This is a genomic window from Caballeronia sp. BCC1704 (assembly GCF_902833455.1).
GTDB lineage: Bacteria > Pseudomonadota > Gammaproteobacteria > Burkholderiales > Burkholderiaceae > Caballeronia.
The window spans coordinates 1,478,863-1,534,708 of sequence record NZ_CADFFT010000001.1 but is presented as its reverse complement, the minus strand read 5'-3'; the positions used below and the strand labels follow the sequence as shown (position 1 = coordinate 1,534,708).

Here is a 55,846-nt window from a genome sequence, read left to right as displayed (position 1 = left end):
TGCCGGCGAAGTCCTTCTCCCACTCGGCGTCCACGAAGCTGAAGTTGACCGTCTCCGAATAGTCGCGCGCGGCAACCGCGTGGCGCAGCACGTGAATGGAGCGGACCGTCTCGTTCGTGCGGCGCATTTCGCTCGCGGCCACGGGCGGGCGCGCCGGAATCTTCTCGAAGCCGTAGATGCGCGCGACTTCCTCGATCAGGTCTTCCTCGATCTCGATATCGAAGCGATACGGCGGCGGCGTCACCTTGAAGGTATCGCCGTCACGTTCGAACGCGAGGTTCAAGCGTGTGAAAATCTGCGCGATCTCTTCCGCGCCGATCTCGACGCCGATGATGCGATGCGCGCGCTCGACGCGCATCGTCACCGGACGACGCTCGGGCACGTTCAGAGTCTGGTCGTCGACCGGACCGGCTTCGCCGCCGCAGATATCGAGGATCAGTTGCGAGATGCGTTCGATATGCTCGACCGTCGTCGAATAATCGACGCCGCGTTCGAAGCGATGCGCCGCATCCGTCGAGAAGTTGTACTTGCGCGCGCGGCCGCGGATAGCGTCGGGCCACCAGAACGCGGCTTCCAGATAGATGTTCGTGGTATCGAGCGAGACAGCCGTGCTGTCGCCGCCCATGATGCCCGCGAGACTTTCCACCTGACGATCGTCCGCGATCACGCCGACGGTTTCATCCAGCTCGACGGTGTTGCCGTTCAAGAGCTTCAGCGATTCGCCCTTCTTGCCCCAGCGCACTTCGATACCGCCGTGAATCTTGTCGAGATCGAACACGTGCGTCGGACGGCCGAGTTCGAGCATCACGTAGTTCGAGATATCGACGAGCGCGGAGATGCTGCGCTGGCCCGCGCGTTCGAGACGCTCGACCATCCATTGCGGCGTCTTCGCGCGTGCATTCACGCCGCGAATCACGCGGCCGGAGAAGCGGCCGCACAAGTCCGGCGCCAGCACCTTGACCGGCAGCGTTTCGTCGAGCGTCGTCTTGACGGGCGGCATGTCGAGCGTCGTCAGCGGCGCGCCGGTGATCGCAGCCGTTTCGCGCGCGACGCCGAACACCGAGAGGCAATCCGCCTTGTTCGGCGTGAGCTTGATTTCGAAGACGGTGTCGTCGAGGTTCAGCGCTTGGCGGATGTCCTCGCCGACCTTCGCGTCCGCCGGAAGAATCAGCAAACCGCTGTGGTCTTCGGAAAGCTTCAGTTCGCGCGCCGAGCACAGCATGCCCTGACTGTCGATGCCGCGCAGCTTCGTCGGCTTGATGGCGAACGGCTCGCCGCCCGCTTCAACTGGCGGCAAAACAGCGCCGATCAGCGCGACCGGCACCTTGATGCCCGGCGACACGTTCGGCGCGCCGCAGACGATGTTCAACTGCTCGCCCGTGCCGGCATCGACCTGGCAGACGTTGAGCTTGTCGGCGTTCGGATGCTTCGCCACTTCCAGCACTTGCCCGACGACGATCTTCGCGGTCGGCGGCGCGACCGGGCGCAGGTCTTCGACTTCGAGACCGGCCATCGTCAGCGCGTGAGCGAGTTCGTCAGTCGAGAGCTTGGGATCGACGAAGCTACGGAGCCATGATTCGGGGAATTGCATGTGTGTCTACGTTCGAATGAGGTGGTGTCTCTCGCCCGATGCTTCTGCGCAAACCGGGCGTCGCGGGCTGTGCGGCTTCAGGCGAACTGGCGCAGGAAACGCAGATCGTTCTCGAAGAAGAGGCGCAAGTCCTGCACGCCGTAACGCAGCATGGTCAGACGCTCGAGGCCGCTGCCGAACGCGAAGCCGATATACCGCTCCGGGTCCAGACCCATGTTGCGGATGACGGTCGGATGCACCTGGCCCGAGCCGGAGATCTCCAGCCATTTGCCCGCGTTCTTGCCGTGCTCGAACATCATGTCGATCTCGGCCGACGGCTCCGTGAACGGAAAATACGACGGGCGGAAGCGCACGAGAATGTCGTCGCGCTCGAAGAACTTCTTGAGGAAATCGGTGTAGACGCCCTTCAGGTCCGCGAAGCTGATGTTCTCCTCGATCCACAGGCCTTCGACCTGATTGAACATCGGCGAATGCGTGGCGTCGCTGTCCACGCGATAGGTGCGGCCCGGCACGATCACCTTGATCGGCGGCTTGTTCATGCGCGCGTAGCGCACCTGCATCGGGCTCGTGTGGGTGCGAAGCAGGAGCGGGCGTCCTTCGGCGTCCTTGCCATCGACGTAGAACGTGTCCTGCATCGAGCGCGCCGGATGGTTCTCCGGGCTGTTCAGCGCCGTGAAGTTATACCAGTCGGTTTCGATTTCGGGACCATCGGCCACGTCGAAACCGATCGAGCCGAAAATCTGCTCGACGCGTTCCCACGTGCGCATCACCGGATGCAGCGTGCCCGCGCCCGCGCCGCGCCCGGGGAGCGTGACGTCGATCGCTTCGGCGGCGAGACGCTGATTCAGCAGCGCATCGGCCAGCGCCTGGCGGCGCGCGTTGAGCGCGGCCTCGACCTGCTGCTTGGCGAGATTGATGCGCGCGCCTTCCGTTTTCTTCGCTTCGGGATCGAGCTTGCCCAAGCCCTTCAGCAGTTCGGTCAGCGCGCCGGACTTGCCGAGAAAGCGGGCCTTCTCGTTTTCGAGCGTCGTGGCATCGGTGGCGTGTTCAAAGGCGCTTTTCGCGTCGGCGACAATCTGGTCCAGATCCATTGATCCCATCTTTTCAACGTCGAAAGTTCAATCTGATTTACGGTTTTGCGCGTGACCTGGCTGCAACAAAGCCAACGAAGCCCACAGGCCAAGTCATGCGCAAAACCGTCCGGCCAACAAAAACGGGGCTCGGTGAGAGCCCCGTTTTCTGCCTTCGCGCAACCGTCTACGACACGGCGACGCTCAGGCAAACCACGCAGTACTAATTTCGCAATTAGGCTGCGACGGCGGCTTTCACCTGCTTGACGATCGCAGCAAAAGCAGCCTTGTCGAACACAGCCATGTCAGCCAGCACCTTGCGGTCGAGTTCGATCGAAGCCTTCTTCAGGCCGTTGATGAACACGCTGTAGGTCATGTCGTGCTGACGCACCGCCGCGTTGATACGCGTGATCCACAGTGCGCGGAACACACGCTTCTTGTTGCGGCGATCGCGGTAGGCGTACTGCCCAGCGCGCATGACCGCTTGCTTGGCGATGCGATAGACGTTATTGCGACGGCCGCGGTAACCCTTGGCCAGACGAATGATCTTCTTGTGACGGGCCCGTGCGGTAACCCCACGTTTTACTCGAGGCATGTTGCTCTCCTTAAGTTAGATGAGGTTAGGCGAACGGCAGCATTGCGCGGACGGAGTTCAGATCGGAATCATGAACGGCCGTGGCGCCACGCAGATGGCGTTTGTTCTTGGTGGTTTTCTTGGTAAGAATGTGGCGCTTGAAGGCCTGACCGCGCTTGACGGTACCGCCCGGACGCACCACGAAGCGCTTTGCAGCACTCTTCTTGGTCTTCATCTTCGGCATGAAACTACTCCAGTTTATTAGATGGTCATGGGTGTGCGGCTGATCTTCACGTACCGGCCAAGATCCCTTCCCGCCCTTCGAAACCCACGCGCCACTTGTATGCGGACGATCTCGTTGGAAGACCGCCGCTTTTCATGAACCGCGCCACTGATCCGGCACGCTTCTGAAACCGCTAGCGATGCCGCGCTGGCCGCCGTGTCCACAGACCGGGCGGCGCGCGATCCATCGCTGACTACTGTGCTTACTTCGCCTTCTTCTTCGGCGCCAGCACCATGATCATCTGGCGACCTTCCATCTTCGGCATCTGCTCGACCTGACCGACTTCGTCCAGATCCGCCTTCAGGCGTTCGAGCATGCGCATGCCGATTTCCTGGTGCGCCATTTCGCGCCCACGGAAACGCAACGTGATTTTCGTCTTGTCGCCGTCTTCGAGGAAGCGCGTGAGGTTGCGCAGCTTGACGTTGTAATCACCGTCATCCGTGCCGGGGCGGAATTTGACTTCCTTCACCTGCACGATCTTCTGCTTCAGCTTTGCCTCGTGCTGCTTCTTCGCTTCCGAGTACTTGAACTTGCCGTAATCCATCAAACGGCAGACAGGCGGCGAGGCCTGCGGCGCGATTTCGACGAGATCCACGTCGAGCTGTTCCGATTGACGGAACGCCTCGGCCAGTTTCACGATTCCGAGCGGCTCGTTGTCCACTCCGACCAAGCGCACTTCCGGTGCAGTGATTTCACCGTTGATGCGATGTGACGACTTATCAGTAGCGATGTTACGTTTCCTCTAAAGATGAAAAAACTAGCCGCGCTGCGAGTGACTTACTTGAACGCCCGCACTTCCTGCTGCAGACGTTCGAGGAATGCGTCGACCGGCATGACGCCGAGATCGACACCGCCACGAGCACGCACGGCCACGGTTTGCGCTTCACGCTCCTTGTCCCCGACAACCAGCAAATACGGGACCTTTTGCAGCGTGTGCTCGCGTATTTTATAGCTAATCTTCTCGTTGCGCAAATCGGCCTCAACTCTAAGCCCTTGTTTTTGCAACGATTGGACGAGAGATGCCGCGTATTCGGCCTGACTTTCGGCAATATTCAGCACGACTGCCTGCACAGGCGCGAGCCACGGCGGCATTGCACCGGCATGGTGCTCGATCAGGATGCCGAGGAAACGCTCCATCGAACCGACGATCGCGCGGTGAAGCATGACCGGGCGGCGTCGGCTGTTGTCCTCCGCGACGTACTCGGCGCCCAGACGCTCCGGCAGCACCATGTCGAGCTGCAGCGTGCCGCACTGCCAGGACCGGCCGAGCGCGTCCTTGATGTGATACTCGATCTTCGGGCCGTAGAACGCGCCCTCGCCCGCCAGTTCTTCCCACTTGAGACCACACGCGGTCAGCGCTTCGCGCAGGCCCTGCTCCGCGCGGTCCCAGATCTCGTCGGTGCCGGCGCGCTGTTCCGGGCGCAGCGACAGCTTGATGTCGATGTGCTCGAAGCCGAAGTCCTTATACACGCTCATGGCGAGCGTGTTGAAGGCGATCGACTCGGCGATGAACTGGTCTTCGGTGCAGAAAATGTGCGCGTCGTCCTGAACGAAGCCCCGCACGCGCATGAGACCGTGCAGCGCGCCCGACGGCTCGTTGCGATGGCATGAGCCGAACTCCGCGTAACGCAGCGGCAGATCGCGGTACGAGCGCAGGCCGTGGTTGAACACCTGCACGTGGCCCGGGCAGTTCATCGGCTTGATCGCGTAGTCGCGCTTTTCCGATTCGGTCGTGAACATGTTTTCACGATAGTTCTGCCAGTGACCCGACGCTTCCCACAGCGAACGGTCCATGACCATCGGAGTCTTGATCTCCAGATAGCCGGCTTCGTTCACGCGACGGCGCATGTACTGTTCGACTTGTTGCCACAGCGACCAGCCCTTCGGATGCCAGAACACCATGCCGGGCGCTTCGTCTTGCAAGTGGAACAGGTCGAGTTGCTTGCCGAGCTTGCGATGGTCGCGCTTTTCCGCTTCCTCGAGCATGTGGAGATACTGGTCCTGGTCTTCCTTCTTGGTCCAGGCGGTGCCGTAAATGCGCTGCAATTGCTCGTTCTTCGAATCGCCGCGCCAGTACGCGCCCGCGACCTTCATCAGCTTGAAGACCTTCAGCTTGCCGGTGGACGGCACGTGCGGGCCACGGCACAGGTCGATGAAATTGCCGTGCGAGTAGAGCCGAATCTCGTCGGATTCGGGAATCGACGAGATGATTTCGGCCTTGTACTGCTCGCCGATGCTCTTGAAGTACTCGACCGCCTCGTCGCGCGAGACGACGCGGCGCGACACGGGCTCGTCCTTCTTCGCGATCTCCTGCATGCGCTTCTCGATCTTCTCGAGGTCTTCGGGCGTGAAGGGACGGCTGTACGAGAAGTCGTAGTAAAAGCCGTTGTCGATGACCGGCCCGATGGTCACCTGCGCCTCAGGGAACAGGTCCTTGACTGCGTAGGCGAGCAAGTGCGCCGTGGAGTGACGAACGACATCCACGCCTTCCGGGTCTTTGTCGGTGACGATGGCGAGCGAAGAATCGTGGTCGATCACGAAGGACGTATCGACGAGCTCGCCGTTCAGCTTGCCGGCGAGCGCCGCCTTGGCGAGGCCCGCGCCGATCGATGCCGCGACTTCCGCGACGGTCACCGGGTGGTCGTATTGGCGGACCGACCCATCAGGCAAACGTACCGAAACCATTTCGTTCTCCAGGACGCCGGCGCACGCCGAGCGAGTTCGAATAAGCACTGGCCCGCGGTATCGAAAACAGAAACCGAGGGACAAAAAAAAATGCGGCCCCGCTTTCGAGGGGCCGCATTCACTTTTCACACATACCGCGAAACAAAAAGGGCAGAAGGCGAAAGAGGTCCTCGACTAGCGTCGCTCCGAATATTTTTCGGTCAACGTTCGAAGTGCCATTTCTTTGTTCGCCTTTTGCGCCTTCGCGCTTCTTGCGGAGTGAAACTCCGTGAACCGATGATTCGCCGAAGTCTCGTTTTCGTTGGTAGGCTCGATTGGACTCGAACCAACGACCCCCACCATGTCAAGGTGGTGCTCTAACCAGCTGAGCTACGAGCCTGAAAGAAGTGAGATTATATGGAGCGTTTCGAATTTTGGCAAGTGTTTCTGTACATGAATCGCGAAAATATTCGCCGATCCGTTCAACTTTCCGCGCAATGAAACGCCAGGCGAACCGCTAGGCGCGCCGCGACGCGCGAATCACGCCCGGCACTTCGCCGAGCAACGTGCACGCGCGCTGGATCTGCGCCGCGTTCGACACCTCGACCGTAAACTGCATGAACGCGATGTTTCGCCGGCTCTGGCTCTTGACGCCGATCACGTTCATCTTCTCCCGCGCGAACACTTCGGAGATATCGCGCAGCAGCCCCTGCCGGTCCGCCGACTCCACCGCGAGGTCCACCGGATAGACCGACGATCCGCGGCCGTTCATCACCTCCGCGGACCACGTCGTATGCAGCACCCGCTCAGGCGAGCGATGCGCCATGCGCTGGAACGTCGCGCAGTCGGTGCGATGAATCGACATGCCTTTGCCGCGCGTGACGAAACCTGCGATCGGGTCGGGCGGCGCCGGACGGCAGCAGCGCGCGAGCTGCGTGAGCAACGCGTCGACGCCGACGACCAGCACGCCCGTCGACGCGCCGTGCGCCACGCTCTGCCCGCTGCTGCGCTTTTCGAATTGCGCGGGCGCTTCCGGCTCCGGCTCGGGCGGCGGCGCGTCCGAGAGCGCCTGCTCGATGTTGCGAAGGCTGAACTCGTCCTTCGCGACGACCGCGTATAGCTCTTCCGGCGCCTTGAAGCCCAGCTTGGCCGCGAGCTGATCCAGATTGACCGACGTCTTGCCTTCGCGCTGCAAGGTCTTTTCGACGATCGCGCGGCCCTGCGCGACGTTCTCGGCCGCATCGATCGCGTTGAACCACGCGCGCACTTTCTGCCGCGCGCGCGGGCTGTGCAGATAGCCGAGTTGCGGATTGAGCCAGTCGCGCGACGGTCCGCCCTCCTTCACCGCGATGATCTCGACCGTCTGACCGTTCTGTAGCGGCGTATTGAGCGGCACCATCGCGCCATCGACACGCGCGCCCCGGCAGCGATGCCCGAGCTCGCTGTGCAGGTGATACGCGAAATCGACCGCCGTCGAACCGTGCGGCAGCGCGATCACGCGCGCCTGCGGCGTCAGCACGTAGATGTGGTCGTCGTCGAGCGTGGCGTCGCGCAGATGCTGCCAGCCGGGACGATCACCCTCCACGTCGTCTTTCCACGCGAGCAGCTGACGCAGCCAGGCGATCTTTTCGTCGTACTTCTCGCTTGCCATGACCTGGCCCGCGTAGCCGCGCGCCCCGGCCTCCTTGTAACGCCAATGCGCGGCCACGCCGTACTCGGCGAACTGATGCATCTCGTGCGTGCGGATCTGCACTTCGAACGCGCGTCCGTCGTCGCCGACAACCACCGTATGCAGCGATTTGTAGCCGTTGGGCTTCGGCCGCGAGATGTAGTCGTCGAATTCGCGCGGCACCGGCTGCCACAGGTTATGCACGATGCCGAGCACCGTGTAGCAATCCTTGATATCGCCGACGATGACGCGGAACGCTCGCACGTCGTTGAGTTCTGAGAAGTCGAGCTGCTTGCCGCGCATCTTCTTCCAGATGCTGTAGATATGCTTGGGCCGGCCGCTCACTTCGGCCTTGATGTGCGCGGTGTCCAGTTCCTTTTGCAGCCGCGCGATGGCCTCGGTCACATACGATTCGCGCTCGATGCGCTTTTCGTCGAGCAGCTTGGCGATGCGCTTGTAGGTGACCGGGTCTTCGAAGCGAAACGACAGGTCTTCGAGTTCCCACTTCAGTTGCCAGATGCCGAGGCGGTTGGCGAGCGGCGCGTAGATGTCGAGCGTCTCGCGGGGCACCTCGGGCGGCGGCTCGGTCTTGTTCGCGGCGTGGTAGCGCAGCGTCTGCAGGCGCGAAGCGAGCCGGATCAGCACCACGCGAATATCCTGCGCGAACGCGAGCAGCATCTTGCGCAGCGATTCGACCTGCGCGCGGCGCGCCGCCTGCGCGTCGCGCGTGTTGTCGGGCAAAGCGGCGAGCGTCGCACGGGAACTGACCGAGCCGAGGCGCAAGAGCTTGCGCACGTCGCTCACGAGCCGCTGCACTTCCGGCCCGAAGCGTTCGGCGATCAAGGTCTCGGGATGGTCGAGATGCGGCGCGAGCGCGAACAACGCGGCGGCGGCGACCGCATGCGGGTCGACGTTGAGCGTCTGCATGATGCGCGCGGTGCCCGCGGCGTGGTCCGCCAGCGATTCGCCCGTCGAGAGCCGCGCGTCCTTCGCGTGCTCGCGCACGAACGCGAGCGCGTCGTCGAACGACGGCTCGGGCAGCGTGTCAGCGGGGACGGTGCTCTCGGTCATACGGTAAAGCCACGACGGTCGTGCTGCTCGCCGGTTCAGCTACGTTGCGCCGCCACCACGACGACTTCGACGAGGCAAGCCGGATTCGCGAGCTTCGCCTCGACGGTGGCGCGCGGCGGCGTGTGACCCGGCGCGACCCACGCGTCCCACACGGCGTTCATGCCGGCGAAGTGCACCATGTCCGAGATGAAGATCTGCACGGACAACAGGTGCGACTTGTCGCTGTTCGCCTCTTCGAGCAGACGGTCGATGTGGCCCAGCACTTCGCGCGTCTGGCCGGTGATGTCCTGATCCGTGTCCTCCGCGATCTGGCCTGCGAGATACACCGTGCCGTTATGAATAGCGATCTCGGAAAGGCGCGCGCCGACGTGATGACGAGTAACTGCCATGGGTTATCCAGTCCTGTGATGAGTTCAAAAACGAGACAGAGCGTCACCCGCTCAGCCCGATATTATGCCCCGCGGGCCTCGTTTTCGAGAAAGAAGCGCCGCGCGACGGCGATCTGCTCGCTGTCGAGAAACGCGGGCGCATGGCCGGCGTTCGGCACTTCCACGCTCGATACCGCCTGCCCCTTCTCGACCATCTGCGCGACCGTCTCGCGCGACAGCAGGTCCGAGCTTTCGCCGCGCACGACGAGCACCGGCGTCGCGATCGACGCGAACGAATGCCACAAGAACGCTTCGCCTGCGGCATTCTGTTCGTCCGTGGCCTCGGAAAACGGCGCGGCGATGCCCGGGTCGTAGCGGAACGTCCACGCGCCGTCGCGCTCATGCAGAAGCGGCGCGTTGATGCTCGCCCACTCCTCATCGGTAAGCGGCCCGAACGACGCCGCGAGCGCCGCCGCGTGCCGGATGCCTTCATCGAGCGATGCAAAACGCGCGGGCTTGCCGAGGTAGCTGCGGATACGCTCGAGCGCCACCGGCTCGATATGCGGCCCGACATCGTTCAGGAGCAGCTTGCGGATCGGCGTGTTCTTCAATCCGCCGAGCACCATGCCGATCAGCCCGCCCATCGACGTGCCGAACCAGTCGACCGTTTCTACATTGAGCCGCGCGATCAGCGTGACCATGTCGGCGACGTACTGCGCGAGACCGTAGTAACGCGAATCGGCGAGCCAGTCCGAGAGGCCGCGGCCGACCACGTCCGGACACACCACGCGATACTCGCTTGCGAACGCCTGCGCGACCTTGTCGAAGTCGCGGCCCGAACGCGTCAGCCCGTGCACGCACAGCAGCACGCGCGGATTGGCCGGATCACCCCACTCGGTGTAAGCCATGCGATGCAGCCCCGCCGGACTCGCGCACTGCACGAAACGCTGGCGCGGTGCGGTGAGCGTGGAATGCGAAGGTTCGACGACGATGGATGCGCTCATGGAGATTCCTCGTGGAAGATGTCCGATCGATTCTAAAGCGTCCGGCGCACGGCCGAGCGTCGTTAGCCGAACGGACGATGCCTTGCGCGCCCCAAAAGCAAAGCGGGCGAAGCCTTCCGCCCCGCCCGCTTCCGAACCGCGTTCTCTTGCGAACTTACTGCACGCCGCTGACGTCGAGCGGCGCGCCGGTCTTGCGCTGAATCTCTTCGACGGTCACGCCGTCGGCGAGTTCGACCAGCTTCAGCCCGCTATCGGTCACGTCGATCACGCCGAGATCCGTGATGATGCGATCCACGACGCCCACGCCCGTCAGCGGCAGCGTGCATTCTTCGAGAATCTTGTGGTGGTCGCCCTTCGCCACATGTTCCATCAGCACGACGACGCGCTTCACGCCCGCGACGAGGTCCATGGCGCCGCCCATGCCCTTGATCATCTTGCCGGGGATCATCCAGTTGGCGAGGTCGCCCGACTTGCTGATCTGCATCGCGCCGAGAATCGCGAGGTTGATGTGGCCGCCGCGAATCATCGCGAACGAATCCGCCGACGAAAAGATCGACGAACCTGGCAGCGTCGTCACCGTCTGCTTGCCCGCGTTGATGAGATCGGCGTCGACTTCTTCCTCGGTCGGCGACGGCCCGATGCCGAGCAGCCCGTTTTCCGATTGCAGCCACACTTCGACGCCCGGCGGCACGTGGTTGGCGACGAGCGTCGGCAAGCCGATGCCCAGGTTCACATAGAAGCCGTCCTGCAATTCCTTCGCCGCACGCGCGGCCATCTGGTCACGAGTCCAAGCCATGGTCACTCTCCTTTCGCGCGGACGATGCGTTGTTCGATGCGCTTTTCCGGTTGCGCATTAAGGACGAGCCGTTGCACGAAAATGCCCGGCGTGTGGATCGCGTCCGGATCGAGTTCGCCGACTTCCACGATCTCTTCCACTTCCGCGACCGTGATCTTGCCGGCCATCGCGCACATTGGATTGAAATTGCGCGCGGTGCGGCGATAGATCAGGTTGCCCGACTTGTCGGCTTTCCACGCCTTGACGAGCCCGACGTCCGCCGTCAGCGAATGCTCCAGCACGTAGTGGTTCTCGCCGAACTGACGCGTTTCCTTGCCTTCCGCGATGATCGTGCCGTAGCCCGTGTTCGTGAAGAACGCCGGAATGCCCGCGCCGCCCGCGCGCAGCTTTTCGGCGAGCGTGCCCTGCGGCGTGAATTCCAGTTCGAGTTCGCCGGCCAGATATTGCCGCTCGAATTCCTTGTTCTCGCCCACGTACGATGAAATCATCTTCTTGATCTGGCGCGTCTCCAGCAACAGGCCGAGACCGAAGCCGTCGACGCCCGCGTTGTTGCTGATGCACGTGATGCCCTTCACGCCCGAATCGCGCAGCGCGGCGATCAGCGCCTCCGGAATGCCGCACAAGCCGAATCCGCCGACGGCGAACGTCTGCCCGTCCTTGACGATGTCATCGAGCGCCGCTTTCGCGCTGGGATAGACCTTGTTCATCTGTTTGTCCCTTCCATGTTGACCCGACTAAAGAACCGGTTTTAGCGCCGCCAGACAGCGCGCGGCGGCGTTTTCATCTGGCCGAAAGGGTACGCCGCGCGATCCATCCTGCACAATACGCAAAAATACATAAGTCATTGCCCGCGCCCGTCGTTGCTTGCGACGCGGCCGGGCGCCGGAATCGACATGCGTGAACTGGACTATCAAACCGCGTTTCATCTCGCGCCCGTCGGGCTCGTGTTGTCGCGAGAGCGCACCATCGAGGACTGCAACGAGGAGGTCTGCGCCATTTTCGGCGCCACGCGCGAGACGCTCATCGGCTGCTCGTTCGAGGTGCTCTATCCGACGCCGGACGAATTCGCGCGCATCGGGGAGCGCATCGCGGCGCATATCAGCGGCCGCGGCACCTACAGCGACGACCGCATCATGAAACGCGCGAACGGCGAACTCTTCTGGTGCCACGTGACCGGCCGCGCGCTCGACCGCGCCGCGCCGCATGCGGCGGGCGTCTGGACGTTCGAGGACCTGAGCGCGACGCGGCGCGTCGCCATCGAACTGACGCCGCGCGAACGGGAAATCGCCGCGCAGCTCGTCACGGGCAAGACGAGCAAGCAGATCGGCCGCGTGCTCGATATCAGCCCGCGCACGGTGGATATCTACCGTGCGCGGCTCATGCGCAAATACGACACCGGCAACGCAACGGAGCTTCTGCAGCGGCTGCTCGGCAACTGAGCTTAGGCGATCAGGACGCGACGGGCGCGGCCGTTTCGATCATCTGACGCAGCAGATCGGGAATCGGCACCGACTTGCCCGCCGCGTAGTCCACCCACACGACTTTCGCGGCGCCCCGCGCGTACAGCGTGCCGGGGGCATCGGCGCGATACAGCTCGAAGTGCGTGTCGAAACTGCTGCGTCCCGGCTTGCCGACCGACATCCGCGCGATCACGTCGCCGGGATAGTGCAGTTGCCTCAGAAACTCCATCGACGCATTCACAATGACGGGCCCTTGGCCCTCGCCGTTGCCGCCCGCCGCGCCGATCTGCTCGAACCACGAAATGCGGACCTGCTCCATGTAGCGGAAATAGACCGTGTTGTTGACGTGCCCGAAGGCGTCCATGTCGCCCCAGCGGATGGGCATGGACATTTCGAAGACCGTGTGAAATTCGGGGTCTGCGTTCAAAGGCGCGTTCTTGGGCGTATCGGTGTTGCTCATTCAACCTTCCAGTGTCTGAAAACAGCGCACCGCGCGGCCTTTTCCCGCGCGATGCTCATAGTGAAAAACCGTCGTCCGCCGAAATGACCGAACCGTTCATGAACTGCGATTCGTCGGCCGCGAGCAGCAGCAACAGGCCGTCGAGGTCTTCGGGCGCGCCGACGCGCCGGCGCGGCAGCATCGACACGAGCTTCTGGCCCTGCTCGGTCTTCCAGTGGTGGTGATTGATCTCAGTGTCGATATAACCTGGGCAGATGGCGTTCACGTTGATGCCGTGGCGACCCCATTCCATGGCCATCGCCTTGGTCATCTGCACGACGGCGGCCTTGCTCATGGAATACAGGCCGATTTGCGGAAACACGCGCAGCCCCGCCACGGAGGCGATGTTGATGATGCGATAAGCGGGCTTGGCCGCGCCGTTGCCGCGCATGATCATGCGCTTGGCCACTTCCTGCGCGACGAAGAACGCGCCGCGTACGTTCGTGCCGAAGACGAACTCGAAGTCCGCCGGCGTCACGTCGGTCAGCTTCTGCGTGGTGGAGACGCCCGAATTATTGACGAGAATGTCGATGGTACCGGCTTCCGTCTCCGCGTGCGCGACCGCCGCCTTGACGCTCAGATAGTCCGTCACGTCGAGCGACACGACGTGCGCGGCGCCGCCGGACGCCTCGATTTCGGCGCGCAGTTCCTTCAGCCGCTCGACGCGGCGGCTCGCGAGCACCACTTTCGCGCCCGCCTGCGAGAGCACCTGCGCAAAACGCTTCCCGAGCCCACTGGACGCGCCGGTAATCAGCGCGACCTTGCCTTCCAGGTTGATCGAACGGCCCATTGTGCTTCCTTCTTGTACGGTTGATTCAGCCTTGCGGGGGACGCGGGCAGCGCGAGGCGCGCGGTCGCGCCACTTGGCGTAGACACCGATACCACGGTATCACGAAAAATAGTACGATCGTGCAGATCAAGACACCTTCGGTTGCAGCCCGCCTGACGTTCGCTGACAATACGCGATCTTGGAAGGCCATTCTAACGGTAGAGAGGAACATTGATGACCCCGGCGAGCCTCATCGAGCAATACGGTCCCCGCGAATCGATGGAATACGACGTGGTGATCGTCGGCGGCGGCCCAGCGGGTTTGTCGGCTGCGATTCGCCTGAAGCAACTGGCGGCGGAAAAAGGCGTCGAAATCGGCGTCTGCGTGCTGGAAAAAGGCTCGGAGGTCGGCGCGCACATTCTCTCGGGCGCGGTGATGGACCCGCGCGGCCTCACGGAACTCATCCCCGACTGGAAGGAACAGGGCGCGCCGCTCGACGTGGATGTGACCGAAGACCGGTTCCTGTTTCTATCGCCGACCGGCGCGAAGCAGGTTCCGAACTGGCTGCTTCCCGACAACTTCAAGAATCACGGCAACTACGTCGTGAGCCTCGGCAACGTCACGCGCTGGCTCGGGCAGCAGGCCGAAGCGCTCGGCGTCGAAATTTTCCCCGGCTTTCCGGCAGCGGAAGTGCTCTATGCCGACGACGGCTCGGTGCGCGGCGTCGTCACCGGCAACATGGGCGTCGGCAAAGACGGGCAACCGACGGAGAACTTCCAGCTCGGCATGGAACTGCACGCGAAATACACGCTCTTCTGCGAGGGCGCGCGCGGGCATCTCGGGCGCCAGCTTATCGACAAGTTCAAGCTCAATCAGAATGCCGATCCGCAGGTATACGGCATCGGCATCAAGGAATTGTGGGAGATCGATCCGGTCAAGCACAAGCCGGGGCTCGTGATTCACACGGCCGGCTGGCCGCTGGAACCGGACACGTACGGCGGCTCGTTCCTCTACCACATGGACAACAACCAGGTCGTGGTCGGCTTCGTGGTCGGGCTCGGGTATTCGAATCCGTACCTGTCGCCGTTCGAGGAATTCCAGCGTTACAAGACGCATCCGTCGATCCGCGGGTTCCTCGAAGGCGGCAAGCGCCTGTCTTACGGCGCGCGGGCGATCACGGCGGGCGGTCTGATGTCGCTGCCGAAGCTCACCTTCCCGGGCGGCGCGCTCGCTGGCGACGACGCCGGTTTCCTGAACGCGTCGCGCATCAAGGGCAGCCACGCGGCAATCAAGACCGGCAAGTTGGCCGCCGAAGCCGCGTTCGACGCCGTGCAGGCCGGACGTCAGGCCGACGAACTAACTGCGTATCCGGAAGCCTTCGAGAACTCCTGGCTCAAGACCGAGCTCTACCGGGCGCGCAACTTCAAGCAGTGGATGAGCAAGGGCCTGTATCTCGGCTCGTTCATGGTCGGGCTGGAGCAGAAAGTGATGGGCGGCAACGTGCCGTGGACGCTGCATCATCAGCATTGGGATCATGAGATGCTGAAGCCGGCGTCGCAGTGCAAGCCGATCGTGTATCCGAAGCCTGATGGCAAGCTCACGTTCGATCGCCTCTCGTCCGTGTTCATCTCGAACACGAATCACGAAGAGAATCAGCCGGCGCATCTGACGCTGAAAGATCCGAGCGTGCCGGTCAACGTGAATCTGCGGACGTATGCCGGTCCCGAAGGCCGCTACTGCCCCGCCGCGGTCTACGAATTCGTGAAATCGGAAGACGGTAGCGATCGCCTGCAGATCAACGCGCAGAACTGCGTGCACTGCAAGACGTGCGATATCAAGGACCCAACGCAGAATATCGTCTGGGTGACGCCGGAGGGCGGCGGCGGGCCGAACTATCCGAACATGTGACGAAAGCGCCGGTTCCAGGACCGGCGTTTCTTTCTGATGCGGCGTTACTTGCCCGGTACGTGCGCGGGAATCTTCGGCGTGGCGACGGTCACATCGCCGCATTGCGCGCGGTGCCGCAGCGCGTGGTCCATCAGCACCAAAGCGAGCAGCGCCTCCGCGATGGGCGTCGCGCGGATGCCGACGCATGGATCGTGGCGCCCGAACGTCTCGACGGTAGCCGGCGCGCCCGCCTTGTCGACGGACTGACGCGGCGTGCGAATGCTCGACGTCGGCTTGATCGCGATGGACACGGTGATGTCCTGCCCGCTTGAAATGCCGCCGAGAATGCCGCCCGCGTGATTGGTAGCGAAGCCTTCGGGCGTCATCTCGTCGCCGTGCTGCGAGCCGCGCTGCGCGACGCTCGCGAAGCCCGCGCCGATCTCCACGCCCTTGACGGCATTGATGCCCATCATCGCGTGGGCGATGTCGGCATCCAGCCGGTCGTACAGCGGTTCACCAAGACCGACCGGCACGCCGCTCGCCACCACTTCGATGCGCGCGCCGACAGAATCGCCATCGCGGCGCAGAGCGTCCATGTACGCTTCGAGCTGCGGCACGACATCCGCGTTGGGCGCGAAAAACGGATTTTCGCGCACGTGCTTCCAGTCGACGAACGGAATCGGAATCTCGCCGAGCGCGCTCATGTATCCGCGCGTCTCGATGCCGAACTTCTCGCGCAGCCACTTTTTCGCGACCGCGCCCGCCGCGACTGTCGGCGCAGTCAGGCGCGCGGACGAGCGCCCGCCGCCGCGATAGTCGCGCACGCCGTACTTTTGCCAGTAAGTGTAGTCGGCATGACCCGGACGGAACGTTTCCGCAATGTTGCCGTAGTCCTTGCTGCGCTGATCCGTGTTGCGGATCAAGAGCGCGATGGGCGTGCCGGTGGTGACGCCTTCGAAGACGCCCGACAGAATTTCGACCTGATCGGCTTCCTGCCGCTGCGTCACGTGGCGCGACGTGCCCGGACGGCGCCGGTCCAGTTCCACCTGAATGTCGGCTTCCGTGAGCGCCATGCCCGGCGGGCAGCCGTCGATCACGCAGCCGATCGCCGGTCCATGCGATTCGCCAAAATTCGTGACGGTGAAGAGCGTGCCAAGGGTGTTGCCGGACATGAGTCGACCTGAGAGAAGTGTCGGGGGAGACCGCTATTATGCCAGCGCCGTCTGCCGTCTACCGCTATCGTCTACCGCTATCGCCGCGCGCCGCGCAGCGCCGTCACGCGGTCCTGCAAGTGCTGCGGCGTCGCATCTTCCGGGGCGATCGGCTCGCCCACCGCCAAGGTCAGACGCGTCATCACGCCCCGCCGAATCGGACGCGGCCACTGCGCGTTCTGGTCGCGCGAGAAGACGCTGCCCCACAGTCCGCGCAGCGCCATCGGCACGACGGGCGCCGGATGCCGCCGCAGAATCTCCGAGATGCCGTGCCTGAACGGGTTCATCTCCCCGGTACGCGTCAGTTTCCCCTCGGGGAAAATGCAGATCAGATCGCCGTCTTCTAGCGCCCGCTGGCAGGCCTGATACGCGCGTTCGAGCAGTTCCGCGTCTTCGTGCGCGGGCGCAATCGGAATCGCCTTCACATGACGGAACAGCCAGCCGACGAATGGCGTGCGAAAGATGCGGTGATCCATCACGAAGCGGATGGGGCGCGGACTCTCAGCCATGATGACGACCGCATCCACGTAGCTCACGTGATTGCACACGAGCACCGCCGCGCCGTGCGACGGAATGCGCGCGGCGTCGACCAGGCGAATGCGATAGAACGTGTGCACGAGCATCCACGCGATGAATCGCAGCAAGAACTCGGGCACGAGCGAGTAGATATACACGGCGACGAGCACGTTCAGCAGCGCCGTCACGAGAAAGAGACCGGGGATGCCCACGCCCATCGAGGTGAGCGCGAGCGCCATGAGCGCCGAGACGATCATGAAGAACGAATTGAGAATGTTGTTCGCGGCGATGATGCGCGCGCGGTGCGTCGGCTGGCTGCGCGCCTGAATGAGCGCGTAAAGCGGGACGCTGTAGAAGCCGCCGAACATCGCGAGCAGAAACAGGTCCGCGAGAATGCGCCAGTGCCGCGACACGAGCAGAAATTCGCTGACATTGAGCAGATGCGAAGCGGGCGCGATGCGGTGGCTCGCGAAGAACAGGTCGATCGCGAACACGCTGATGCCGATGGACCCGAGCGGCACCAGCCCGATTTCGACGCGGTGCTTCGAGAGCCGCTCGCACAGCAGCGACCCGGTGCCGATGCCGAGCGAAAACGTCGCGAGCAGGATGGTCACCACATCGGGATTCGCGGACAGCACGTCTTTCGCGAAATTGAAGAAGGACGTGAGAAACGTCGCGCCGACGAACCACAGCCACGAGATGCCGAGCAGACTCAGAAACACGGTTCGGTCCGACCGGGCGAGGTTCAGATTGCGCCACGTCTCGGACACCGGATTCCAGTTGATGCGCAGGTCGCGCTGAGACGCCTCCGACTTCGGCACGAAGCCCGACACGACGCGCCCGACAATCGCGAACGCGAGGCACGCCGCCGCGAGCAACAGCGCGCCGTGCTCCGCCGCGCCCGCCGCCGCCCCGCCGATGATCGTGCCGATGAGAATGGCGACGAACGTGCCCATTTCGACGAGGCCGTTGCCGCCGACGAGTTCCGTGCCTTTCAGATGCTGCGGCAGATAAGCGTACTTCACGGGACCGAAGACGGTGGAATGCACGCCCATCAGGAAGGTGCAGACGTACAGCAGCGGCGCGCTGTGCAGCAGGAATCCCGCGCTGCCGATCAGCATCACGACGATCTCGAAGCTCTTCACGAGGCGCGCGAGCACGGCCTTGTCGTACTTGTCGGCGATCTGTCCGGAAGTCGCCGAAAACAGCACGAACGGCACGATAAAGATGGCGGAGATCAAGAACGCCGCGGTCTTCGGATCCACGCCGGAGAAGCGCGCCGCCTGAAACGTCACGAGCGACGTGAAGCCGACCTTGAAGACGTTGTCGTTCATGGCCCCGAGAAACTGCGTCCAGAAGAACGGTGCAAAGCGGCGCTCGCGCAGCAGACGGAACTGGCTCTCGCCGGCGGCGGGCGACTTGCGGGAAGCACGCGGGCCTGCGTCGTTCTTTGCGTTCAACGGGTTGTCACTCATGGTTATCGGTCAGATTGTGTCTTTGTGTGCTCAAACGCCGGACGAAAAAAAACGCGCCCTTCGGCGCGCTGCGATGTTCAGGCTCGACTTCTGTATGGCGATTCGGTCACTTCAGGCTGCCGCGCGGCGACGCGCGCGGCATGCAGCCCTGACTTCAGCGAACGTTCTGCTGCTCCTGCTGGCCTTGCTCTTCCGGCCAGTCGCGGATATACGCCTTCAACATGCGGTTCTCGAAACCCTGCTCCTCGACCACGGCCTTCGCCACGTCGTAGAACGAGATGACGCCCATCAGCGCGCGATTTTCCATGACCGGCAGATAGCGCACGTGATGCTCCAGCATCATGCGGCGGATTTCATTCACGTCGGTTTCGGGCGTGCAGGTGAGCGGATGGTCGTCCATGACCTTGCGGATGGTCGTGGTGCCGACGCCGCCGCCGTTCTCGCGCAGCGTCAGGATGATTTCGCGGAAAGTCAGCATGCCGACCAAATCGCCGTATTCCATGACGACGAGCGAGCCGATGTCGTGAGCCGCCATGACGTTGATCGCGTCGGAGAGCGGCGTATCGGGCGTAACGGTGAATAGCGCGTTGCCCTTCACCTTCAGAATGTCGCTGACTCGCATGACTTTCTCCTTGCGAAATGCCTGTTCAGATGCCTAAGCGTTTGTGAAACCATGGGTCGATGCTATCGGAAAGGCCCGCAAAAGGAAAGCGAACGGCGCCCGCGTTAGCCTTTCGGATAAGGCTTCGCGGCCCGGCGGCAGGCGTTCGCCCTAGGTTTGCGCGCGCCGCCGCGATGATAGGATGGCCGACCGACATTTTCGCCGGACGCACGCCGCGCCGGCCGCCGACGATGCCCGCCAACCGCTTCGATACGCTCGCGCTGCACGCGGGCGCCGCGCCCGATCCCGCCACCGGCGCACGCGCGACGCCCATCTATCAGACCACGTCGTTCTCGTTTCGCGACACCGACCACGCCGCGGCGCTCTTCAACATGGAACGCTCGGGGCACGTCTATTCGCGCATCTCGAATCCGACGGTCGCGGTTTTCGAGGAGCGCGTCGCGGCGCTGGAAAACGGCGTCGGCGCCATCGGCACGGCGAGCGGTCAGGCGGCGTTGCATCTGGCGATCGCCACGCTGATGGGCGCGAGCTCGCATATCGTCGCGTCCGCCGCGCTGTACGGCGGCTCCCATAATCTGCTGCACTACACGCTGCGGCGCTTCGGCATCGAAACCACGTTCGTGCCGCCGCACGATCTCGACGCGTGGCGCGCCGCCGCCCGGCCGAACACGCGCCTGTTCTTCGGCGAGACGCTCGGCAATCCGGGGCTCGACGTGCTCGATATCGCAGGCGTCGCGGAGATCGCGCAAGCGCACGGCGCGCCGCTGCTCGTCGATTCGACCTTCACGACGCCCTACCTGCTGCGCCCGTTCGAGCACGGGGCGGATCTCGTCTATCACTCCGCGACGAAGTTCCTCGGCGGCCACGGCACCACCATCGGCGGCGTGCTGGTGGATGGCGGCACGTTCGACTTCACCGCGAGCGGCCGCTTCCCCGAATTCACCGAGCCTTACGAAGGCTTCCACGGCATGGTCTTCGCCGAGGAAAGCACGGTCGCGCCGTTCCTGCTGCGCGCCCGGCGCGAGGGCCTGCGCGACTTCGGCGCGTGTCTGCATCCGCAGGCCGCGTGGCAATTGCTTCAAGGCATCGAAACCTTGCCGTTGCGCATGGACCGGCATGTCGCGAATACGCGCAAGGTCATCGAATTCCTGCTGGGTTCGCCGGCGGTCGAAGGCGTGGCCTATCCCGAACTGCCGACGCATCGCGACCATGCCCTTGCCAGGCGTCTGCTGCCGCGCGGCGCGGGCGCCGTCTTCAGCTTCGATGTGCGCGGCGGCGTGCCGGCAGCGCGCGCGTTCATCGAATCGCTGACGCTTTTCTCGCATCTGGCGAACGTCGGCGACGCGCGCTCGCTCGTCATTCATCCCGCGTCCACGACGCATTTCCGCATGGACGCCGCCGCGCTCGTCGCCGCGGGCATCGGGCCGGGACGGATTCGCCTTTCGATCGGGCTGGAAGATCCGGACGATCTGATCGACGATCTGAAGCGCGGGCTGAAGGCGGCGCGAAAGGCCGCCGATAGTGGCGATCAGGCGAACGCGACGCCGCTCGGGAGCCGCGCATGATGCTCGATCTCGACGGCCGCCGCGCCTACGCCTACACCGGCGGCAAGCCTTTCGACGCGGCGCGCCCCGCCGTCGTCTTCATTCACGGCGCGCAGCACGACCATAGCGTCTGGGCGCTGCAGACGCGCTACTTCGCGCACCACGGCTTCGGCGTGCTGGCGCTCGACCTGCCAGGCCACGGCCGCAGCGACGGTCCCGCGCGGCACGACATCGCCGGGCTCGCGGACTGGGTCATCGGCGTGCTCGACGCCGCTCGTGTGCGCCGGGCCGTGCTCGTCGGCCACAGCATGGGCTCGCTGATCGCGCTCGACGCCGCCGCGCGCTATCCCGACCGCGCCGCCGGCCTCGCGCTGATTGCAACCGCCGCCCCGATGACCGTCTCCGACGCCTTGCTCGACGCCGCCCGCGAGCGCGAGCCGCAGGCCATCGGCATGGTGAATCAGTGGTCGCATTCGACGATTGCGGCGAAGCCTTCCAGTCCCGCGCCCGGCTTCTGGCTGCAAGGCATGAATCAGCGGTTGATGGAGCGCGTGAGCGCATTGGGCGAGTCGCAGCTTTTCCACACTGACTTCAGCGCCTGCAACGGTTATACGGAGGCGCTCGACCGCGCCGCGTCCGTGCGCTGTCCCGTCACGGTGCTCTACGGCGAGCGCGATGTGATGACACCGCCGCGCGCCGCCCGCCCGCTCGTCGATGCGTTGCGCAAAACAGGCGCGCGCGTGCGCACGGTCGAACTGGACGGCGGCCACGCGCTGATGTCGGAACAGCCGGACGCCGTTCTGGATGCGCTATTCGCGTTCGCGCTGGAGTGTGCCGAAGGCCAGTGAAGCGCGGCTTGCGCGCTTGGGCCGCCGGTCGCAGAATGAATCTTGCTGATGAATCAGATATCCGCCCGTAGCGGCTCGTCGACACGGAGGCCATCATGGCGCACACGGCACACGGGGAGCACTTCGCGAGCTTCGCCGAGTTCTATCCGTATTACCTCGAAGAGCACCGCAACCTGATCTCGCGCAGGCTGCATTTCATCGGCTCGCTGGGCGTGATCGGCTGCCTGGCGATGGCGCTCGCCACCGGCGACTGGCTCTGGCTTCCGGCCGCCGTCGTCTGTGGCTACGGCTTCGCGTGGATCGGACACTTCTTCTTCGAAAAGAACCGTCCGGCCACCTTTCGCCATCCGCTCTACAGCCTGATGGGCGACTGGGTCATGTTCAAGGACATCTGCATCGGCCGCATTTCGCTTTGAGCCGCGTTACGCCGTTTGTTGCGGCATCGGCGAACGCGGCGTCTCGCGCACCGGCGCATTCGGCAGTTCCTTCGCGCGCGCCGCGATCAGCGAGCCCAGCGTCGCTTCGAGTTTCTCGTTCTCCAGCGCGTTGATGAGCGCATCGCGCTCGATCTGCGTGGCATCCAGTCGCAGCTGGTAGTCCAGTTCCTCGCGGTCGACGACGAATTCCTGAAACAGCATGGTGAGCGTGATCTGGTTCGGATTCGCGATCATCACGTAGCGCGGCATGCGCGCGTCCTCCAGCCTGCCGATCCAGCCGAGCGTGTCGAGCCGCGCGATGATGCGCGTGGACGTATCCAGGTCGCTACGCACCATCTTCGACAATTCGAGCGCGGTATAGCCGGGCTTGCCCTCCTCGCGGGCCTCGACGAGCCGGGCGAGAATCTCGAGCGCGTCCAGCAGATCACTGCCCGGAAACGCGCGCCGGTGATACTGCCCGATGCGGATAGCGGGTAGCGCCGAGGTCAGCATCGCGCCGACGAGCGCGATCATCCAGCAGAGATACACCCACAGCAGAAACACGGGCAGCGACGCGAACGCGCCATACACGGCGGTATAAGTCGGGATGCTGCGGACGTACAGCCCGAAGCCGCGCTTGCCGATTTCGAACGCGACCGCGGCGATCAGCCCGCCCACGACCGCATCGCGCCACTCGACCTTGCAATTCGGCATGTAGACGTAGGTGATCGTGAAGCCGAATACCGTGAGCGGCAATGAGACGCCGGTGAGCAGCCATTCGACGACGGGCGGCATCAGATTATGCGAGCCCGCGTACGCGACCGAATGCGCGAAGACGTAGGACGAAATCGACAGGCTGCAGCCGAAGAGAATCGGGCCGAGCGTGATGATCGACCAGTAGACCAGCACGCGCTGCGCGAGCGGACGCGCCTTCTTCACGCGCCAGATGACGTTGAATGCCGATTCGACGGTCATCATGGTCATCACGGACGTGACCAGCAGGATGATCATCCCGACCGTCGTGAGCCCTTTGGCCTTCGACGCGAATTCGTTCAGGTATCCGAGGATCTGGCTGTTGATCTGCGCGGGCATCAGGTGATCCGCGAGGAAATCCTGCAACGAAGCCTGAAACGACCCGAAGATCGGGAAAGCCGTAAACAAAGCGAAAGCCACAGTGGCGAGCGGCACGAGCGACAGCACGCTGGTAAACGTAAGACTGCCCGCCACTTGCGCGACGCGATCCTCGCCGATGCGCCGCGCGACGAAACCGGCGAGGCGCTTCACTGCTGCGAGATCGATTGAAGGACGCTGCAAACGTTTTCTCCTATGCATCGAAACGGGTCGCCCTGCCCCGCGAAGCCAGCCCCTGACCGCCTCGCCCACGCGCGTCGACCCAATCCCTATAATAGCCGTTCACCAAAAAGCTCATATGAACGACATCCTCGTGCTTTACTACAGCCGCCACGGCGCGACGCGCGAGCTTGCGCTCGCGATCGCGCAGGGCGTCGACAGCGTTCCCGGCATGCAAGCCCGCGTGCGTACGGTGCCGCCGGTTTCCACCGTCTGCGAGGCGACGCAACCCGACATTCCGGCAGACGGCCCGCCGTACGCGGAGTTGCGCGACCTCGAAGAATGCGCGGGCCTTGCGCTCGGCTCGCCGACGCGCTTCGGCAACATGGCCGCGCCGCTCAAATACTTCCTCGACGGCACCACGCCGCAATGGCTCTCCGGCGCGCTCGCTGGCAAGCCCGCGAGCGTCTTCACATCGACCGGCAGCCTCCACGGCGGCCAGGAAACCACGCTGCTTTCGATGATGCTGCCGCTTTTGCACCACGGCATGATGATCGTCGGCATTCCGTACACCGAGTCCCGGCTGACGACGACGCAAACCGGCGGCACGCCGTACGGCGCATCGCATCACGCGCGCACCGGCGACGAGGCCGGCCGGCAAGGCATCTCCGCCGACGAAAAGGCGCTCGCCGTGGCGCTCGGCGCGCGTCTTGCCCGCACGGCGCGCGACCTCGTGCGCGGCGCGCAGGCGAACTGAGCCGGCCATGCGCGCGCCTTCCGTCGACGAAACCCGAAACCACGGCGCGTTCGCGCTCGGCGCCACCGCGAGCCTCGCCGCGCTCATCGCGCTCACGCTGCTCTGGGAGTTGTGGCTCGCCCCGCTGCGCCCCGGCGCGTGGGTGCTCGCATTGAAGGCGCTGCCGCTCGCGTGCGCGCTTCCGGGCGTCGCGAAACGCAACGTCTACACGCTGCAGTGGTCGTGCATGCTCGTGCTGCTGTATCTCGCCGAAGGCATCGTGCGCGGCATGAGCGAAGCAGGCTTGTCGGCGCGGCTCGCGTGGCTCGAAGCGCTGCTTGCGCTCGCATTCTTCGTCTGCGCGATCGCCTATGTCGCGCCCTTCAAGCGCGCCGCGCGTGCGAGGAAACGCCACGGATGACCGCTGTCGTGCCGCTTCGTGCTTGCGCTGAGAAGCTTTGTAGCACGAAATACGGCCGAAAGCGCATCCGTCGCGCGTGCCTATGCCATTCGGCCGATGCTTCGCGGATCGCCCGCCTGCGCGATACTGTCGCTTAATCTCAGCACTTCCCTTCGCCCATGACCGCTTCTGCCGCAACTTTCATCGACGCCTGCGTTCAACTGCTCGGCGCGTCGCACGTCCTCACCGATGACCACGACACCGAGCCGTATCGCGTGGACTGGCGCAAGCGCTATCGCGGCAACGCCTGCGCCGTGCTGCTGCCCGCCGACACCGAACAGGTCGCCGGCATCGTGCGGCTCGCGCGTGAGCATCGCGTGGCGATCGTGCCGCAAGGCGGCAACACCGGACTCGCGGGCGGCGCGACGCCGGATGCAAGCGGCGCGCAAGCCATCATCAGCCTGAAGCGGCTGAATCGCATTCGCGGCGTGGACCCGCATAACAATACGATCACCGTCGAAGCGGGGGTCGTGCTCGCCGAGATTCAGGCGCGCGCCGAAAGCGCGCAGCGTCTCTTCCCATTGAGCCTCGCGGCGGAAGGCAGTTGCACGATCGGCGGCAATCTGTCGACGAACGCGGGCGGCACCGGCGTGCTGCGCTACGGCAACACGCGCGAGTTGTGCCTCGGTCTGGAAGTCGTCACGCCGCAAGGCGAAATCTGGGACGGCCTGCGCGGACTGCGCAAGGACAACACCGGATACGACCTGCGCGACCTCTTCATCGGCGCGGAAGGCACGCTCGGCATCATCACGGCGGCCGTGATGAAGCTGCATCCCGCGCCCGTCGCCAAGGTCACGGCGCTGGCCGGGCTCGCGTCGCCGCATGCCGCGCTCGACTTTCTGGCCATGGCGCAGCAGCATGCCGGCCCGCTTTTGACCGGCTTCGAACTGATGTCCGACTTCTCGATGCGCCTCGTCGGACGCCACTTCCCGCAACTGCGCTACCCGTTCGGCGAGCCGCACGGGCAGACCGTGCTCCTGGAGTTGTCCGATAGCGAAAGCGACGAACACGCCCGCGCGCTCTTCGAACGCCTGATGGAGCAAGCCATCGAAGAAGGCATCGTCGAGGACGCGGTGGTGGCCGAGAACCTCGCGCAGTCGCAGGCGTTCTGGGACTTGCGCGAGCACATTCCGCTCGCGCAGGCGCAGGAAGGACTCAACATCAAGCACGACATCGCCGTGCCCATCTCGAGCATCGGCCGCTTTATCGACGAAACGGATGCGATCATCGCGAAAGCCGTGCCGGGCGCGCGCATGGTCACGTTCGGGCATCTGGGCGACGGCAACCTGCACTACAACGTTCAGGCGCCGGAAGGCGTCGATCAGAAGGCGTTTCTCATCGAGTTTCAGACGCCGATCAACGCGCTCGTGTATGAGCAGGTGCACAAGCATCGTGGAAGCGTCAGCGCGGAGCACGGGCTCGGGCAACTGAAGGTCGACGAAGCCATGCGCCTGAAATCGCCGGTCGAAGTGCGGCTGATGCAAACCATCAAGGCCGCGCTCGACCCCGAGAATCTGATGAACCCCGGCAAGGTCGTGCGCTGGAACGCCGAAGCCGGCAAGGAGAAGACCGCATGAAGATTCGTGTGCTGTCGGACCTGCATCTGGAATGCGACGAGCCGCTCGCCATTCCCTATGCGGACGCCGATCTGGTCGTGCTCGCGGGCGACATTCACAACCACGCGGAAGGCTTGCGCTGGGCAGCGGAGAATTTCGACAGCGGCGTGCCCATCGTCTATGTGCCCGGCAATCACGAGTATTACGACGGCGAGTTCGGCGCGATGGAAGCCGCGATGCATGACGCCGCGCGCAGCGTCGACAACGTGCACTATCTGAACAACGCCGCGCTCGTCGACCGCAAAGGCGCGTGGCGCGTGCTCGGCACGACGCTCTGGACCGACTTCGCCTTGTTCGGATCGGCCGTGGACGAAATCGAGAAAGCCAAGGAAGCGTGCGCGAAGGTGATGCTGGACTATCGCGGATTGATTCAGCTCGCCTGGCCCGAACCGGACGGCGAGCCGGGCGCCTTCACGCCGGACGATTCGCTCGCGCTGCACGTGCAGGCGCGCGCGTGGCTCGAAAGCGAGCTGGCGAAGCCGTTCGCGGGGCAGACCATCGTGGTCACGCACCACGCGCCGCTGCGCGAAAGCCTCGCGCCGCGCTATGCAGAGGATATCGTGTCGGCGGGCTTCATCAATCACTTGCCGGCGCTCGCCCGCGAGCCGGCCGCGCTCTGGATTCACGGCCACACGCATACGGCGTTCGACTACACCGTGAACGGCACGCGCGTCGTGTGCAATCCGCGCGGCTACTTCGACAGGCGCACGCAGCGCTGGGAGAACCCGGAATTCGCCTGGGACAAGGTCGTCGAAATCTGACGCCGAAGTGGAGGAACGCCATGTGCGGCCGAATCAGCCAGTACCGACTGCCGATGCACTATGCCGAGCGCCTGCATCTGAAGAACCCGTTCGTACTCGTGGACGCCGCCGACCGCCGCCCCGGCTATAACCTGTCGCCCGGCACGCATCCGCTCGCGGTCTATCCGGACGAAACCATCCGCGCTGTGCATTGGGGCTACTGCCCGCCGTGGGCCCGAGAAAAGAAGCTGCCGCAGACGATCAACGCGCGCGTCGAGACGGCATCGACGAGCGCGTATTTCCGCGACTTGTGGCGCAACGCGCGCATCCTCGTGCCGGCGGACGGCTGGTTCGAATGGCGCGTGGAACCCCGCCCGGGCGATCGCGCGGGCAAGCCGTTCAAGCAGCCGTATTACATTCGCCGCGCGGACGGCGAGCCGATGTTTCTCGCGGCGCTCACGAGCATCGTGGGCGATGAAGACGCCGCGACGCCGGGCGCGGGCTTCGTGATCGTGACGTCGAAGGCAGACGAAGGCCTCGTCGATGTGCACGACCGCCGTCCACTCGTCTTCTCGCCCTCGGCAGGCCGGCGCTGGCTGGACGCGACGGCCACGCCCGCCGATCTCCACGCGCTCGTGAAAAGCGATGGCGTGCCGGCCGCGCACTTCGTCTGGCATCGCGTGACGAGCGACGTCAATCGCACGGTCAACGACGAACCGCGCCTCATCGAGCCGCTCGCAGCCGCTTAGCGACGATAGCGGTCACGATCGTCGTCGATCCGCACCGGCACGAGGCGCCGCTTGGCCTCACGCTCGGACTGGGCGCGCATTGCCTGAAAGAGATCGCGCGAGGCAGGCACGGCGACCAACACCAGCAGCGCGGCAAGGGCGAACAACAAAGGCGTACTCATTCGACGTTTTCCCGAAGAAGTTGCGTTGAGGGGAGTCCAGACCAGTCCAGACGAGTTCAGACGTTACCAAGCTGCGGACGAACCGGGAGTAAGCAAGTGTTGCACCGCGCTTTATTCGGTAACCAAAGACTCGGACGCGCGCATCAGGTCGCGACGAACTCTTTGAGCGACTCCTCGTCGGCCGCGAGCGTCGCCGGCAGCGCCTCGCGCAAGAACTCGACCCATGTGCGGATCTTCGCGTCCAGGTACTGGCGCGATGGATACAGCGCGTAGACCCGCAACTCCTGCATCGTGTATTGCGGCAGCACGCGCACGAGCGTCCCTGCGCGCAGCGCGGGCAGTGCGGAGGACGTCGGCAGCACGCCGATTCCCATGTTCTCGCGAATCGCAACGACCATCGCTTCGGCGACGTTCACCGTGAACGTGGACGGCCCGAGCGTCACGGTCTCCTGCCCGTTCGGTCCGTCGAAGACCCATCGGCCGGGCGGAAACACCGGCGTGATCAGATGCAGACAGGTGTGGTGCGCCAGATCGGCCAAGGTGTGCGGCGCGCCGTGCTTTTCGATATACGCCGGCGACGCGCACGCGATGCTGAACACCGTGCCGAGCCGCGCCGAAACGAGGCCGGAGTCCGGCAGCTCGGAGGCGAGCACGAGCGAGACGTCGTAGCCTTCGTCGAGCAGGTCCGGCATGCGCTGCGCGAGCGTCAGATCGACCTGCACCGACGGATGCCGCTCCTGGTAGCGCGAGATCATCGGCACGACATAATGCTGGCCGAAGCTCGTCATCGAATGCACTTTCAGACGGCCGGCCGGACGCGCGTGGGCGTCGCTCGCCTCGGCTTCGGCCTGATCGACATAAGCCAGAATCTGCTCGCAGCGTTGCAGGTAACGCTCGCCCGCTTCGGTCAACGCGATGCGGCGCGTCGTGCGATTCAGAAGGCGCGTGCGCAGATGCGCTTCCAGATCCGACACGGCCCGCGACGCGTACGCGGTCGTCGTATTCAGATGTTGCGCGGCGGCGGTGAAGCTGCCCGCCTCGACCACGCGCACGAATACGCGCATGTTTTGGAGCGTGTCCATATCGTTCTTCGACCCTGAACTGTCCTGTCGTCTCGTCAGACTCGAGCGACTGCCCTCATTGTTGCATGGGCTAGAAGTCCGCATTCTCTCACGATCTGCAAGAATTCTTTGCGTGAGCGCCGGTTATTCGCGGATCGTTGCAAAAATATAATCACCGCTTGGTCGATTCTTTTACGATTGAGGAGCGGAACGTGCAAGGCCGGGGCTTCAGACGCGCAAGCTGCGCGGCGCTGCTTACAACAATACTCACGATGGCCGGCTGCGCAAGCACGGGCCACATCGCGCCGCAGGACTCGCTGGAAGACGCTTCGACGCTCGATGCCGGCCACGCAATCGAAGCGGCCACGCGCGCCGCCGATGCCGACGCCGCCTGGCCCGACGCCCAATGGTGGCGCGCCTACCGCGACCCGCAACTCGACGCATGGATCGCCCGCGCGACGGCCGGCAATCCGACACTGGCGATGGCTGCGGCGCGCGTGCGCGAGGCGCGCGAACAGGCGGGCGTCGCGCGCTCGGCGTTGTATCCGCATGTGGACGGCAACATGAGCGTCACGCGCAAAAAATGGCCGGACAACGCGTTCTACGGGCCCGGGCCCTTCGCGGACGCGACGACCTGGGACAACACGGCCGGTCTGACTCTCTCCTACGATCTCGACCTGTGGGGCCGCGACGAGCACGCCGCCGAGCGCGCGCTCGATGTCGCGCACGTGCGGGCCGCCGATGCGCGGGCCGCGCAACTCGAACTCGAAACGAACGTCGTGCGCGCTTACGTCGGCTTCTCGCAGTCATTCGCACTGCTCGACATCGCGCAGCAAACGTACGACCAGCAGGCGCGCATTGCCGAACTGGCGCGGCGGCGGCTGAAAGGCGGGATCGGCACGCAGCTCGAAGTGAGTCAGGCCGAAGCGCCGCTGCCCGAGTACGAACGGCAGATCGATCTGTACAAGGAAGCGATCCAGCTTGCGCGTCATCAACTGGCCGCGCTGGCGGGCGAAGGTCCCGGCGCGGGCGAAGCGCTCACGCGCCCGGCGCTGTCGCTCGCGACGCCGCTGCCGCTGCCCTCCTCGTTGCCCGCGGAACTCGTCGGGCATCGGCCGGATATCGTCGCGGCGCGCTGGATGGTCGCGGCAGAGGCGCGCGGCATCGACGTCGCGAAGGCGCAGTTCTACCCGAACATCAATCTGGCGGCGTCGCTCACGCAGATGTTCGCGGGCGGCGCGCTGCTCAGCTTCCTGACGAGTCAGGCGACCGGCTACGCGTTCGGCCCGGCGCTCTCGCTGCCGATCTTCGAAGGCGGACGGCTGCGTGCGCAACTCGGCGCGGCGTCGGCGCAATACGACCAGGCGGTCGATCACTACAACGCGACGCTCGTCGCGGCGCTCAAGGACATCGCCGATCAGGTCGTGCGCGTGCAGTCGCTCGACACGCAGCTCGAAACGTCGGGCCGCTCGGTCGCCGCCGCGCGCAAGAACTACGACCTCGCCAACGAAGGCTACAGGCGCGGCCTCACCGACTACGTCAACGTGCTGATCGCGCAGTCGCAACTGCTGCGCGCAGAGGACGGCGAAGCGCGCGTGCGGGCGCAACGGCTCGGCGCGTACGCGACGCTCACGGCCGCGCTCGGCGGCGGCATCGACGATCCCGCGAACGGACCGGACGCGGCGAAGCTCGCGCCGTCGAAGCATATCGGGCCGCTCGCTCGCATTGCCGGCGAGAAGTAGAGGGAACGCGCATGTCGTCTCTAACTGCCAAACCCGCGCGCCCTTCCGCGATGGACGCGCTCGCCGACTGGGCGCGCACCGACGGCCTCGCGTGGGTCTACATCTTCAAGGCGGTGCTCGCGGCGCTGCTCGCGCTCTGGATCGCGATGCGCCTCGACATGCAGCAGCCGCGCACCGCGATGACCACGGTCTTCGTCGTGATGCAGCCGCAAAGCGGCATGGTGCTCGCGAAGAGCTTCTATCGCTTCTGCGGCACGATGGTCGGTCTCGTCGTGATGCTCGCGCTGATCGCCGTCTTCGCGCAGCAGCCGGTGCTTTTCCTCTCGGCGACGGCGCTGTGGGTCGGCATCTGCACGGCGGGCGCGGCGCGCAACCGCAATTTCCGCTCATACGGCTTCGTGCTCGCCGGCTACACGGCCGCGCTGATCGGCATTCCGGCCGCGCAGCATCCGGACGGCGCGTACCTGTCGGCGCTCACGCGCGTGGGCGAAGTCACGCTCGGCATCGTCTGCGCGGGCACGGTCAGCGCGCTCGTTTTTCCGCAGCACGCGGGTGAGCAGATTCGCGCTACCGTGCGCCGCCGCTTCGTGCAATTCGTTGATTACGTATGCCGCGCGATGTCGGGCGGCATGGAGCGCGCGCAGATCGAGCGGGCGAATCTTGGCTTCGTCGCCGATGTCGTCGGCTTCGAGGCGGCGCGCAGTGTCGCCGTGTTCGAACACCCGGAATCGCGGCGGCGCGGCGGGCGGCTCGCGCGCCTCAATAGCGAATTCATGATCGCCTCGACGCGCTTTCACGCGCTGCATCAGTTGATGAACCGTCTGCGCGACGGCGCGTCCGCGACGACCATCGCGGCGCTGACGCCGTTTATCCACGAAGTGCCGCCGCTCTTGCTCGACGCCGGCCAGCCCGTGCGCAATGCGGCCGAAGCCGCGCACGCCGCCGCGCGATTGCGCGAGTTCAAGGCCGCGCTGCCGAAGCGCGTGCGCGCGGCGCGCGAGACGATCGCGAGCGACGCGGCGTTCGCGCCGCTCGAGTTCGACACCGCGACCGAACTGCTCTACCGCTTCGTCGACGACATGCTGGCCTACGCCGAAACGTACGCGTCGCTGGCTTCGCCGTCGCATGAACGCGAGCGCTGGGCCGCGCGCTACGTGCCGAAGACCAACCTCCTTGCCGCCGCGATCTCCGGCGTGCGCGGCGCCATCGTGATGTTCGTGCTCAGCGCGTTCTGGATCGCGACCGCGTGGCCGAGTGGCGGCACGATGGTGCTGAACGCGGCGGCGGTTTGCGCGCTCGCGTCGTCCTCGCCGCGCCCGACGCTCATGTCGGCGCAAATGGCCATCGGCACGGCGCTCGCCGCGGTCGTCGGCATGATCGTCGTGTTCGGCGTCTTCCCGCACATGGACGGCTTCGTGCTGATGTGCGTCGCGCTCGTGCCCGCGCTGCTGCTCGGCACGTTCCTGAGCACGCGGCGCGCGGTGGCGGGCGTGGGCATCGGCTATTGCATCTTCTTCTGCTTTCTTGCGGGGCCGGACAACGTCGTTCACTACGATCCGACCGGCTTCATGAACGACGGCATCGCGCTCGTGCTGTCGATGATCGTCTCGGCCGTCGCGTTCGCGATCATCCTGCCCACCGATGCGCCGTGGCTGCGGCGTCTGTTGCTCGCCGACCTGCGTCGCGAAGTCGTGCTCGCGCGACGCGGCCGCCTGACGAACGTGGCGACGCGCTTCGAGAGCCGCACCCGCGACGTGCTCTCTCAAGTCGACGCGCTCGCCGCCGGCCGGCCCGCGCTGCAACGCGAGGCGCTGCAATGGCTCTTCGCGGTGCTGGAGGTCGGCCGCGCGGTCATCGACTTGCGGCGCGAGATCGCCGCGCTGTCCGACGCGCCGGACCATGCGGCCGCTCAACCGTGGCGGCGCGCGATCGACGCCACGCTCGATGCCGTCGCGCGTCTCTTCGATCGCCCGAACACGGCGCGCTTCGATGCCGCGCTGCGCTGCGCGGAAACCGCCATCGCCGATGTGCAGCGTCTCATCGCCGCGTCGGAGCGTCCGCGCGAGGAGCGGCATCGGTTGCAACGCATCGCGAGTCATCTGCATTTCATTCGCACCGCGCTGCTCGATCCCGAGTCGCCGTTCGCCACGCCCGAAACCGATTCGCCCGAAGGAGTGCCCCATGCCGCGTGACACCGCGATTCTCGAAGCCTATGTGCCGACGCTCCTGCTTTTGTTCGTCGCGGGCGCGCTGATCACATGGGTGATCGACCGCGCGCTCGCGCTGACCGGGATCTATCGCGTGGCCTGGCATCCGGCGCTGTTCCGCGCGAGCCTGCTCGTCTGCATCTGCGGCGCGCTCGGGCTCGCGGTGTATCGCTGAAAGCGGTCATTCACTCACACACGTACTTACACGTTCACAAGAGTTGCATCATGGTTCTCAGGAAAATCATCGGCTTAGTCATGACGATCGTCATTTTCGCGGCCGCGCTCGTCATCGGCCGCATGCTGTGGGTGCATTACATGGACGAGCCGTGGACGCGCGACGGCCGCGTGCGCGCCGATGTCGTCAACGTCGCGCCGGACGTGTCGGGCGCGGTCGTGCAGATGCCCGTGCGCGACAACCAGTTCGTGAAGAAAGGCGATCTGCTGATGGAGATCGATCCGTCGCATTACCGCATCGCGGTCGAGCAGGCCGAGGCGAACGTCGCGGCGCGCGCGGCCGAACTGCGCATGCGGCGCTCGGACGCGGCGCGGCGCGCGGACATGGACAGCCTCGTCGTTTCGAAGGAAGCGCAGGAAAACGCGATGCAGACGGCATCGACGGCGGCCGCGCAGCTTCAGCAGGCGCAGGCGGCGCTGGACGCGGCCAAGCTCAATCTCGAGCGCACGAAGGTCTACTCGCCGGTGGACGGCTACGTGACCAACCTGAATGTGTATCGCGGCGACTATGCGACGGCAGGCGCGGCGAAGCTCGCCATCGTCGATAGTCATTCGTTCTGGGTCTATGGCTACTTCGAGGAAACGAAGCTGCCGCACGTGCGCGTGGGCGACCGCGCGCAGATTCGCCTGATGAGCGGCGGCGAACTGACCGGGCATGTGGAGAGCATTTCGCGCGGCATCTATGATCGCGACAATCCGCAAAGCCGCGAACTGCTCGCCGATGTGAACCCGACGTTCAACTGGGTGCGGCTCGCGCAACGCGTGCCGGTGCGCGTGAGAATCGACGAGGTGCCGCAAGGCGTCATGCTCGCGGCAGGGACGACGTGCACGGTGGTGATCGCGCCGTCGATGTGATAGCTTCGGCGTATCCGGATGAACGCGAGTCCCATCGAAATGGCACCCAAAAGAATCGGTCGATTGCTGGCCGACGAGATCCCGCCCCGCGCCAAGATTGCACCACGCGCGGACCGAAGTATCGACATGTCCACGCCTGAGGCGCGCGAACGCGTCATGCAAGCCGTGCGGAAGGTGATTCGAACGCACAACGTCGCGATCAAGGCGCTCGCCAAACGCTGATGCTGCTCGATGCGCAGTACGTCATCGCGGTGCACGATGACATTCTGGAGCACGAAGGCGGCCTTCCCGGCTTTGCTCAGGCAGGCCCGGGCGGCGTGGAAGCGGTTCTCGCTCGCGTTGAAAATCACGCGCACTACGCCGGACTGGACGATACCTTCGGGATTGCGGCCATGTATGCCGTGGCCATCGCAAGAGGCCACGTCTTCAACGATGGAAACAAGCGTACAGCGCTGGTTTGTGCGCTGACGTATCTGAGCGTGCAGGGATTCGACCTCGCTTCGACCGTGGATATCGAAGACGATCTCGTCGAAGTGATGGTCGAAGTCGCCGAAGGAAAGATCGACCGGGAAGAACTGGCGGACTATCTGGCGGTCGTCTGCATGTGTTCGTGAGATCGACACAAAAAAGCCCGCCCCGGCCACGACCGGAAGCGGGCTTCGCACCACCCTCACGCCATCACTTCAACACCACCTTCACATCGAAGTACTTCGCGGCAAGCCGGTCGATGGAGCCATCGTCCTTCAGCTCCTTCAGCGCGCGGTTGAGCGCGTCCTTCAGGGCCTTGTCGCTCTTGCGCACGCCAAAACCCACGCCCGAGCCCAACAGCTTGTCGTCCGTCACCGCCGGACCCGCGAACGCGAAGCCCGCGCCCTGCGGCTGCTTCAGGAAGCCCTTCGACGCCGCCTCGGCATCCTGGAATGCCGCATCCAGACGCCCCGACGCGAGATCCGCGTAAATCTGGTCCTGCGCCTGATACGACTCAACATCGATGCCCGCGGGCGCCCACTTCGCCTTCGCGTACGTCTCCTGAATCGAACCCTGCAGCACGCCGACGCGCTTGCCCTTCAGGCCGTCCACCGTCGGGAGAATCGCGCTGCCCTTCTTCGCGATCAGCTGGTTCGGAATCGTGTAGATGGGATCGGTGAAGTCAATCGCGAGCTTGCGCTTGTCGGTGATCGTCATGTCCGAATTGATGCCGTCGAACTTGCGCGCCTCCAGGGCCGGAATCAGCCCGTCGAACGAGTTCTCGACCCACACGCACTTCATCTTGAGCTTCGCGCAGACCGCGTTGCCGATGTCGATATCGAAGCCGGTCAGCTCGCCCGCCGGCGTCTTCGATTCGAACGGCGCGTACGACGCCTCCACGCCGAAGCGCAGTTCCTTCATGTTATCGGCGGCGTGCGCGGTCAGCGACGCGGCGCCCGCGGCGGTCATCGCGCCCAGCACGGCGAGCGCGGCGAATTTGCGGTTGATCCATTGCGATTTCATCTACTGCGATCTCCTTCCAGTGTGTTTCGTGATCTGTCGTCCGATGCGGCACAACGCCGGCCATTGCAGGATCGCGGCGTCAATAAAAACGCTCAAACGAAACGCGCGCTTTTGATGCAACGCATCATGGACAGGGCCGCGATTGTATCGCGCGCCCGAAGCCGCACCCGCGCGTCGGCGCGCGGCGTGTGCGGCAAAAGCGGAAACGAAAACTGGCAAGCGGATGTCGCGCCGATGCAAGTCCGGGCGCGAGGAGGCGGGATTATTCGAGCGATGCGAGCGTCGCGTCGGTGGTATCGACGACCATCAAACCGGCGCGCAGGCCCGGCTTCACCTTGGGATTGGGAAACACGATGCGCTCTTCGTCATGCGTCACGCGATAGGTGTAATCGCCGTCGCGCGCGAGCTCCGCGCCTGCCGGAAACGCGGTGAAATTCGGCACATCGGCCGCGACGTTCAGCACGAATGCTTCGCTCTGCTTGTCGATTTGCGCGACGACGGTGAAGACGCGCAGCGGCGCGTCTTCAACCGGCGCGCTGCCCGCGACGAGCCGCCGCAAAGCCGCGTCCGATGCCGCGAAACGCGCGAGATCGTTCTGACCGAAAGGCCGCACCTTGCCCAGTTCGAGGGTGCAGGCGAGCGCGCCGCACTGCTCGGCGGTGAAATGCGTGAACGTGTTGCCCTTCTCCCGGTGCAGCAGCACCGCTTGCAGACGCGCATCCCGTAGCCAGTCGAACATCGCGCGCGAAAGCGGCGCGCCGGTGTGGGGCAACAGCGCGAACTGCTCGAAGACCGACGCGCGAATGGCCGTGTGCATGTCGATATGCCACTTCGGGTGCGCGACGCCTTCGAAGAAGCCGCGCGCCGCGCGTTCGAGCTCGGCTGCGCGCGGCGCTTCCCTGCTCGAAGGCAAGTTCGCGTGACGGCCGCTAAAGAGGCGATTGAGGTCGTCGTCGGCATAGCGCACGCCCGCTCGCATCGCGCCGATGTTGCCGAGAATCACCAGCACGCGGGCCGCGAGCGCGGCCTTTCCGCTCGCGATATCGGCGACAAGGCGCGACAGCATTTCGATTGGCGCCGTTTCGTCGCCGTGAATGCCGGCCGACGCAATCAAGCTATGCGTCGCGGGTTGCGTGGCGGGTTCCAGCAGCAAGACGCCTTCGCCCTGCCACGTCCAGCGCGCGCCCGATGCCGCCGTGCCGGACGCAACCGGCGGCTGCTTCCCCGCGAGACAGAACGCGAGAAAGTCGTCGAGAAGCTCAGTGCTGGAAGTCATAGATCGCGCCCAGTCCGAGAAGCGTCGTCAGTTCGTCGAGCGCCCTGCGCGATTGATCCAGCAGTTGCGGATCGGCAAGATCGGCGGGCGCGAGGCGATCGCGATAATGCGTGTCGATCCACGCGTCGAGGCGCGCGAAAAGCGCGTCGTTCATCCACACGCCGGGGTTCACCGCCGCGCGCTCCGCAACGTTGAGCACAACGCGCAGCCGCAGGCACGCCGGGCCGCCGCCGTTCTTCATGCTTTCGCGCAAATCGAAGACGAGCACTTCGTCGATAGGCGTCGCGCGCGTGGCGAGCGAATCGAGATACGCCGCCACGCGCTCGTTCTCGCGGCATTCCTGCGGCACGACGAGCACTTGCGTGCCGTCCGCCCGCGACAGCAGCTGGCTGTTGAACAGATACGACGACACCGCATCCGCCACGCTCACTTCGCTCTGCGGCACTTCGAGCGCCGTGAACGCCGCGCCGTGTTGCGCAAGCTTCGCGGCGAGCTCGTCGTAGACCTTCTGCTGATCGACGAACGCACGCTCGTGGCAGAACAGCGTCGTGCGATTGCCGACCGCGATGACGTCGTTGTGGAACACGCCGGCGTCGATCACATCGGGGGATTGCTGCGCGAACACCGTCGATGCATCCGAGAGTCCGTGCAGGCGCGCGACGGCGCGGCTCGCCTCCAGCGTCTGCCGCGCCGGAAAGCGCTGCGGCTGCGGCCCCTGGCCGTATTCGCTGCGGCCAAACACGAAGAATTCGACGCCCTTCTCGCCGTACTCACGCGCGAACCGCGTGTGATTGGCCGCGCCTTCGTCGCCGAGCGCGGGCGTGCCCGGCAGCGCGTGATGAATGCGAAAGCGCGCTTCGTCGGCGAAGATCGCGGCAAGCGAGCGGCGCGTTTCGCCGTGCTCGATCGCGCGATGCAGCTTCGCCGCCAGATTCGCGGGCGTGAAGTGGACGCGGCCATCGGCGGTATCGGCCGAAGGGCTCACGGTCGCGGCGTTGGCGGTCCACATCGCGGAGGCCGAACTCGCGGCCGCGAGCAATTCCGGCGCTTCACGGGCGGCGCGCTCGATCACGGCGGCGTCCGTTCCGGTGAAGCCGAGACTCTTCAAGAGCCGGATCGACGGACGTTCGAGCGGCGGCAGCACGCCTTGATGAAAGCCCAGATCCGCGAGCCGCTTCATCTTGCGCAAGCCCTGCTTCGCCGCGGCCTTCGGATTCGCGACGGACTTCTCGTTATTGCGCGACGCCACGTTGCCGAACGACAGCCCCGCATAGTTGTGCGTCGGCCCGACGAGCCCGTCGAAATTCGCTTCGCTCGCCGCGCGAGCTTCGTGGGTCTGGGTGGCTTGCTGTGCCTGCATATCGGATTCCGGTGCTTAGAACGTGAGACCCGGCGATACGCTCGCGGGCATCTGCAATTGCGCGCTTTCCACGGATGCCATCGGATACGAGCAGTAGTCCGCCGCGTAATACGCGCTCGGCCGATGATTGCCCGAGCGCCCGACGCCGCCGAACGGCGCGGCCGACGACGCGCCGTTGGTCGGCCGGTTCCAGTTGACGATGCCCGCGCGAATCGTGCGCTGGAAGTGCCTCCAGGCGGTTTCGTCGTCGGCGAGCAGGCCGGCGGAAAGGCCGAAGGCCGTGTCGTTCGCGCGCTCGATGGCTTCATCGAACGTCTTGTAGCGCGTGAGTTGCACCATCGGGCCAAAGTGCTCTTCGTCGGGAACGTCGCGGGCGTCGGTCACATCCAGAATCGCGGGCGTGACGAAACCGAGATTCGCCGCGCGCTGCTGCATTGTCAGCAAGGGCCGTGCGCCGGCTTCGATCAGCTGCGTTTGCGCCGCGACGAGCCGCGCCGCCGCCCGCGCCGAGATGACCGCGCCCATGAACGGCTGCGGCTCGTCGTTGTAGGCGCCGATGCGGATGCCCGCGCTCACTTCCGTGAAGCGTTGCAGGAAGCGCTCGCCGAATGCATCGTCCGGGACGAATAGGCGGCGCGCGCACGTGCAACGCTGACCGGCCGAAAGAAACGCCGATTGAATCGTGTGATGCACGGCTGCGTCGATGTCCGCGACCGGCGCGACGACGAGCGGATTGTTGCCGCCCATCTCCAGCGCGAGCACGATTTCCGGCCGCCCGCCGAACTGGCGATGCAACAGCGTGCCCGTATCCGAACTGCCGGTGAAGAACAGCCCATCGATCTGCCGATGGTTGGCGAGCGCGACGCCCGTGTCCTTTTCGCCTTGCACTAGGTTGAGCACGCCTGCAGGCAGCCCCGCTTCGATCCACAGCGCGACGGTCGCCGCCGCGACGCCCGGCGCGAGTTCCGAAGGCTTGAACACGACCGCGTTGCCCGCGATCAGCGCCGGCACGATATGGCCGTTCGGCAAGTGCCCCGGAAAGTTGTACGGCCCGAACACGGCGACCACGCCATGCGGCCGGTGCCGCAGCACGGCGACGCCATCGGCCATCGGCGCGCGCTTTTCGCCGGTGCGCTCGTGATACGCCTGCACGGAGATATCGACCTTCGCGGCCATCGACGCCACTTCGGTACGCGCTTCCCAGAGCGGCTTGCCGGTCTCGCGGCCGATAGCGTGCGCGAGCGATTCCTTGTTTTCGTTCAGCAGCGACGCAAAACGCTTCGCGACCGCCACGCGCTCATCGAAGCTGACGGCCGACCACGACGCGAACGCGCGCCGCGCCGACGATAACGCGCGGTCCACGTCGTCGGCGGATGCGCTCGCGCCTTGCCACACGGTTTCATCGCTTGCCGGATTGCGCGACGCGAACGACGCGCCCTGCCCGTCTTGCCACTCACCGCCGATATACAACTGGTTTCGGATATCCATGACGTCTCTCAGTTATTTCGCGCGCGGCGATGTCAGCACGCGCACGGTGTCGCCGTTCTTCACGCGCAAGGCGGCGGCTTCGTCGGCGGTCAGCAGGAACGTGCCGTCGTCGACCGCGCCGGTGGTTGCGCCGCAGCGGAAGTCGTCGAGCGAGGTGTTCGACACGAGGCTCTTTGCATCGCTCTGCGCGTCGTCGCGCTCGCCGATGCGCACGGTCGCCAGCACGCTTTCGCGCACCGTGCGCAAGTCCGCGATGTGGCATTCGAGCACCGGACCGGCATCGAAAATATCGACGTGGTTCTCGTAACGCAGGCCTTCGGCTTCGAGCATCTTGCGCGCGGGCGCGGTGTCGCGGTGCGTGACGCCGACCGTCTGCTGCGCGGACTCCGGCAGCAAGTCCAGATACACCGGATAGCGCGGCATCAGTTCCGCGAGGAACGACTTCTTGCCGTGCGAGCTCAAGTAATCGGCTTCGTTGAAGTCGATCTGATAGAAGTGCGAGCCGACCGCGTTCCAGAACGGCGATTCGCCGTTTTCGTCGAAATGGCCGCGCAACTCCGCGCACAGCCGCTGCGGAAAGCGTCCCCGAAACTGTGCGATGAACATGAACCGCGAGCGCGACAGCAACCCGCCCACGCCTGCCGTGCGATAACGCGGGCTCAGGAACAGCGAGCAGACTTCCGAGTAGCCCGTGAGATCGTGCGAGATGTTGAGCAGCGACATGCGCGTCCACACGCCCATGTCCTTGCTCGCATGCACGACCGTCGACACGCGATAGTTGTAGAACGGCTGCTCCAGCCCGACTTCCGTTTCGATGCCGCACACGCCCGCGACATCGCCCGTGGCGGTGTCTTCCATCACGAAGAAGTAGCCGGCTTCGAACGGCTCGGCCTCGCCCGCGAGCGTGCGCCGCGCCCGTTCGACGCGTGACGCCAGCGCGGCGCGATCCGGCTTGAACGTGGTGAGCCCCGGGCCCGTTTCCAGCGCCAGCGCGACGAGCGCGTCGACATCTCCCGGCTGCACGCAGCGCACGACGATCATTGCAATTCTCCCGAGGCTTGATGCAGCGGCACGCAGCGCACCGTGTCTTTTTCCGCGACGCCGAGCGCGCCGCACGCATCGGCGCTCAATGCCGCGCCGTCCGAGCGCGTGCCTGTCAGTTCCGCGACGATGCAGCGGAACTCGTGCGCCCCGCCCGCCGCGACGAGATACGCCGCGCCTTTCGTGTCCGTGCCTTCGCGCACCGCGCGCAGTTCGCCCGAGCTCGCGGATGCGCTCTTGTCCACGGCGAGGGTCAGCACCGGGCCGGCGTCGAAGATATCGACGAAACGATCCGGCTCGAAGCCTTCTTCGAGATGAATGTCGTAGGCGAGCAGCGTGCTCGCGTTCGGCTCGCCGAGCACGCGCTGCGCCTCGCCGGGCAGAAGCGGCACGTAGAGCGGATACGTCGGCATGACTTCCGCGATGAACGTCCGGCTGCGCCCGCCCGACTCCAGTTCCACCTGCTCGAAGTCGCGCCCGAAGAACTTGCGGCCGACGGCTTCCCAGAACGGCGACACGCCCGCGTCATCGGTGACGCCGAGCATCAGCGAGAACACTTCGCTCGAAAACCGCTTGCGGTTCGCCGCGATGTACATCATGCGGGCGCGCGAAAGCAGATGCGCGGTGGCTTCGCCCTCGTGCGTGCGCAGCGACGGATCGATGTAAAAGCCCGTGAGCCGGCTTTTTCCCGTCAGTTCGTGCGACATGGTGAGCGCGTGAATCTTGCGGTTCACCTTGAGTTCGCGCGATGCGTGGATCAGCGCGTCGTTGCGAAACGTGTAGAACGGCTCGGAATAGCCCGCTGACGCGACGATGCTCGACGTGCCGTAGAGCTTGCCGCTCTGCGCGTCTTCCAGCACGAAGAGATAGAACTCCTCGCCCGGAAAGTCGACTTCGGCGCGGAACGAATCTTCGGAGAGCGCGACGCGCGTTTCCAGCGCGCGCCGGTCGCGCGGCAACGAGTGCAGCACAGGTGCGGCCGAGCGCGCCATGCGCTCGAGCTCGTCGAGATCGGAGAGTCTTGCCGGACGAACGAATAGCATCGCCGTTTCCTGTAAAGCGGTGATCAACGATGAATCAGCGTGCGACGGCCGTCGCGCCCACGACCTGCTCGATCGCCTGCTCGATGCGCGCGAAGCCTTCGTCGAGGTCGGCCATCGGCATGATGAGCGACGGCGCGAAGCGCAGCACGTTCGGCCCGGCGATCAGCATGATGACGCCGTTGGCCGCCGCCGCGTTCAGCACGTCCTTCGCGCGGTCCTTGTAGGCGTCGGCGAGTTCCGCGCCGATCAAAAGACCGCGGCCGCGAATCTCTTTGAAGAGGCCGAAACGCTCGTTGATACGCGCAAGATGCGCCTTGATCGCTTCGCTGCGCGCGCCGACGCCTTCCAGCAATTTCGGATCGCTGATCAGTTCGACGACCTTCTCCGCGATGGACGCGCCGAGTGGATTGCCGCCGTATGTCGTGCCGTGAACGCCGACCTTGAAGTGCTGCGCGATCTCATCGGTGGTCAGCATCGCGCCGATGGGAAAGCCGTTGCCGAGCGCCTTGGCGGTCGTGAGAATGTCGGGCGTCACGCCGTATTGCATGTACGCGTAGAAGGTGCCCGTGCGGCCGACGCCCGTCTGCACTTCGTCGAAAATCATCAAAGCGCCGTGCTTGTCGCAGGCTTCGCGCAAGCCCTTCAGGAACGCGGGATCGGCGGGCAGCACGCCGCCTTCGCCCTGCACCGGCTCGACGATCACCGCGCACGTCTTGTCGCCGATGGCTGCGAGCGCCTGCGCGAGATCGTTATACGGCAGATGGCGGATGCCCTGCGGCTGCGGCCCGAAACCTTCCGCGTACTTCGGCTGGCCGCCGACGCTGACCGTGAAGAACGTGCGGCCATGGAACGACTGCGTGAACGAGATGATCTCGATCTTCTCGGGACCGAACTTGTCGATGGCATAACGGCGCGCGAGCTTCAGCGCCGCTTCGTTCGCCTCGGCACCCGAGTTCGCGAAGAACGCGCGATCCGCGAAAGTCAGGTCCGTCAGGCGTTTCGCGAGACGCAATACCGGCGCGTTCGTATAGCCGTTGCCGATGTGCCAGAGCTTCTCGCCCTGCTCGTGCAGCACCTTGAGCAGTTCGGGATGCGCGTGGCCCAACGCCGTTACCGCGATGCCGCCGGCGAAGTCGATGTAATCGCGGCCTTCGGTGTCCCATACGCGCGAGCCGCGGCCTCTGTCCGGCACGAAATTGGCGGGCGAAAACACCGGAACCATTACTTCGTCGAACGTACCGCGATTCACATTGATGTCGGTCATGTGCCACTCCTCTACGGGTTCTTGCTGCAGTCGTATTGCAATGCTTTCGATATTAGGCGCTTGCGTGCGTTCCGTCTTGCGCGTTCGCGACATGCTTTCATGCGCTTTCACGCTCGCCTTCAGTGCGTCGCTTCAACGAGACTCGGGCGGCTCGATCAACGCCCCGCCGCGCGGTTCGTCGAGCGCGCCGCGCTGCTTTTCGATCCAGTTGCGCCGCTCCTCGCGCGGCGTCACGCCGAAGCGGTCGCGGTACGCATTCGAGAAATGCGCCGCCGATGAAAAACCGCACGCGAGACTGATCTGCACCACGGACTTGCTCGTGCGCTGCAATTGCGTGCGCGCCTTCGTCAGGCGCAGATTGAGGTAATACTTCGAGGGCATCGCGCCGAGATACTGACGGAAGAGCCGCTCCAGTTGCCTGCGCGAGATGCCGACGAGATTCGCGATGTCATCGGTGGACAGCGGGTCTTCGATATTCGCTTCCATGAGTTGCAGCGCGTCGTTCAGGCGCGGATGCCGCTCGCCCGGCGCGGTCACGAACGGTATGCGCTGCCGCTCGGTGCCCGCGCGCAACGCGCCGACGCCCAGCGAATCCGCGATGCGCTCCGCCAGATCCTGCCCGTGATCGCGGGCGATCATCGCGAGCATGAAGTCGATGCTCGCCTGACCGCCGGAGCATGTGGCGCGGTCTCGGTCGATCGCGAAGATCTGCTGAGAGACGATCGCGCGCTCGAACTGCTCGGTGAACTGCTGGTACGTCTCCCAGTTCACGGCCACGCGATACTGCGCGAGTTGTCCGGCCATTGCGAGCCACCAGACGCCGTGATGAATGCCGGAGACGAGCGGCGTACGCGGCGCGACGCGCGCGAGGCTCGCGAGAAAGAGCCGGTAATCGGCGAACTGCTGATAGCGTTCGGAGAGGACGATCAGCCAGTCGCAATGAACGGCGTCGTTGAAGGCGCAATCGGCGGGAAGCTGCGCGCCGCCCGAAAGCGGCACCGGACGGCCGTCCCACGAACAAACGCGCCAGTCGTAGAGACGATGCCCGTCGATTTCGTTGGCGAGCGTGAGACTGTCGATGATCGGCGCGATGCCGCTCATCGATACCGGCGGCAGCGCCACGATCGCCACTTGCAGCGGCCCGCGCGCCGGGCCCGAAGCGCTCGCCACGTTACTTGAGACTGCCCGACAGGAACTGCTTCAGGCGCTCGCTCTTCGGCGCGCTCAACACCTCGGACGGCGCGCCTTCTTCTTCCGTGCGTCCTTGGTGCAGAAACATGACGTGATTCGACACGTTGCGCGCGAAACCCATTTCATGCGTCACGACGATCATCGTGCGGCCTTCTTCGGCAAGCCGCTGCATGACCTTGAGCACTTCGCCGACGAGTTCGGGGTCGAGCGCGGACGTGGGTTCGTCGAAGAGCATGACGTCCGGATGCATGGCGAGCGCGCGTGCAATCGCGACGCGCTGCTGCTGCCCGCCCGACAGATGCGACGGATACTGCTTTTCCACGCGCGGCGGCAGGCCGACTTTCTCCAGATACTCGCGCGCGCGGTCCTCGGCTTCCTTCTTCGAGATGCCGAGCACGTGAATGGGCGCTTCCATCACATTCTCGATGGCCGTCATGTGCGACCACAGATTGAAGTGCTGAAAGACCATCGCGAGCTTCGTGCGCACGCGCTGGAGCTGCTTGTGATCGGCGACTTCGAGATTGCCGTTTCGGTCGGTCTTCGTGCGCACGGCTTCGCCATCCACGACGATCTGCCCCGCGTTCGGCTTCTCCAGGAAGTTGATGCAGCGCAGGAACGTGCTCTTGCCCGAGCCGCTCGCGCCGATGATGCTGATGACATCGCCCGCGCGCGCCGCGAGCGACACGCCCTTCAGCACTTCGTTGTCGCCGTAGCGTTTGTGGATGTCCTCGGCGACGAGCTTCGTCGCGACGTCTTTGGCTTTCGGCTCCAACGCAATCTCCTCGGGTGATGACATGATTCTCCGCACGGCTTGGAATTTTACCGCTCGTCAGGCGCGCGACGGGCTCAGGTACGCGAGCCAGCGCCGCTCCGCGCGTCGAAACGCCGCGACGAGCGCGAACGAAATCGCCAGATACAGAAGCGCCGCGATGCCGAACGAGCCGAACGATTCATAGGTGGCCGAATTCGCATCGCGCGCGACCTTCAGGATGTCCGGCACCGTCGCCGTGAACGCGACGGTGGTCGCGTGCAGCATCAGGATCACTTCGTTGCTGTACAAAGGCAAGGCGCGGCGCAGCGCGGACGGCAGGATCACGCGGCGATACATTGTGAAGGTGCCCATGCCGTAGGCGCGCGCGGCTTCCACTTCGCCGTGCGGAATCGCGCGGATCGCGCCGGCGAAGATCTCGTTCGTGTAGGCGCAAGTGTTCAGCGCGAACGCGAGCACCGCGCAGTTGAAGCCGCTGCGAAAGAACGCTTCGAGCAAGGAATGCGTGCGCACGAATTCCAGGCTGTACATGCCCGTGTAGAGCAGCAGCAGTTGCACGTAGAGCGGCGTGCCGCGAAACACGTACGTGTAGAGGCGCACGGGCGTCGAGAGCCAGCGGCGCTTCGAGACCCGGGCGCACGCGAGCGGCACGGCCGCGCAGAAGCCGATGGCAATGGACGCCGCGAGCAGCCACAGCGTCACGACGAGGCCCGACGCGCGCATGCCGTCGGAATACAGAAACGGACGCCAGTATTCGGCGAAGATCGACATCATGGTCTCGTCCTCAAAGATCGGCGTGGCGCACGCCCGTCGAATAGCGTTGTTCCAGCGCCATCAGCACGAAGTTCGACGCCGTGGTGATGGCGAGATAGATGAGCGCGGCGATCAGAATGAAGAAGAACATGTTGAACGTGCTCTTGCCCGCGTCCTGCGCGGCCTTCACCACATCCGCGAGGCCGATGATCGACACGAGCGCCGTCGCCTTCACGAGCACTTGCCAGTTGTTGCCGATACCGGGCAGCGCGAAACGCATCATCTGCGGAAACAGAATGCGGCCGAACACGCGCATGCCGCTCATGCCGTACGCGCTGCCTGCTTCGAGCTGGCCGCGCGGCACCGCGAGAAACGCGCCGCGAAACGTCTCGGTGAAATACGCGCCGTAGATGAAGCCGAGCGTGAGCACGCCCGCCGTGAACGGATCAATATCGAACTGATCCCAGCCGAACGCATCGGTAACGTGGTTGATCGCGATCTGGATGCTGTAAAAGAGCAGCAGCATCAACACGAGATCGGGCACGGAGCGGATGAGCGTCGTGTAAGCGGTCGCGATGCCGCGCAAGAGTCCGTGCCGCGAGAGCTTCGCCGACGCGCCGACCAGTCCGAGCAACACCGACACCGCGAGCGAAAGCAGCGCGAGCGCGAGCGTTTCCTTTGCGCCCGCCCAGAGCAGCGGGCCGAAGCCGTACAGCGACATGAGCGCCTCCTGTTTCGTCTAACGGAGGCGACCGTCTTGCCGACGCGCGCCTCCCGGATTGGCGCGGATAGTCGCAAGCGAAAAATAATCGCTCAAAGAAGCGGCGTCGGCTTGCTGCGATGCAGCATCCGGTACGCGGGCGCGGCGCGCGGTTCATGAGCCCGCGCCGCAACGTCGGTGACGCGCGACAGCCGTGAAAACCCGCATGGGCGCGACGTGCGGAATTCGTGCTTTTGCGTCGCTTTTTCGATAGCGGAAAACGCGGCGGCGTCAGCCCGCCGACACGCCCCGCACGACCTGCACGACATGGCCCTTGGCGACCGCGATCTCCGGGCTCTCTTGCAGAAGCGGCAGAAAGCGTTCGGCGAAGGCGGGATCGCGCGTTTCGGCGCGGAACATGCCGATGACCGCTTTCGCATGCCCGAGGCGCGCATCCGGCGTGGCTTCGTCGTCGTCGAGGACGTCGTCCAGGGCGGCGATCAGCGTCGACAGCGGCGAGAGCCAGCGATACGCGCTGCCGTTGATCACGATCTGCAGGAATTCGCCCGGCGACACCGGCCCGAACTCGCCCTCGTGCGCATGGCGCAGGTGCGCGAGCACCGCGCGATGCAGCGCGAGCAGCGGATGCCGAACATCGCGGAGAAAGGAAACGGCGGTTTGATCGTCCATGAAGGCGTCCGGTTGGGGCTTAAAGATGCGGCTCGATGATGCGGCTCAACGAGCGCGTGTCGCGCCCGCGTAGCGGATGAATTCGGCGGCCGTGAGCGGCGGCGAAAAGAGCCAGCCTTGCCCGAACTGCGCGCCGCGCGCGTGGAGATACGCCGCCTGCTCTTCGCGCTCGATGCCTTCGGCGATCACCTGCACGCCGAGCGTCGCGGCCATCTCGATGATATGCGAAGCGACGCTGCTCGACGCGGCGTCCTGCCCGACCGTATCGACGAACGACTTGTCGATCTTCAGGCCGTCCACGCGAAACGTCTGCAAGTGCGACAGGCTGGAATAACCAGTGCCGAAGTCGTCCAGATAGACGGCGTGGCCCGCCGCCCGGAACGCGCTGATGACCTCTTTTGCCGCGTCGGCGTCGAGAAACCCGCGCTCGGTGGCCTCGATGCGGATCTGCTGCGGCCGGATGCCTTGTCGCGCGAGCGCGGGACCGATCACGCCGAGAAAACGATGCGTCGTCAGGTCCGGCGCGGACACGTTCACGGAGATGTAATAGTCGGCGTAGCGCCTGAGAAAGTCGCCCAGTTCTAGCAGAACGGTGTCCAGCACCTGATCGGTGATCGCCTGAATGAGCCCGCGATGCTCGGCGAGCGGAATGAAATGGTCCGGCCGCACGATGCGGTCGTGATGCTTCCAGCGCACGAGCGCTTCCGCGCCGACGCATTGGCGCGTCGCGAGATCGACGATCGGCTGATAAGCGACGATGAACTGGTGGCGGCGCACGGCGTCGCGCAACTGACCGCGCGGCGAGAGCCTGCGCACGATGACATAGGCGGCCCAGCCCGCGCACAGCACGCCCGTCGCGATCCCGGCGAGCAGCCACTCCCACGGCAGCGAGCGCGCGCGCGTGCGCCACGTCTCGCGCGGCGTGCTGACGACGACCGCGAGCGGCATCGTCGCCGAGCGGCGCACGGCCACCGACGCGCAATCCAGCAGCGACGGCGAACTGCGATAGACGGCGAGGACCGCGGATGCATCCGTGGCGGGCGTGCCGGCGATTACGCGCCGCGCCTCGGTGTTGATGACGGCGACATCGCCCGCGCGCTCTATGTTCGCGTCGATGCCGTCGACGTAGAGCGACGGATCCGCGGCAATGTAGACGCCGCCGCGCCCCATCACGAGCGAATCTTTGCCTCCGGGCAGTCGCGCCATGCCGTACCACGCGCTTACGCCATCGCGAGAACGCCAGTCGGGCGGCGGCAATGCGAGACCGTCCGACGCGCCCGCCGACACCGCGCCGAGCGACGACGAGCATTGCCACCGGCCGTCGCGGTCGTAGGCGCCCGCATCGCGCAGCGGCGCATTCGTGAGCGTGATGTGGCGCAGCGCCCGAAGATAGCTCGTGGAGCACGGCGCGTCGCTGACGTTGCCGATGTCGCCCAGCGCGCCCGACAGACGCCGCGTCAAGTCTTCCGCGCGAAGGAGCGTGGCATCGGCCAGCTTGCCGAGCCGCTCGACGCGCGCCTGCCGTTCGCTGCGCGCGGCGAGCGTCAAGCCGATCCCCGCCGGCGCGAGCGCCGCGATCATCACGACGACGATCAGGAGCGCCGCCAGCGCCCCGCGTTGAAGTTTGTTCATTCGTATTGTGGTCGTGCGCCGCAAGGCAGGGACGCTCGGGGCGCGTTGCCGCGCCGCGTGGGCTGATCGCGCTGACGTGCCTGCTTTGCGACGGCTGCACTGGAAGCGCGGACAGGGACGCCGCACGAGGCGCATGCGCCGGCTCGGTCGACAGGCGCCTTAGTGTAGAGGGCGGCCAGCGCGCGACTCAACGCTTATTTAGCCAGAAAGTCGCGCATTGAGTGGGCTGGCGCACGGCCACAAGCGATTTTCCGGTCCCGGCGCGGCGTGCGAAAATCCCGGCTGCACAGCCCGCCGGTGTGGGCTGCTCCGACCGCCATCCGAGAAACCGCCATGACATCGAGCCGCGCGCCTGCGCCCATCATTCGCGACGCCGCGTCCGGCGACTTCGACGCCATCGCGCGCATCTATGCGCACTATGTGCTCCACGCGCTGGCGACGTTCGAGGAAGCGCCGCCGACAGCCGACGAAATGCGCGCGCGTCACGCGGCGGCGGTCGCGGCGGGCCTGCCCTATCTCGTCGCGGAACTCGACGGCGAGGTCGCGGGTTACGCGTATGCCTCGACGTATCGCGCGCGCTCGGCGTACCGGCATACGATCGAAGATTCCGTCTATGTCGCCGACGGCCTCGGCGGACGCGGCATCGGGCTCGCGTTGCTTTCGGCGCTCGTCGAGCGATGCGAGCGCGGCCCGTGGCGGCAGATGATCGCGGTGATCGGCAACAGCGGCAACGCCGGGTCCATCGCGCTGCATGCGCGGCTCGGCTTCGAGCATGTCGGCGTGTTGCGCGACGTCGGCTTCAAGCTCGGCCGATGGGTCGATACCGTGCTCATGCAGCGCCCGCTTCGCGCCTCGGTCTGAATCCACTCTGTTCTAGTAGACGCTGCCGCCTTGCCCACTTATACGCTCGCCTCTCCCGTCAGCGCCGAAATCGACGTGCGCAAGAGCCGCTTCATCGCGCTCGCCATTCCGGTATCCGACCGCGATGCCGCCATGCAGGAACTGGACCGCCTGCGCGCCGAGCATCCGACGGCCACGCACGTCTGCTGGGCGCTGCTGGCGGGCGGGCAGTCGGGCATGTCCGACGACGGCGAGCCTTCCGGCACCGCGGGCCGCCCGATTCTCGAAGTGCTGCGGCATCACGAAGTGGACGGCGTGCTGGCGGCGGTCGTGCGCTACTACGGCGGCATCAAGCTGGGCGCGGGCGGGCTCGTGCGCGCGTACACCGACGCCATCGCGACCGCGATGCAGTCGGCCGAGCGCGTCGAGCGCATCGAGCGTGGCCTGCTCGCCGTCGAGATCGACTACGCCGACGAAGCGCGTGTGCGCCGCTGGATCGAGCAGCATGAAGCCGAGCTGGTCGACAGCGCGTACGGCATGACGGTGCGGCTCGTCGTGCGCATGGCCGCCGCCGCGCGCGAATCGGCGGCCGCCGAGCTGCGCGATCTCACGCACGGACGCGCGAACGTCGAGGTGCGCACGTGAGCGAGCCGCGCGTCTTCGCGATGACCGTCGCGCCGCGCGGCGATGTCGTCGAGGTGCAGCCGGGCGAAACCCTGCTCGACGCGGCATGGCGCGCGGGGCTGTCGCTGCCCCGCTCGTGCCGCAACGGGACGTGCCGGACATGCATGTGCCGGCTGGAATCGGGCGAAGTGGACTATCGCATCGAGTGGCCGGGGCTCACGGCGGAGGAAAAGGCGGACGGCTGGATTCTGCCGTGCGTGGCGCTCGCGCGCTCGGACGTGACTATCCACCAGCCGGACGCGGGACCGCGCGAGCTCGAAGACCGTCCGCGCCGTTCCCGCGGCTTCTGAGCCAACACGAGGCCGGGTTATTCAGGATTTGTCGTCTCGATTCAACAACCTACGATGTGAATCCCGAGCCGCGCCGCACAGAATCTCGTGCAAAGAGGATGCAGCGCGCCTCTCAGAAAGTGTACAATTGCGCTTTGCCCCAAATTCTGGCAGGGCCAGATCAACCGAGATTTCAATGACTAAAGTACTGTTGAAAGAGAATGAGCCTTTCGACGTCGCCATGCGACGTTTTCGCCGTACCGTCGAGCGTACGGGCCTGATTCAAGAACTCAAGTCGCGCATGGCGTACGAAAAGCCGACGACCGAGCGCAAGCGCAAGAAAGCTGCTGCTGTTGCTCGTCTTCGCAAGCAAATCCGCCGCGCGCAACTGCCGAAGAAGTTTTATTGATCGCTGCGCGAAGCCATCGACGGCGGGTGTGACGCCCTCGTCTTTCGGATTGCGTGGTGGGTCGGCGGTCTGAATTCGAACGGGTCGCGGTTTCGCGGAAGCGGCGGTCAAAACGCCGGACGCGAAAGCTCGCTGATAGCACGTCTTGCGCGTGCGCCTGGTCGGACGACGGCCAAAGGATTCGCAAAAAGCCTGCATGAGTTGGTGCTCATGCAGGCTTTTCGTGTTTGGGGTGGTCCGCGCTGAGCGAGGGCTTCAGGCGAACCAAGTAAGTCGAGCCGACGACGAACGCACTCGCCTAGCGACCGAACAGGAGCATAGAGAGTTTGACGATGGACGGAGAACAAGCAACGCAACTGCGTTGTTCCGATGCGTCGAGGAGAGAATATTAGATCGGCGCTTGCGCCACTGAGACAACGTCTCCAAGCGGCGTGTTACAACGGCCGCCGGAAACGCGATTTTGAATTCTGGTTGCGGGGGTAGGATTTGAACCTACGACCTTCGGGTTATGAGCCCGACGAGCTGCCAGACTGCTCCACCCCGCGTCTGAAGACTTAGATTATAGACTGAACCGCTCCGCGTCGTCAAACAGTGTTTCGCTCAAGACGCAGAAACGGGCGTCATGCGCTCCGCATCGGCGCTCGCACCCGAGCCTGCCGCGCGATGATGCGCCAGCGACAGTCTGCCGAGCAGCGGCAACAACACGAGCGCGATCGCCGCCCCGCCCGTCGCCAGCCAGCCGAGCGACACGAAAAGATGCGTGTACAGAGGCAAGGACTGAAGCGGATCGAGATGGCCCGGCGGCATGCGCGCGACATTCGCCACGACAGTGCCGAGATACTGCGACACGCCTGTCGCCACGAAATACGCGCCCATCATGAACCCGCTCATGCGGGCCGGCACGTAGCGCGCGATCATCGCGAGGCCGAGGCCGGACACCAGCAATTCACCCAGCGAATAGAGGCCGTAGCCCGCCACCATGAACCACGACGACACACGGCCCTCCACCGCGTAGCGTCCGCTCAGCCCGAACACGAAGAAGCCCACCGCGACCACCACGAAGCCGAACGCATACTTGGCAGCCACCGACACGTCGCGGCCGCGCCGCGCGAGTGCCGCATAAGCAACGGCGAGCAGCGGACTCAGAATCATGATCCAGATCGGGTTCAGCGCCTGGAACTGCGCTGCGCTCCACGTGAAGAGATGCACGCCGGCAACCGAGAAAGCAGGATCAACATTGCGCAGCGCGAACAGCGTGAGCGACGTCGACATCTGCTGATAGAACACGAAGAACAAGATGACCTGCAGCGTCAAAATGAGCGCCGCCCAGAGGCCGGCCCGCTCGCAGCGGTCGCAGCGCACGAGCATATAGCCAAAGATCGCGAGAATGCCGAGCGCGGCGGCCCAGACGCAAACCCTCGCCACCGTCTGATGCTGGAGGATGAACACCGTCGCCGCCGCGAGCACGGCACCGCCGGCCGCGACCGCGACAAAGCGGCCCCAGCGCATCGGCTGGTCGTCCGGTGCGGAACCCACATGCGCAAGCGTGCGGCGCGTCAGCGCGGAATTCACGAGACCGAGCACCATGCCGCCGCAGCATACGGCGAACGCCGCGTGCCAGCCCCAGTGGTCCTTGATCCACGGCGTCGCGAGCATCGAAAACGTCGATCCGATATTCACCGCCATGTAGTAAATCGTAAAGGCACTGTCGATGCGCGCTTCGTCGCCTTCGTAGATGCGGCGCACGAGATTCGCCGCGTTCGACTTGAAGAGCCCGTTGCCCACCACGATCACGCCGAGCGACGCATACATGAAGCCGAGCGCGTCGTAGGGCAGCGCGAGCATCAAATAACCGAGCGACAGCACGATCGCGCCGAAGGTCATCGTGCGGCGGGCGCCGAGCACCTTGTCGCCGATCCAGCCGCCGATCGACGGCGCCGAGAACACGAGCGCGGAAAATGCGCCCCATGTGAGATTGGCGTAATCGTCGGCGAAACCGACTTTATCGATCATGAACAGCACGAGTAGCGCGGCCATGCCGTAATAACCGAAACGCTCCCACATTTCGATTAGAAAGACGGTCGCAAACGCGCGCGTCTGCGACGCGGCGGGCGATTGATTATTCATGGGAAATTCCTTCAACCACAGAAGCGGTACGACGCCTTCGAAAACGCGTAAAGATTGAAACGAACTCGTCCTAAACAGACGACGACTGAGGAAAAGCACGTGATTATCGCTTATCGCTGCTTGAGAAGGCGTGCATAAGCCGCAACGACTTATTCCGAATCAAGTCGCCGAGCTTTCAAACGCGCGATTGGAGAAAATCGTGAAAAGAAAAATGACAAACGTCCCGGTGCGCGGACGAGGCGCGTTCTCAGGCCGCCGGACGGCGCACCAGCGCCAGCATTACGCCGAAGCCGATCATCAACGCGCCGCTCACGCGATTGAACCACCTGAAACCGCGAGCGCCGCGCGAAAGCGAACCGAGTCGCGCGCCGAGCGCTGCGTAAATGACGATCGCGACAAGCTCGAACAACAGGAATATCGCGCCGAGAATCGCGAAGCTCGTCGCATACGCGCTGCGGTCGACGAATTGCGGAAAGAAGGCAGTGAAGACGAGAATCGCTTTCGGATTGCCCGCGGCGACGAGAAACTCCTGCTTCGTGAGCCGCGCGAGTCCGGCAGCGCCCGCGCCCTCCTCGGCGGTGACGGTTTGCGGTCCCGAGCGGATCAGCTTGATGCCGATCCACACGAGGTAAGCCGCGCCCACGAGCTTGATCGCCGTGAAAAGCGTCTCCGACGCGAGCAGCAACGCGCCGAGTCCCAAGCCGGCAATCGCGATCATGACGGCAAACGCGGCGAGCCGTCCGAACGACGCGAGCACCGACATGCGCACGCCCCGACGCGCGCCGTTAGAAAGCGAAAGCATGTTGTTCGGGCCGAACGCCATGTTGATGGCGAAACACGCGGGCACGAACAACGAGAACGTCTGAATGGACATGAGACACCCTTCGAGGCGAGCAACCGATCCCGCCAAATTACCAGATTCAGAAGCGGTGGCGAATGCCGGTCGTGAACATCAACTGATTGCGGCCGCTCGAAGGATCGTTCGTGTTGATGACAGCCGGCGCGTCCGACGACGCGCGCTGATAGATGGACTCGACATAGACGTCCGTGCGCTTGCCCAACAGATAATCCACCTGCAACGCGCCTTCATGCCAGTGCGCACCCCCGCCGTTCGTGTACACGTACATGCCGGCGAGCAGGATCGCGGGCGTCAGCTTGTAGATGCCGTTGATCTCGTAGTTATTGAGCGCGAGCGAGGGCAGCGCGGCGCCGGTATCCGCGTCGTTCACGCCGGAATTGATCGAGCGGGAGAACGCGCCGGCAAGCTGGAAGTCGCCGATGCCGTAGCTCATCGCGACGCCGAAGGTGTTCTGCCGCTGCACGTTGGCCGCGATGACGGCGCCCGGCGCGTTGCCGGGCAGCGCGAGCACGTCGTACGCGCCGCCGGTCGTGTTGCCGCGTCCGTCGTTGTGCAGATAGGCCGCCCCGGCGCTGAACGAATCGAGCGTGTAGTTGGCACCGACGCTGTACGCGCGGTTATTCGCGAACCCGCCCGCCGCGTTCGAGAACGCGTACAAGCCGCCGAAGCTGAAGCCGCCGTACGTCGCGCTCGTGTATTTGACGGAGTTGGCCGCGAGGAACGAGTTGTTCGCGTTGTCGTTGTCGAGCACATGCGCGAAGGCCGTGCCGCCCGTGCCGCCCGTCAGCGTGAAGGGCGCGAAATAGTCGTGGATGGAGTCGTACTGACGGCCGAACGTGAGGGTGCCGAGCGCGTCGGTGCCGAGGCCGACGTACATCGGGTGATCGTTGAGCCCCTGCCCCGTCGACACCGCGTAGCCGCGTTCGAGCCGGAAGATCGCCCGCGCGCCGCCGCCCAGATCTTCGCTGCCTTGCAGCCCCCAATAGCTGCCGTCGATGGTGCCGGTCGTCAGCCGGTACTGCGAATGCCCGCCGACATTGCTGACATACGCGAGGCCGGCGTCCAGTTCGCCATAGAGCTGCACTGAGCTTTGCGCCCAGGCCGCGCCGGGCACGCCGATGAATCCGATGCAGGCCGCGAGCGCTGCCGCGAAGTTCGGGCGGGCGGCTGCGGGAGATGCTGTGCGCCGGGCACGGCTGACGGACGGCGCGGCCTTGCGCGCGGTTGGACGGATGGGCATAGAAGAACTCCAGATCGTTTCGCGGCTGACGATTGTCGATTCTGCAGCGCATCTTGTCAGGTAAAAAAGCGCCCGTCGCGCAGATGTGACTCATTACCAACGGATGAGCGCGAGCCCCTTTCCAATCCGGCATTTCGGCGCTATTGAGGCGAGCGCCGCTAGAATCGGAAGACATCGGCTCCTTTCATGCAAACGGACCTCTCCATGCCACAGACCACTCTCGCGATCGTTACCGGCCACACGCGCGGCCTCGGCGCGGCGCTCGCCGACGCCCTGCTCTCCCGCGACGCCGAGATTCTCGCGATCTCGCGCAAACGCAATGCGGCGCTGGCGGCGCGCTATCCCGGCCGGCTGCACGAAGCCGAGCTGGATCTCGCCGATCTGCCCGCGCTCGGCGCCTGGCTCGCGGACGGCGCGCTCGGGCGCTTTCTGGCCCGCGCCGATCGCGTGCTGCTCGTCAACAATGCGGGGATGCTCGCGCCCGTCGGGCCGCTCGCGGATCAGGATGCGGGCGCGGTCGCGCGCGCAGTCA

Annotated in this window: 56 protein-coding genes and 2 tRNA genes (2 of these 58 running past the window's edge); 21 read left to right on the top strand and 37 right to left on the bottom strand. The window is 64.9% G+C overall.

Features of this window, described 5'->3' with window-relative positions; genetic code table 11:
* From pheT to HWX53_RS07085, 12 genes are all read right to left on the bottom strand, one after another.
* Window positions 1-1,591: the 5' portion of a phenylalanine--tRNA ligase subunit beta gene (gene pheT / locus HWX53_RS07140; protein ID WP_175940079.1), read on the bottom strand. Its footprint begins 842 nt before the window's first position; the window shows 1,591 of its 2,433 coding nt (coding positions 1-1,591); the start codon lies at window positions 1,589-1,591; its stop codon lies off the left edge, out of view.
* Window positions 1,592-1,668: 77 nt separating this feature from the next.
* Window positions 1,669-2,682: a phenylalanine--tRNA ligase subunit alpha gene (pheS, locus tag HWX53_RS07135; RefSeq protein ID WP_175940078.1), complete on the bottom strand. Its 1,014-nt coding sequence runs from the start codon at window positions 2,680-2,682 to the stop codon at window positions 1,669-1,671.
* Between the two features lie 214 nt (window positions 2,683-2,896).
* Window positions 2,897-3,256 (bottom strand): 50S ribosomal protein L20, encoded by a 360-nt coding sequence (gene rplT, locus HWX53_RS07130; protein ID WP_008350196.1) that lies wholly within the window; start codon window positions 3,254-3,256, stop codon window positions 2,897-2,899.
* Between the two features lie 25 nt (window positions 3,257-3,281).
* Window positions 3,282-3,479, bottom strand: a complete 198-nt coding sequence (gene rpmI / locus HWX53_RS07125) for a 50S ribosomal protein L35 (RefSeq protein ID WP_004191477.1) — start codon at window positions 3,477-3,479, stop codon at window positions 3,282-3,284.
* Window positions 3,480-3,720: 241 nt separating this feature from the next.
* Window positions 3,721-4,248, bottom strand: coding sequence for a translation initiation factor IF-3 (gene infC, locus HWX53_RS07120; protein WP_175940639.1), 528 nt, complete (start codon window positions 4,246-4,248; stop codon window positions 3,721-3,723).
* A gap of 47 nt (window positions 4,249-4,295) precedes the next feature.
* Complete coding sequence (gene thrS / locus HWX53_RS07115) at window positions 4,296-6,203, bottom strand: threonine--tRNA ligase (protein WP_175940077.1); 1,908 nt, start codon at window positions 6,201-6,203, stop codon at window positions 4,296-4,298.
* Window positions 6,204-6,505: 302 nt separating this feature from the next.
* Window positions 6,506-6,582: transfer RNA gene (locus HWX53_RS07110), tRNA-Val, on the bottom strand.
* A gap of 117 nt (window positions 6,583-6,699) precedes the next feature.
* Window positions 6,700-8,922: a bifunctional (p)ppGpp synthetase/guanosine-3',5'-bis(diphosphate) 3'-pyrophosphohydrolase gene (locus HWX53_RS07105; RefSeq protein ID WP_175940076.1), complete on the bottom strand. Its 2,223-nt coding sequence runs from the start codon at window positions 8,920-8,922 to the stop codon at window positions 6,700-6,702.
* 35 nt (window positions 8,923-8,957) lie between these two features.
* The gene (locus HWX53_RS07100) at window positions 8,958-9,311 is read right to left on the bottom strand and encodes a RidA family protein (RefSeq protein ID WP_175940075.1); all 354 of its coding nucleotides are present in this window, start codon (window positions 9,309-9,311) and stop codon (window positions 8,958-8,960) included.
* A gap of 62 nt (window positions 9,312-9,373) precedes the next feature.
* A complete protein-coding gene (locus HWX53_RS07095; protein WP_175940074.1) occupies window positions 9,374-10,294 on the bottom strand; it encodes an alpha/beta hydrolase in 921 nt (306 codons plus the stop codon).
* A 154-nt stretch (window positions 10,295-10,448) separates the two neighbouring features.
* Entirely contained in the window at window positions 10,449-11,090 is a 642-nt protein-coding gene (locus HWX53_RS07090; RefSeq protein WP_175940073.1) for a CoA transferase subunit B, read from the bottom strand.
* Window positions 11,091-11,092: 2 nt separating this feature from the next.
* The gene (locus HWX53_RS07085; RefSeq protein ID WP_175940072.1) at window positions 11,093-11,797 is read right to left on the bottom strand and encodes a CoA transferase subunit A; all 705 of its coding nucleotides are present in this window, start codon (window positions 11,795-11,797) and stop codon (window positions 11,093-11,095) included.
* Window positions 11,798-11,983: 186 nt separating this feature from the next.
* On the opposite strand from HWX53_RS07085, the gene HWX53_RS07080 reads away from it, so the two are divergent.
* Window positions 11,984-12,529, top strand: a complete 546-nt coding sequence (locus HWX53_RS07080; protein WP_175940071.1) for a LuxR C-terminal-related transcriptional regulator — start codon at window positions 11,984-11,986, stop codon at window positions 12,527-12,529.
* A gap of 10 nt (window positions 12,530-12,539) precedes the next feature.
* Here the strand turns inward: HWX53_RS07080 and HWX53_RS07075 are convergent, their stop codons facing one another.
* Both HWX53_RS07075 and HWX53_RS07070 read right to left on the bottom strand, forming a co-directional pair.
* Window positions 12,540-13,010 carry a thioesterase family protein gene (locus HWX53_RS07075; RefSeq protein WP_175940070.1) on the bottom strand — a complete coding sequence of 157 codons (471 nt, stop codon included), beginning with the start codon at window positions 13,008-13,010 and terminating at the stop codon, window positions 12,540-12,542.
* A gap of 55 nt (window positions 13,011-13,065) precedes the next feature.
* Window positions 13,066-13,839: an SDR family oxidoreductase gene (locus HWX53_RS07070; protein ID WP_175940069.1), complete on the bottom strand. Its 774-nt coding sequence runs from the start codon at window positions 13,837-13,839 to the stop codon at window positions 13,066-13,068.
* Window positions 13,840-14,052: 213 nt separating this feature from the next.
* Between HWX53_RS07070 and HWX53_RS07065 the strand changes: the two genes are divergently transcribed.
* Window positions 14,053-15,726 (top strand): electron transfer flavoprotein-ubiquinone oxidoreductase, encoded by a 1,674-nt coding sequence (locus HWX53_RS07065; RefSeq protein ID WP_175940068.1) that lies wholly within the window; start codon window positions 14,053-14,055, stop codon window positions 15,724-15,726.
* 44 nt (window positions 15,727-15,770) lie between these two features.
* On the opposite strand, the gene aroC is transcribed toward HWX53_RS07065, so the two are convergent.
* The 3 genes from aroC to HWX53_RS07050 form a co-directional block, all read right to left on the bottom strand.
* A complete protein-coding gene (aroC, locus tag HWX53_RS07060; RefSeq protein WP_175940067.1) occupies window positions 15,771-16,877 on the bottom strand; it encodes a chorismate synthase in 1,107 nt (368 codons plus the stop codon).
* A 77-nt stretch (window positions 16,878-16,954) separates the two neighbouring features.
* On the bottom strand, window positions 16,955-18,907 hold the full coding sequence (locus tag HWX53_RS07055) for an MFS transporter (RefSeq protein ID WP_175940066.1): 1,953 nt from the start codon (window positions 18,905-18,907) through the stop codon (window positions 16,955-16,957).
* A 154-nt stretch (window positions 18,908-19,061) separates the two neighbouring features.
* Window positions 19,062-19,529, bottom strand: a complete 468-nt coding sequence (locus tag HWX53_RS07050; protein WP_175940065.1) for a CBS domain-containing protein — start codon at window positions 19,527-19,529, stop codon at window positions 19,062-19,064.
* A gap of 230 nt (window positions 19,530-19,759) precedes the next feature.
* Between HWX53_RS07050 and HWX53_RS07045 the strand changes: the two genes are divergently transcribed.
* The 3 genes from HWX53_RS07045 (at window position 19,760) to HWX53_RS07035 (ending at window position 22,337) form a co-directional block, all read left to right on the top strand.
* Window positions 19,760-21,094, top strand: coding sequence for an O-acetylhomoserine aminocarboxypropyltransferase (locus tag HWX53_RS07045; RefSeq protein ID WP_175940064.1), 1,335 nt, complete (start codon window positions 19,760-19,762; stop codon window positions 21,092-21,094).
* Window positions 21,091-21,921: an alpha/beta hydrolase gene (locus tag HWX53_RS07040; RefSeq protein ID WP_175940063.1), complete on the top strand. Its 831-nt coding sequence runs from the start codon at window positions 21,091-21,093 to the stop codon at window positions 21,919-21,921. The genes HWX53_RS07045 and HWX53_RS07040 overlap by 4 nt, the downstream gene beginning before the upstream one ends.
* A 95-nt stretch (window positions 21,922-22,016) precedes the next feature.
* Window positions 22,017-22,337 carry an Mpo1-like protein gene (locus tag HWX53_RS07035; protein ID WP_175940062.1) on the top strand — a complete coding sequence of 107 codons (321 nt, stop codon included), beginning with the start codon at window positions 22,017-22,019 and terminating at the stop codon, window positions 22,335-22,337.
* A 6-nt stretch (window positions 22,338-22,343) separates the two neighbouring features.
* On the opposite strand, the gene HWX53_RS07030 is transcribed toward HWX53_RS07035, so the two are convergent.
* Window positions 22,344-23,669: a YihY family inner membrane protein gene (locus HWX53_RS07030; protein ID WP_175940061.1), complete on the bottom strand. Its 1,326-nt coding sequence runs from the start codon at window positions 23,667-23,669 to the stop codon at window positions 22,344-22,346.
* A gap of 97 nt (window positions 23,670-23,766) precedes the next feature.
* Here HWX53_RS07030 and wrbA point away from each other — a divergent pair, with 97 nt between their 5' ends.
* From wrbA to HWX53_RS07005, 5 genes are all read left to right on the top strand, one after another.
* Window positions 23,767-24,384, top strand: a complete 618-nt coding sequence (gene wrbA / locus HWX53_RS07025) for an NAD(P)H:quinone oxidoreductase (protein WP_175940060.1) — start codon at window positions 23,767-23,769, stop codon at window positions 24,382-24,384.
* Window positions 24,385-24,391: 7 nt separating this feature from the next.
* On the top strand, window positions 24,392-24,784 hold the full coding sequence (locus HWX53_RS07020) for a DUF2069 domain-containing protein (RefSeq protein WP_175940059.1): 393 nt from the start codon (window positions 24,392-24,394) through the stop codon (window positions 24,782-24,784).
* Between the two features lie 158 nt (window positions 24,785-24,942).
* Window positions 24,943-26,400, top strand: a complete 1,458-nt coding sequence (locus HWX53_RS07015; RefSeq protein ID WP_175940058.1) for an FAD-binding oxidoreductase — start codon at window positions 24,943-24,945, stop codon at window positions 26,398-26,400.
* Window positions 26,397-27,200 (top strand): metallophosphoesterase, encoded by an 804-nt coding sequence (locus tag HWX53_RS07010; protein ID WP_175940057.1) that lies wholly within the window; start codon window positions 26,397-26,399, stop codon window positions 27,198-27,200. The genes HWX53_RS07015 and HWX53_RS07010 overlap by 4 nt, the downstream gene beginning before the upstream one ends.
* 20 nt (window positions 27,201-27,220) lie before the next feature.
* The gene (locus tag HWX53_RS07005) at window positions 27,221-27,928 is read left to right on the top strand and encodes an SOS response-associated peptidase (RefSeq protein ID WP_175940056.1); all 708 of its coding nucleotides are present in this window, start codon (window positions 27,221-27,223) and stop codon (window positions 27,926-27,928) included.
* Here the strand turns inward: HWX53_RS07005 and HWX53_RS07000 are convergent.
* Window positions 27,925-28,089, bottom strand: coding sequence for a hypothetical protein (locus tag HWX53_RS07000; protein WP_175940055.1), 165 nt, complete (start codon window positions 28,087-28,089; stop codon window positions 27,925-27,927). The two genes, HWX53_RS07005 and HWX53_RS07000, sit on opposite strands and share 4 nt — an antisense overlap.
* A 143-nt stretch (window positions 28,090-28,232) precedes the next feature.
* Window positions 28,233-29,171: a LysR family transcriptional regulator gene (locus HWX53_RS06995; protein ID WP_175940054.1), complete on the bottom strand. Its 939-nt coding sequence runs from the start codon at window positions 29,169-29,171 to the stop codon at window positions 28,233-28,235.
* Window positions 29,172-29,422: 251 nt separating this feature from the next.
* Between HWX53_RS06995 and HWX53_RS06990 the strand changes: the two genes are divergently transcribed.
* From HWX53_RS06990 to HWX53_RS06965, 6 genes are all read left to right on the top strand, one after another.
* Window positions 29,423-30,892 (top strand): efflux transporter outer membrane subunit, encoded by a 1,470-nt coding sequence (locus HWX53_RS06990; RefSeq protein WP_175940053.1) that lies wholly within the window; start codon window positions 29,423-29,425, stop codon window positions 30,890-30,892.
* 11 nt (window positions 30,893-30,903) lie between these two features.
* Window positions 30,904-33,084, top strand: a complete 2,181-nt coding sequence (locus HWX53_RS06985; RefSeq protein WP_175940052.1) for an FUSC family protein — start codon at window positions 30,904-30,906, stop codon at window positions 33,082-33,084.
* Complete coding sequence (locus HWX53_RS06980; RefSeq protein WP_175940051.1) at window positions 33,074-33,274, top strand: DUF1656 domain-containing protein; 201 nt, start codon at window positions 33,074-33,076, stop codon at window positions 33,272-33,274. The genes HWX53_RS06985 and HWX53_RS06980 overlap by 11 nt, the downstream gene beginning before the upstream one ends.
* A gap of 50 nt (window positions 33,275-33,324) precedes the next feature.
* Complete coding sequence (locus HWX53_RS06975) at window positions 33,325-34,188, top strand: HlyD family secretion protein (RefSeq protein ID WP_175940050.1); 864 nt, start codon at window positions 33,325-33,327, stop codon at window positions 34,186-34,188.
* Window positions 34,189-34,251: 63 nt separating this feature from the next.
* Window positions 34,252-34,410: a hypothetical protein gene (locus tag HWX53_RS06970; RefSeq protein WP_175940049.1), complete on the top strand. Its 159-nt coding sequence runs from the start codon at window positions 34,252-34,254 to the stop codon at window positions 34,408-34,410.
* Window positions 34,410-34,802, top strand: coding sequence for a type II toxin-antitoxin system death-on-curing family toxin (locus HWX53_RS06965; RefSeq protein ID WP_175940048.1), 393 nt, complete (start codon window positions 34,410-34,412; stop codon window positions 34,800-34,802). The genes HWX53_RS06970 and HWX53_RS06965 overlap by 1 nt, the downstream gene beginning before the upstream one ends.
* A 64-nt stretch (window positions 34,803-34,866) precedes the next feature.
* On the opposite strand, the gene HWX53_RS06960 is transcribed toward HWX53_RS06965, so the two are convergent.
* From HWX53_RS06960 to HWX53_RS06900, 13 genes are all read right to left on the bottom strand, one after another.
* A complete protein-coding gene (locus HWX53_RS06960; protein WP_175940047.1) occupies window positions 34,867-35,679 on the bottom strand; it encodes an ABC transporter substrate-binding protein in 813 nt (270 codons plus the stop codon).
* 262 nt (window positions 35,680-35,941) lie between these two features.
* Window positions 35,942-36,955, bottom strand: coding sequence for a succinylglutamate desuccinylase (astE, locus tag HWX53_RS06955; protein ID WP_175940046.1), 1,014 nt, complete (start codon window positions 36,953-36,955; stop codon window positions 35,942-35,944).
* A complete protein-coding gene (gene astB / locus HWX53_RS06950) occupies window positions 36,939-38,315 on the bottom strand; it encodes an N-succinylarginine dihydrolase (protein WP_175940045.1) in 1,377 nt (458 codons plus the stop codon). The genes astE and astB overlap by 17 nt, the downstream gene beginning before the upstream one ends.
* 15 nt (window positions 38,316-38,330) lie before the next feature.
* Window positions 38,331-39,803, bottom strand: a complete 1,473-nt coding sequence (astD, locus tag HWX53_RS06945; RefSeq protein ID WP_175940044.1) for a succinylglutamate-semialdehyde dehydrogenase — start codon at window positions 39,801-39,803, stop codon at window positions 38,331-38,333.
* Window positions 39,804-39,815: 12 nt separating this feature from the next.
* The gene (astA, locus tag HWX53_RS06940) at window positions 39,816-40,844 is read right to left on the bottom strand and encodes an arginine N-succinyltransferase (RefSeq protein ID WP_175940043.1); all 1,029 of its coding nucleotides are present in this window, start codon (window positions 40,842-40,844) and stop codon (window positions 39,816-39,818) included.
* Window positions 40,841-41,887 carry an arginine/ornithine succinyltransferase subunit alpha gene (gene aruF, locus HWX53_RS06935; RefSeq protein WP_175940042.1) on the bottom strand — a complete coding sequence of 349 codons (1,047 nt, stop codon included), beginning with the start codon at window positions 41,885-41,887 and terminating at the stop codon, window positions 40,841-40,843. Before aruF ends, astA begins: the two co-directional genes overlap by 4 nt.
* 34 nt (window positions 41,888-41,921) lie before the next feature.
* The gene (locus HWX53_RS06930) at window positions 41,922-43,151 is read right to left on the bottom strand and encodes an aspartate aminotransferase family protein (RefSeq protein ID WP_175940041.1); all 1,230 of its coding nucleotides are present in this window, start codon (window positions 43,149-43,151) and stop codon (window positions 41,922-41,924) included.
* A 132-nt stretch (window positions 43,152-43,283) separates the two neighbouring features.
* Complete coding sequence (locus HWX53_RS06925) at window positions 43,284-44,252, bottom strand: GlxA family transcriptional regulator (protein ID WP_244140051.1); 969 nt, start codon at window positions 44,250-44,252, stop codon at window positions 43,284-43,286.
* A gap of 70 nt (window positions 44,253-44,322) precedes the next feature.
* A complete protein-coding gene (locus HWX53_RS06920) occupies window positions 44,323-45,138 on the bottom strand; it encodes an ABC transporter ATP-binding protein (protein ID WP_175940039.1) in 816 nt (271 codons plus the stop codon).
* A 33-nt stretch (window positions 45,139-45,171) separates the two neighbouring features.
* Complete coding sequence (locus HWX53_RS06915) at window positions 45,172-45,885, bottom strand: ABC transporter permease (RefSeq protein ID WP_175940038.1); 714 nt, start codon at window positions 45,883-45,885, stop codon at window positions 45,172-45,174.
* 10 nt (window positions 45,886-45,895) lie between these two features.
* Complete coding sequence (gene hisQ, locus HWX53_RS06910) at window positions 45,896-46,585, bottom strand: histidine ABC transporter permease HisQ (protein ID WP_175940037.1); 690 nt, start codon at window positions 46,583-46,585, stop codon at window positions 45,896-45,898.
* Between the two features lie 270 nt (window positions 46,586-46,855).
* On the bottom strand, window positions 46,856-47,254 hold the full coding sequence (locus HWX53_RS06905; protein WP_175940036.1) for a hypothetical protein: 399 nt from the start codon (window positions 47,252-47,254) through the stop codon (window positions 46,856-46,858).
* A 45-nt stretch (window positions 47,255-47,299) separates the two neighbouring features.
* Window positions 47,300-48,886: an EAL domain-containing protein gene (locus tag HWX53_RS06900; protein ID WP_175940035.1), complete on the bottom strand. Its 1,587-nt coding sequence runs from the start codon at window positions 48,884-48,886 to the stop codon at window positions 47,300-47,302.
* Between the two features lie 333 nt (window positions 48,887-49,219).
* Between HWX53_RS06900 and HWX53_RS06895 the strand changes: the two genes are divergently transcribed.
* The 4 genes from HWX53_RS06895 to rpsU all read left to right on the top strand — a co-directional run bounded on the left by HWX53_RS06895 (window position 49,220) and on the right by rpsU (window position 51,088).
* On the top strand, window positions 49,220-49,747 hold the full coding sequence (locus HWX53_RS06895; RefSeq protein ID WP_175940034.1) for a GNAT family N-acetyltransferase: 528 nt from the start codon (window positions 49,220-49,222) through the stop codon (window positions 49,745-49,747).
* Between the two features lie 30 nt (window positions 49,748-49,777).
* Window positions 49,778-50,371: a YigZ family protein gene (locus tag HWX53_RS06890; RefSeq protein ID WP_175940033.1), complete on the top strand. Its 594-nt coding sequence runs from the start codon at window positions 49,778-49,780 to the stop codon at window positions 50,369-50,371.
* Between the two features lie 20 nt (window positions 50,372-50,391).
* Window positions 50,392-50,700, top strand: coding sequence for a 2Fe-2S iron-sulfur cluster-binding protein (locus tag HWX53_RS06885; RefSeq protein ID WP_175940638.1), 309 nt, complete (start codon window positions 50,392-50,394; stop codon window positions 50,698-50,700).
* 175 nt (window positions 50,701-50,875) lie between these two features.
* Window positions 50,876-51,088 (top strand): 30S ribosomal protein S21, encoded by a 213-nt coding sequence (rpsU, locus tag HWX53_RS06880; protein ID WP_006999077.1) that lies wholly within the window; start codon window positions 50,876-50,878, stop codon window positions 51,086-51,088.
* A 468-nt stretch (window positions 51,089-51,556) separates the two neighbouring features.
* Here rpsU and HWX53_RS06875 read toward each other — a convergent pair.
* The 4 genes from HWX53_RS06875 to HWX53_RS06860 form a co-directional block, all read right to left on the bottom strand.
* Window positions 51,557-51,633: transfer RNA gene (locus HWX53_RS06875), tRNA-Met, on the bottom strand.
* A gap of 55 nt (window positions 51,634-51,688) precedes the next feature.
* Entirely contained in the window at window positions 51,689-53,215 is a 1,527-nt protein-coding gene (locus HWX53_RS06870; protein WP_175940032.1) for an oligopeptide:H+ symporter, read from the bottom strand.
* 247 nt (window positions 53,216-53,462) lie between these two features.
* On the bottom strand, window positions 53,463-54,089 hold the full coding sequence (locus HWX53_RS06865; protein WP_175940031.1) for a LysE family translocator: 627 nt from the start codon (window positions 54,087-54,089) through the stop codon (window positions 53,463-53,465).
* Between the two features lie 46 nt (window positions 54,090-54,135).
* Window positions 54,136-55,314, bottom strand: coding sequence for a porin (locus HWX53_RS06860; protein ID WP_175940030.1), 1,179 nt, complete (start codon window positions 55,312-55,314; stop codon window positions 54,136-54,138).
* A 204-nt stretch (window positions 55,315-55,518) separates the two neighbouring features.
* On the opposite strand from HWX53_RS06860, the gene HWX53_RS06855 reads away from it, so the two are divergent.
* Window positions 55,519-55,846: the start of an SDR family oxidoreductase gene (locus tag HWX53_RS06855; RefSeq protein WP_175940029.1), read on the top strand. It continues 416 nt past the right edge of the window; the window shows 328 of its 744 coding nt (coding positions 1-328); the start codon lies at window positions 55,519-55,521; its stop codon lies off the right edge, out of view.

Bases quoted from the DNA above. Each gene is read 5' to 3' on its own strand.
- HWX53_RS06925 (WP_244140051.1), bottom strand. From the start codon at position 44,252: ATGAGCGGCATCGCGCCGATCATCGACAGTCTCACGCTCGCCAACGAA.
- HWX53_RS06980 (WP_175940051.1), top strand. From the start codon at position 33,074: ATGCCGCGTGACACCGCGATTCTCGAAGCCTATGTGCCGACGCTCCTG.
- HWX53_RS06865 (WP_175940031.1), bottom strand. From the start codon at position 54,089: ATGTCCATTCAGACGTTCTCGTTGTTCGTGCCCGCGTGTTTCGCCATC.
- astD (WP_175940044.1), bottom strand. From the start codon at position 39,803: ATGGATATCCGAAACCAGTTGTATATCGGCGGTGAGTGGCAAGACGGG.
- HWX53_RS06885 (WP_175940638.1), top strand. From the start codon at position 50,392: ATGACCGTCGCGCCGCGCGGCGATGTCGTCGAGGTGCAGCCGGGCGAA.
- HWX53_RS07040 (WP_175940063.1), top strand. From the start codon at position 21,091: ATGATGCTCGATCTCGACGGCCGCCGCGCCTACGCCTACACCGGCGGC.
- HWX53_RS06920 (WP_175940039.1), bottom strand. From the start codon at position 45,138: ATGTCATCACCCGAGGAGATTGCGTTGGAGCCGAAAGCCAAAGACGTC.
- astA (WP_175940043.1), bottom strand. From the start codon at position 40,844: ATGATCGTCGTGCGCTGCGTGCAGCCGGGAGATGTCGACGCGCTCGTC.
- HWX53_RS06960 (WP_175940047.1), bottom strand. From the start codon at position 35,679: ATGAAATCGCAATGGATCAACCGCAAATTCGCCGCGCTCGCCGTGCTG.
- aroC (WP_175940067.1), bottom strand. From the start codon at position 16,877: ATGTCCGGCAACACCCTTGGCACGCTCTTCACCGTCACGAATTTTGGC.
- rpmI (WP_004191477.1), bottom strand. From the start codon at position 3,479: ATGCCGAAGATGAAGACCAAGAAGAGTGCTGCAAAGCGCTTCGTGGTG.
- HWX53_RS07000 (WP_175940055.1), bottom strand. From the start codon at position 28,089: ATGAGTACGCCTTTGTTGTTCGCCCTTGCCGCGCTGCTGGTGTTGGTC.
- HWX53_RS07090 (WP_175940073.1), bottom strand. From the start codon at position 11,090: ATGGCTTGGACTCGTGACCAGATGGCCGCGCGTGCGGCGAAGGAATTG.
- hisQ (WP_175940037.1), bottom strand. From the start codon at position 46,585: ATGTCGCTGTACGGCTTCGGCCCGCTGCTCTGGGCGGGCGCAAAGGAA.
- HWX53_RS06895 (WP_175940034.1), top strand. From the start codon at position 49,220: ATGACATCGAGCCGCGCGCCTGCGCCCATCATTCGCGACGCCGCGTCC.
- HWX53_RS07075 (WP_175940070.1), bottom strand. From the start codon at position 13,010: ATGAGCAACACCGATACGCCCAAGAACGCGCCTTTGAACGCAGACCCC.
- HWX53_RS07010 (WP_175940057.1), top strand. From the start codon at position 26,397: ATGAAGATTCGTGTGCTGTCGGACCTGCATCTGGAATGCGACGAGCCG.
- HWX53_RS07045 (WP_175940064.1), top strand. From the start codon at position 19,760: ATGCCCGCCAACCGCTTCGATACGCTCGCGCTGCACGCGGGCGCCGCG.
- astE (WP_175940046.1), bottom strand. From the start codon at position 36,955: ATGACTTCCAGCACTGAGCTTCTCGACGACTTTCTCGCGTTCTGTCTC.
- HWX53_RS07080 (WP_175940071.1), top strand. From the start codon at position 11,984: ATGCGTGAACTGGACTATCAAACCGCGTTTCATCTCGCGCCCGTCGGG.
- HWX53_RS07020 (WP_175940059.1), top strand. From the start codon at position 24,392: ATGCGCGCGCCTTCCGTCGACGAAACCCGAAACCACGGCGCGTTCGCG.
- HWX53_RS07070 (WP_175940069.1), bottom strand. From the start codon at position 13,839: ATGGGCCGTTCGATCAACCTGGAAGGCAAGGTCGCGCTGATTACCGGC.
- HWX53_RS07050 (WP_175940065.1), bottom strand. From the start codon at position 19,529: ATGCGAGTCAGCGACATTCTGAAGGTGAAGGGCAACGCGCTATTCACC.
- HWX53_RS07085 (WP_175940072.1), bottom strand. From the start codon at position 11,797: ATGAACAAGGTCTATCCCAGCGCGAAAGCGGCGCTCGATGACATCGTC.
- HWX53_RS06985 (WP_175940052.1), top strand. From the start codon at position 30,904: ATGTCGTCTCTAACTGCCAAACCCGCGCGCCCTTCCGCGATGGACGCG.
- HWX53_RS07015 (WP_175940058.1), top strand. From the start codon at position 24,943: ATGACCGCTTCTGCCGCAACTTTCATCGACGCCTGCGTTCAACTGCTC.
- thrS (WP_175940077.1), bottom strand. From the start codon at position 6,203: ATGGTTTCGGTACGTTTGCCTGATGGGTCGGTCCGCCAATACGACCAC.
- HWX53_RS07065 (WP_175940068.1), top strand. From the start codon at position 14,053: ATGACCCCGGCGAGCCTCATCGAGCAATACGGTCCCCGCGAATCGATG.
- HWX53_RS06995 (WP_175940054.1), bottom strand. From the start codon at position 29,171: ATGGACACGCTCCAAAACATGCGCGTATTCGTGCGCGTGGTCGAGGCG.
- HWX53_RS06930 (WP_175940041.1), bottom strand. From the start codon at position 43,151: ATGACCGACATCAATGTGAATCGCGGTACGTTCGACGAAGTAATGGTT.
- HWX53_RS07055 (WP_175940066.1), bottom strand. From the start codon at position 18,907: ATGAGTGACAACCCGTTGAACGCAAAGAACGACGCAGGCCCGCGTGCT.
- HWX53_RS07035 (WP_175940062.1), top strand. From the start codon at position 22,017: ATGGCGCACACGGCACACGGGGAGCACTTCGCGAGCTTCGCCGAGTTC.
- HWX53_RS06965 (WP_175940048.1), top strand. From the start codon at position 34,410: ATGCTGCTCGATGCGCAGTACGTCATCGCGGTGCACGATGACATTCTG.
- HWX53_RS06905 (WP_175940036.1), bottom strand. From the start codon at position 47,254: ATGGACGATCAAACCGCCGTTTCCTTTCTCCGCGATGTTCGGCATCCG.
- rpsU (WP_006999077.1), top strand. From the start codon at position 50,876: ATGACTAAAGTACTGTTGAAAGAGAATGAGCCTTTCGACGTCGCCATG.
- HWX53_RS06900 (WP_175940035.1), bottom strand. From the start codon at position 48,886: ATGAACAAACTTCAACGCGGGGCGCTGGCGGCGCTCCTGATCGTCGTC.
- aruF (WP_175940042.1), bottom strand. From the start codon at position 41,887: ATGCTATTCGTTCGTCCGGCAAGACTCTCCGATCTCGACGAGCTCGAG.
- HWX53_RS06975 (WP_175940050.1), top strand. From the start codon at position 33,325: ATGGTTCTCAGGAAAATCATCGGCTTAGTCATGACGATCGTCATTTTC.
- astB (WP_175940045.1), bottom strand. From the start codon at position 38,315: ATGCAGGCACAGCAAGCCACCCAGACCCACGAAGCTCGCGCGGCGAGC.
- wrbA (WP_175940060.1), top strand. From the start codon at position 23,767: ATGAACGACATCCTCGTGCTTTACTACAGCCGCCACGGCGCGACGCGC.
- HWX53_RS07005 (WP_175940056.1), top strand. From the start codon at position 27,221: ATGTGCGGCCGAATCAGCCAGTACCGACTGCCGATGCACTATGCCGAG.
- pheS (WP_175940078.1), bottom strand. From the start codon at position 2,682: ATGGATCTGGACCAGATTGTCGCCGACGCGAAAAGCGCCTTTGAACAC.
- HWX53_RS06870 (WP_175940032.1), bottom strand. From the start codon at position 53,215: ATGAATAATCAATCGCCCGCCGCGTCGCAGACGCGCGCGTTTGCGACC.
- HWX53_RS07100 (WP_175940075.1), bottom strand. From the start codon at position 9,311: ATGGCAGTTACTCGTCATCACGTCGGCGCGCGCCTTTCCGAGATCGCT.
- HWX53_RS07095 (WP_175940074.1), bottom strand. From the start codon at position 10,294: ATGAGCGCATCCATCGTCGTCGAACCTTCGCATTCCACGCTCACCGCA.
- HWX53_RS06860 (WP_175940030.1), bottom strand. From the start codon at position 55,314: ATGCCCATCCGTCCAACCGCGCGCAAGGCCGCGCCGTCCGTCAGCCGT.
- HWX53_RS06915 (WP_175940038.1), bottom strand. From the start codon at position 45,885: ATGATGTCGATCTTCGCCGAATACTGGCGTCCGTTTCTGTATTCCGAC.
- HWX53_RS07105 (WP_175940076.1), bottom strand. From the start codon at position 8,922: ATGACCGAGAGCACCGTCCCCGCTGACACGCTGCCCGAGCCGTCGTTC.
- HWX53_RS06990 (WP_175940053.1), top strand. From the start codon at position 29,423: ATGGCCGGCTGCGCAAGCACGGGCCACATCGCGCCGCAGGACTCGCTG.
- rplT (WP_008350196.1), bottom strand. From the start codon at position 3,256: ATGCCTCGAGTAAAACGTGGGGTTACCGCACGGGCCCGTCACAAGAAG.
- HWX53_RS07030 (WP_175940061.1), bottom strand. From the start codon at position 23,669: ATGCATAGGAGAAAACGTTTGCAGCGTCCTTCAATCGATCTCGCAGCA.